38 protein-coding genes and 3 pseudogenes (2 of these 41 cut by a window edge) are annotated in these 57671 nt (G+C 46.5%); 19 read left to right on the top strand and 22 right to left on the bottom strand.

Annotated features, from left to right (window positions below; genetic code table 11):
• From secDF to GGR07_RS03860, 5 genes are all read right to left on the bottom strand, one after another.
• Positions 1 to 993, bottom strand: the 5' portion of a protein-coding gene (gene secDF, locus GGR07_RS03880) for a protein translocase subunit SecDF (protein ID WP_034542746.1). 1995 nt of this gene lie to the left of the window's left edge; only the first 993 of its 2988 coding nucleotides appear in the window; the start codon lies at positions 991 to 993; its stop codon lies off the left edge, out of view.
• A gap of 654 nt (positions 994 to 1647) precedes the next feature.
• Positions 1648 to 3732 carry a M3 family metallopeptidase gene (locus tag GGR07_RS03875; RefSeq protein ID WP_034542745.1) on the bottom strand — a complete coding sequence of 695 codons (2085 nt, stop codon included), beginning with the start codon at positions 3730 to 3732 and terminating at the stop codon, positions 1648 to 1650.
• Between the two features lie 86 nt (positions 3733 to 3818).
• Positions 3819 to 4925 (bottom strand): endonuclease/exonuclease/phosphatase family protein, encoded by a 1107-nt coding sequence (locus GGR07_RS03870; RefSeq protein ID WP_034542743.1) that lies wholly within the window; start codon positions 4923 to 4925, stop codon positions 3819 to 3821.
• 3 nt (positions 4926 to 4928) lie between these two features.
• Positions 4929 to 5831: a rhomboid family protein gene (locus GGR07_RS03865; RefSeq protein WP_122056466.1), complete on the bottom strand. Its 903-nt coding sequence runs from the start codon at positions 5829 to 5831 to the stop codon at positions 4929 to 4931.
• A complete protein-coding gene (locus GGR07_RS03860; protein ID WP_034542741.1) occupies positions 5812 to 6486 on the bottom strand; it encodes a rhomboid family intramembrane serine protease in 675 nt (224 codons plus the stop codon). Before GGR07_RS03860 ends, GGR07_RS03865 begins: the two co-directional genes overlap by 20 nt.
• Before the next feature lie 218 nt (positions 6487 to 6704).
• Here GGR07_RS03860 and GGR07_RS03855 point away from each other — a divergent pair, with 218 nt between their 5' ends.
• On the top strand, positions 6705 to 6977 hold the full coding sequence (locus GGR07_RS03855) for an HU family DNA-binding protein (RefSeq protein ID WP_021646355.1): 273 nt from the start codon (positions 6705 to 6707) through the stop codon (positions 6975 to 6977).
• Positions 6978 to 7063: 86 nt separating this feature from the next.
• Positions 7064 to 8857, top strand: a complete 1794-nt coding sequence (gene argS, locus GGR07_RS03850; RefSeq protein WP_034542791.1) for an arginine--tRNA ligase — start codon at positions 7064 to 7066, stop codon at positions 8855 to 8857.
• A gap of 452 nt (positions 8858 to 9309) precedes the next feature.
• Here argS and GGR07_RS03845 read toward each other — a convergent pair whose 3' ends face one another.
• Complete coding sequence (locus GGR07_RS03845) at positions 9310 to 11109, bottom strand: DUF4091 domain-containing protein (protein WP_034542738.1); 1800 nt, start codon at positions 11107 to 11109, stop codon at positions 9310 to 9312.
• Positions 11110 to 11988: 879 nt separating this feature from the next.
• On the opposite strand from GGR07_RS03845, the gene GGR07_RS03840 reads away from it, so the two are divergent.
• From GGR07_RS03840 to GGR07_RS03820, 5 genes are all read left to right on the top strand, one after another.
• On the top strand, positions 11989 to 13515 hold the full coding sequence (locus GGR07_RS03840) for a sulfatase (RefSeq protein WP_034542732.1): 1527 nt from the start codon (positions 11989 to 11991) through the stop codon (positions 13513 to 13515).
• Positions 13516 to 13683: 168 nt separating this feature from the next.
• Positions 13684 to 14334: a hypothetical protein gene (locus GGR07_RS03835; protein WP_051990560.1), complete on the top strand. Its 651-nt coding sequence runs from the start codon at positions 13684 to 13686 to the stop codon at positions 14332 to 14334.
• A 22-nt stretch (positions 14335 to 14356) separates the two neighbouring features.
• Positions 14357 to 14932, top strand: coding sequence for a hypothetical protein (locus tag GGR07_RS03830; protein ID WP_249173686.1), 576 nt, complete (start codon positions 14357 to 14359; stop codon positions 14930 to 14932).
• 89 nt (positions 14933 to 15021) lie between these two features.
• On the top strand, positions 15022 to 15813 hold the full coding sequence (locus tag GGR07_RS03825) for a M15 family metallopeptidase (protein ID WP_081724011.1): 792 nt from the start codon (positions 15022 to 15024) through the stop codon (positions 15811 to 15813).
• Between the two features lie 49 nt (positions 15814 to 15862).
• Positions 15863 to 17041, top strand: coding sequence for a class I SAM-dependent methyltransferase (locus GGR07_RS03820; protein WP_034542730.1), 1179 nt, complete (start codon positions 15863 to 15865; stop codon positions 17039 to 17041).
• Positions 17042 to 17470: 429 nt separating this feature from the next.
• Here the strand turns inward: GGR07_RS03820 and GGR07_RS03815 are convergent, their stop codons facing one another.
• Positions 17471 to 19285, bottom strand: a complete 1815-nt coding sequence (locus tag GGR07_RS03815; RefSeq protein ID WP_021646369.1) for a mechanosensitive ion channel family protein — start codon at positions 19283 to 19285, stop codon at positions 17471 to 17473.
• 324 nt (positions 19286 to 19609) lie between these two features.
• On the opposite strand from GGR07_RS03815, the gene GGR07_RS03810 reads away from it, so the two are divergent.
• From GGR07_RS03810 to GGR07_RS03770, 9 genes are all read left to right on the top strand, one after another.
• Positions 19610 to 20590 carry a calcium/sodium antiporter gene (locus GGR07_RS03810; RefSeq protein WP_034542783.1) on the top strand — a complete coding sequence of 327 codons (981 nt, stop codon included), beginning with the start codon at positions 19610 to 19612 and terminating at the stop codon, positions 20588 to 20590.
• A gap of 87 nt (positions 20591 to 20677) precedes the next feature.
• Positions 20678 to 21814 carry a hypothetical protein gene (locus GGR07_RS03805; RefSeq protein WP_021646372.1) on the top strand — a complete coding sequence of 379 codons (1137 nt, stop codon included), beginning with the start codon at positions 20678 to 20680 and terminating at the stop codon, positions 21812 to 21814.
• Positions 21815 to 21843: 29 nt separating this feature from the next.
• Positions 21844 to 23718 (top strand): DNA topoisomerase IV subunit B, encoded by a 1875-nt coding sequence (locus GGR07_RS03800; protein ID WP_027325701.1) that lies wholly within the window; start codon positions 21844 to 21846, stop codon positions 23716 to 23718.
• A complete protein-coding gene (coaD, locus tag GGR07_RS03795) occupies positions 23715 to 24173 on the top strand; it encodes a pantetheine-phosphate adenylyltransferase (protein ID WP_021646375.1) in 459 nt (152 codons plus the stop codon). Before GGR07_RS03800 ends, coaD begins: the two co-directional genes overlap by 4 nt.
• A gap of 178 nt (positions 24174 to 24351) precedes the next feature.
• Positions 24352 to 25977, top strand: coding sequence for a S41 family peptidase (locus tag GGR07_RS03790; RefSeq protein WP_021646376.1), 1626 nt, complete (start codon positions 24352 to 24354; stop codon positions 25975 to 25977).
• Positions 25978 to 26137: 160 nt separating this feature from the next.
• The gene (locus GGR07_RS03785) at positions 26138 to 27010 is read left to right on the top strand and encodes a helix-turn-helix domain-containing protein (protein WP_021646377.1); all 873 of its coding nucleotides are present in this window, start codon (positions 26138 to 26140) and stop codon (positions 27008 to 27010) included.
• A 438-nt stretch (positions 27011 to 27448) separates the two neighbouring features.
• Positions 27449 to 28153 (top strand): succinate dehydrogenase cytochrome B subunit, b558 family, encoded by a 705-nt coding sequence (locus tag GGR07_RS03780; RefSeq protein ID WP_021646379.1) that lies wholly within the window; start codon positions 27449 to 27451, stop codon positions 28151 to 28153.
• An 88-nt stretch (positions 28154 to 28241) separates the two neighbouring features.
• Positions 28242 to 30221, top strand: coding sequence for a fumarate reductase/succinate dehydrogenase flavoprotein subunit (locus GGR07_RS03775; protein WP_021646380.1), 1980 nt, complete (start codon positions 28242 to 28244; stop codon positions 30219 to 30221).
• 36 nt (positions 30222 to 30257) lie between these two features.
• Complete coding sequence (locus GGR07_RS03770) at positions 30258 to 31013, top strand: succinate dehydrogenase/fumarate reductase iron-sulfur subunit (RefSeq protein ID WP_021646381.1); 756 nt, start codon at positions 30258 to 30260, stop codon at positions 31011 to 31013.
• Between the two features lie 141 nt (positions 31014 to 31154).
• Here the strand turns inward: GGR07_RS03770 and GGR07_RS03765 are convergent, their stop codons facing one another.
• From GGR07_RS03765 to pckA, 15 genes and pseudogenes are all read right to left on the bottom strand, one after another.
• On the bottom strand, positions 31155 to 32945 hold the full coding sequence (locus GGR07_RS03765; RefSeq protein ID WP_034542781.1) for a right-handed parallel beta-helix repeat-containing protein: 1791 nt from the start codon (positions 32943 to 32945) through the stop codon (positions 31155 to 31157).
• Positions 32946 to 33198: 253 nt separating this feature from the next.
• The gene (locus tag GGR07_RS03760; protein WP_122056465.1) at positions 33199 to 34812 is read right to left on the bottom strand and encodes a beta-N-acetylhexosaminidase; all 1614 of its coding nucleotides are present in this window, start codon (positions 34810 to 34812) and stop codon (positions 33199 to 33201) included.
• Positions 34813 to 34833: 21 nt separating this feature from the next.
• The gene (locus GGR07_RS03755; RefSeq protein ID WP_122056685.1) at positions 34834 to 37326 is read right to left on the bottom strand and encodes a glycosyl hydrolase family 95 catalytic domain-containing protein; all 2493 of its coding nucleotides are present in this window, start codon (positions 37324 to 37326) and stop codon (positions 34834 to 34836) included.
• A gap of 202 nt (positions 37327 to 37528) precedes the next feature.
• Positions 37529 to 37657: pseudogene (locus GGR07_RS03750) on the bottom strand (acyltransferase family protein); the annotation flags it as partial.
• A gap of 273 nt (positions 37658 to 37930) precedes the next feature.
• Positions 37931 to 39196: a type II toxin-antitoxin system HipA family toxin gene (locus GGR07_RS03745; RefSeq protein WP_034542726.1), complete on the bottom strand. Its 1266-nt coding sequence runs from the start codon at positions 39194 to 39196 to the stop codon at positions 37931 to 37933.
• 3 nt (positions 39197 to 39199) lie between these two features.
• Entirely contained in the window at positions 39200 to 39520 is a 321-nt protein-coding gene (locus GGR07_RS03740; protein WP_021646388.1) for a helix-turn-helix domain-containing protein, read from the bottom strand.
• 194 nt (positions 39521 to 39714) lie between these two features.
• A pseudogene (locus GGR07_RS14050) lies at positions 39715 to 40508 on the bottom strand (IS256 family transposase, variant Zn-binding type).
• Positions 40509 to 40562: pseudogene (locus GGR07_RS14210) on the bottom strand (hypothetical protein); the annotation flags it as partial.
• A gap of 177 nt (positions 40563 to 40739) precedes the next feature.
• Positions 40740 to 42611: a RagB/SusD family nutrient uptake outer membrane protein gene (locus tag GGR07_RS03730; protein ID WP_034542724.1), complete on the bottom strand. Its 1872-nt coding sequence runs from the start codon at positions 42609 to 42611 to the stop codon at positions 40740 to 40742.
• A 13-nt stretch (positions 42612 to 42624) separates the two neighbouring features.
• Complete coding sequence (locus GGR07_RS03725) at positions 42625 to 45888, bottom strand: TonB-dependent receptor (protein ID WP_081724010.1); 3264 nt, start codon at positions 45886 to 45888, stop codon at positions 42625 to 42627.
• Positions 45889 to 46534: 646 nt separating this feature from the next.
• Positions 46535 to 48277, bottom strand: a complete 1743-nt coding sequence (locus GGR07_RS03720; protein ID WP_021646556.1) for a RagB/SusD family nutrient uptake outer membrane protein — start codon at positions 48275 to 48277, stop codon at positions 46535 to 46537.
• A gap of 19 nt (positions 48278 to 48296) precedes the next feature.
• A complete protein-coding gene (locus tag GGR07_RS03715; RefSeq protein WP_081724009.1) occupies positions 48297 to 51797 on the bottom strand; it encodes a TonB-dependent receptor in 3501 nt (1166 codons plus the stop codon).
• Positions 51798 to 52020: 223 nt separating this feature from the next.
• Positions 52021 to 52974 (bottom strand): FecR family protein, encoded by a 954-nt coding sequence (locus GGR07_RS03710; RefSeq protein WP_260168081.1) that lies wholly within the window; start codon positions 52972 to 52974, stop codon positions 52021 to 52023.
• Positions 52975 to 53204: 230 nt separating this feature from the next.
• Positions 53205 to 53783 (bottom strand): RNA polymerase sigma-70 factor, encoded by a 579-nt coding sequence (locus GGR07_RS03705; protein ID WP_122056464.1) that lies wholly within the window; start codon positions 53781 to 53783, stop codon positions 53205 to 53207.
• Between the two features lie 168 nt (positions 53784 to 53951).
• Positions 53952 to 55559, bottom strand: coding sequence for a phosphoenolpyruvate carboxykinase (ATP) (gene pckA, locus GGR07_RS03700; RefSeq protein ID WP_034542773.1), 1608 nt, complete (start codon positions 55557 to 55559; stop codon positions 53952 to 53954).
• Positions 55560 to 55818: 259 nt separating this feature from the next.
• On the opposite strand from pckA, the gene upp reads away from it, so the two are divergent.
• The 3 genes from upp to GGR07_RS03685 form a co-directional block, all read left to right on the top strand.
• Entirely contained in the window at positions 55819 to 56472 is a 654-nt protein-coding gene (upp, locus tag GGR07_RS03695; RefSeq protein WP_021645964.1) for a uracil phosphoribosyltransferase, read from the top strand.
• Between the two features lie 317 nt (positions 56473 to 56789).
• Entirely contained in the window at positions 56790 to 57401 is a 612-nt protein-coding gene (locus tag GGR07_RS03690) for an RNA polymerase sigma factor (RefSeq protein WP_034542720.1), read from the top strand.
• 79 nt (positions 57402 to 57480) lie between these two features.
• A protein-coding gene (locus tag GGR07_RS03685; RefSeq protein WP_256680547.1) for a FecR family protein crosses the window boundary here: on the top strand, positions 57481 to 57671 show its 5' end (the start). Its footprint extends 1009 nt past the window's final position; only the first 191 of its 1200 coding nucleotides appear in the window; it begins with the start codon at positions 57481 to 57483; its stop codon lies beyond the right edge, outside the window.

The raw sequence follows: 57671 nt of genomic DNA, 5'->3' as shown, positions 1-57671 counted from the left end.
GTAGCTGGCATAACCGATCACCGGACCCTGCCCGCTGGAGTTGAGTTGCAAAATTGCCAATAGCGGATATTGTTTCTTGAATTCTTTCAGGTCGGTTTCTTTATCTTCTTTCGCATCACCTTTCAATGCAGCGGCAAGGCTGTCTACAGTGCTGACGGCTTTCTTCACATCTTCAGGTTGCTCTGCCTCGACTGTGTCGACAACGGGTTCTTCCGTATCTCGAGCAAGCAAAGAGCGCAGTTTGCTGTCGGCCGACTGCATGTAAGAGAGAAGCTCTCTGGCTGTATAAGTTTCCCAAAACTCCAGATTGGCAGAACCTTGAAGGAGCTTTCTCACACGTTCGGGTTCCTTGATACCGGGAAGTTCCACCATGATACGTCCCATTTTGTCTTCCAAGCTTTGGATATTTGGTTGAACTACGCCAAAACGGTCGATACGGGTACGAAGCACATTGTATGAATTCTCAACAGCGGCTTTCACTTCCTCTCGCAGTACCTTTTCAACTTCTGCGTCTGTCGATTTCTGATTGACTTTATCTTTCAACTGCTGCGTAGCGAAAATTTCGGATAACTTTGCACCCGGAGCAGTTTTGTGGTACTCCTTAACAAAAAGAGTGATGACGTCTTCCTGACTGTTGACTGCTTGTTTGGCAGCTTCAGACAATGCTTTATTGAAAGCTTCGTCCGGCTTGTTATCCGCCAGTGCTTTAATAACATCAGGCACGGAAACTTCAAGGATCACGTTCATACCCCCCTTCAGGTCCAAACCTAAACTAATTTCCATTTCACGGCAATCTTTCAGCGTCCAGTTGCCCAACCATACTCTCTCATTCGAAAGAGAGTCAAGGTAATCTTGCTCTACTTTCGCATCGCCTTTCGCAATCTCTTTCGCCTTTTTAGTGTAATGGCGAGTTACGAAGGAAAAGGAGAGATAGAACGCGCATACGAGCGTGAGTGCTACCGCAAAAACCTTTACAAGTCCTTTGTTTTGCATTTTACTTTAAAATTTTTATGATGATTACTTTTTAATTTAAATTTCGGTTCCCATCGGTTGTATATAGTTTTGTCTTCTACATACAAGGCTGCAAATATAGTTTTTTTTTCACATTCAGGTATAATAAGCCCTCAAATATTTGATGATTAAGGCCTTTTTTGCGTTTCGAATCACAGTTCGGACAACATTATTTAACAAGAAAGATACAATTAGATAGTCCCGATGCTTTGCATATATTTCGGCACTGCGGTAGACATATATAGACAGCACGGTGAATATATATGTACAGCATGGTAGGTATATATGTACAGCATGGTAGGCATATATGTACAGCATGGTAGGCATATATGTACAGCATGGTAGGCATATATGTACAGCATGGTAGGCATATATGTACAGCATGGTAAGCATATATGTACAGCATGGTAGGCATATATGTACAGCATGGTAGGCATATATACCCAGCATGGGATATATATATATATGAATTTGTTTTCTTAAACAAACAAAAAACGGGAAGTACCATTTAGCCCAAAGAAAGTAAGGCTTAGATGACGCTTCCCCGATTTTCTGTCAAAAGCAATATAGTAAGCATCTGAAAGCAGCACCGACGAACATACTGTCGTCATACATCCGTGCCGCCGTTCATTATGACTATTTCATTCCCCTATTTTTCAGCAAAGGTTCCAGACTCGGCTCTGCCCCGCGGAAATTCTTGTAGAGCACCATCGGGTCGTCACTGTCTCCTTTTGCCAGTACATTGTTGCGGAACAGGTCGGCAGTGGTCTTATCGAAGATGCCGCGTTCTTTGAACGCCTCGAACGCGTCGTTGTCCAATACATTCGCCCAAAGATAGCTGTAGTATCCTGCCGCATACCCGCCGATGATGTGGTTGAAGTAGGTAGCTCGATAACGGGGAGCGATTTCCGGAATCAAGCCCAGCTTATCCATCGCTTGCTTTTCGAACTCGAGGATATCCAAATTGCTTACATCTTTCAGCATATGGAGATCCATATCGAGCATGGCAGCCGCAAGCAGTTCGGTAGTAATGAATCCCTGATTGAAAGTCTGCTGTTTCAATATTTTTTCGATAAGTTCATCGGGAATCGTCTCTCCGGTAGCATAATGCTTGGCATACATTTTCAGTACCTCCGGTTCGGTGGCCCAATGCTCGTTGATCTGCGAAGGAAGCTCTACGAAATCGCGCACCACATTGGTTCCCGAAGTACCTTTATATTGGCATTTGGTCAACAGGCCGTGCAATCCGTGACCGAATTCGTGGAAAAGAGTTTCCACTTCGTCGAGCGTAAGCAGCGAAGGCGTGTCGCCCACAGGTTTGGTAAAGCTGCATACGTTGCATACCAACGGACGTACATCCCCGTATTGCTCGCGATAGTTGCTCATCCATGCGCCGCCACGCTTCCCGGGACGGGGGAAATAGTCCACATAGAAGATACCGAGCTGAGAACCGTCGGCGTCTTTCACTTCGAATACTTCTACATCGGGATGATAGGTAGGAACACCTTCCAAGTTGGATAGAGTAATTCCATACAGTTTGTTGGCAACCATGAACGCTCCGTCTCGTACATTCTCGAGCTTGAAGTAAGGCTTCGTCTCCTCTTCAGACAGGTCGTACTTCTCTTTCCGCAACTTTTCGGTGTAATACCACCAATCCCATGCAGCCAGTTTTTCTCCCTTGCCTTCCTTATCCATCAGCTTCTGCAACTCCACAGCTTCCGCTTTGGCTTTGGGCAAAGCATAGCTCCACAATTTATTGAGAAGTTGCATCACATTGGCGTCGTTCTTGGCCATGGTCTCATCCAGCACGAAGTTGGCATAACTGTCGAAACCGAGCATCCGGGCTTTCTCAAGGCGCAGCGAAATAATCTTCCGAATATTCTCCTTATTGTCGTTCTTATCGTCATTGTTTCCACGGCAGATGTAAGCCGTATACAGCTGCTCGCGCAAGGGGCGGTTTTCGGAATATTGCAAGAAGGGCAAACGGCTTGCATTGTGCAGGGTAAACAGCCACTTGCCCGCCTCTCCGGCCGCTTCGGCTTCTGCCGCAGCGCTTTGTCGGAACCATTCGGGAAGCCCGGCAAGGTCTTCCTCTTTATCGACAAACAGTTTGAAAGTGTTGTTCTCGTTCAGAATATTATTGCTGAACGCAAGCCCGAGCGTAGAAAGCTCTTTGTTTATTTCGCGCAGGCGGTCTTGCTGTTCCGCACTCAGATTTGCACCCGAACGTACAAACCTCTTATAAGTCTTATCAAGCAAGCGTTGCTGCTCTGCGGTCAGTTGCTCCGGATTCCGGTTGTCGTACACCTCCTTCACACGTTCGAAAAGCTTCTTGTTCAACAGAATGTTATCTTCGTGCTCCGAGAGTACCGGCGCCATCTTCATGGAGAGATCAGTAAGAGCTTCGGTGGTTTCCGCACTCGTCATGTTGAAGAAAACGGCGCCTACACGGTCTAATATCGGGGAACTCTGGTCTAAAGCGACAATTGTATTCTCGAAAGTGGGTGTTTCCGAATTGGAAACAATGTCCCCGATAAGCCGGTTCTGTTCCTCAATGCCTTTAAGAAAAGCCGGTTCGTAGTGTTCGATCTTGATTTTATCGAAAGGAGGAACACCATACTCTGTTTGAAAATCCGTAAAGAAAGGATTAGTCTCTGTTTTTGTTGCGCATGAACACATCATACAACTCGCCGCTAAAATAATTACTGTTTTCTTTATCATAATAAGGGATTTATGGGTTATGTTCTACATTCGTTTTTCTTGCCTGATTATAACATCCACTCTATATTACTATAGGAATTTCAATTCTATACATCGGGCTTCCTTACACTCTTTTTGTTTATATAACACCAGATGGGATAATGATCGGAATCGCTGATAGAACGGTCTACCGTACAATTATAAGCTTTCAAGTCGGGACTAATCAGGATATTGTCTATGCGGAAATAAAACTTGTTCCTGTTGTAGGAAATACCTAATCCCCTACCCGATTTTGTGAAAGCGTCATCGAGCTTACGGGTAAGAACCCGGTGAGTATAAGATATGGGAGCATCGTTGAAGTCTCCGCAGACAATCATCGTAGAGTATCGGCTCCGCTCTATGACGTTGGCTACCGAATCGGCCTGATAAGAGCGGATAGCCGAAGCCTCCGCCAACTTATTAAGCAGCAAGCGGGCACCCCACTTCACTTTCTTCGCATCGGGGGCGTCGATCATATCCTCATACATCCCCCTGTCTTGCATGGTAAGCTTATTGGATTCCAAATGGTTGTTTATCAACAAAAGGGTATCGTTGTTCACCTTAAGAACATATTGCATAGAGCCATTGTAGTTGCTCTCATAGTCGACAGCCTTAGCCGATAATATGGGAAATTTGGAGAAACAAGCAAGTTCCGCATCTCCTTTGCCATGCTTTCCGATAAAATGGAACGGATACTCTTTCAGTGCTTTGAATATATCTTGCTTGGTGAGATACCTTTCATTTCCCGAGTATGCATACTCTTGCAGGCAAATAATATCCGCTCCGCTGTTCGCCACATAAGACAAGATCGGGTTTTTCCCTTCTTTTTTCGTCAGCCCGTTGAAGCCCATCACATTATAAGAAAGAAGTTTGATGCTTCCTTCCGGCATTTCTTCCGTACGGGAATTGATGGGAAAATAGGTCAGTATCTGCGAAAAGCAAATCAACAAGCCAAGCAAAGAAAACAAGGCATACCTGAAATTAAAAACAATCCAAAAAACAAGGAAACACAGGTTGATCGCCAAAAACACAGGAAAGACCAACCCTAAGCAAGAGGCGAACGAGAACCTTTGTGGATGCAGGTAGGGACTATATGCCGAAAGCACCAACATTATGACAAAGAAAACATTGATGCCCAGAATAATATATGATACGAATCTACCTATACCTTTCATACGTTATCTTTTACTTGCGTCGAACAAGCTCTTTTTTTCTTCCGTTGTCAGACTTTCATAGCCTGATCGTTTGAGTTTCTCCAAGATACGGTCTACTTCGTCAGACTGCGCTTTTTTACGGGCATTGTAATCGTAGTCTCTCGCACGGTCGGCATTAGGTCTGTAATGCACTTTCATTTTCGGTTTGCGTCTCCAAGTATCTTTGCGAAACAATGCCGCCACACCGTCGATCAACTTGTTGATCCATCCTGTGAGATCGACACCTTTATTCAGAAAAGCGGCGAAACATAAACCGGACAGTGCACCTCCAAGGTGAGCAATATGACCTCCCGCATTACCCGAAGTAATAAGAAGCAAATCTGCACCGACAGCCACCAAAGCCAGATATTTCAGCCGGACAGCTCTGAAGAAAAGCAAATATACCCGATAATCGGGCTCCCTGTAAGCAATAGCAGCCACAATGGCCAGTGTGGAAGCAGAAGCGCCTATCAGGACACTATAAATTACGGAATCGCTGAAAAACGGGAAAACATTGTAAGCAATCATGTAAAGCAAACCTCCGCATATTCCTCCCAACACATACACCCCCAACAAATGCCGGGCAGTAAAAGAGCGAAGGAACAAAATACCGAACCAGTAAAGCCACAGCATATTGAACAAGATGTGCAGAAAGTCGGCATGTATGAACATATAAGTCAGTATCGACCACGGTTGAAGGGCTAAACGGGGGAAAGAGGCGGGTAGCGCAAACCATTCTAAAAAGCCTGCGGGACTTTGGTTGAAAAGTTTCAAAAAGACATTTACCAACGCGCCGATGATAAAGACACCCGCATTGATGTATATAAGCCGGACAAGAAGATCTCCCTTCTTGAACTTCTCCTTTAAATCAGTTATAATACGTGCCATTGCTTCTGTCTTTTTTCCTCCAATACATAATCAAGATAAAACCGAACACCATTCCCCCCAAGTGGGCGAAGTGAGCTATATTATCTCCTACATGGTTGGCAACCCCCGCATACAGTTCGATCAAAGCATAGCCGACAACAAAGTACTTGGCTTTGATGGGAAACGGTATCGGGAAAACGAACAAGCGGTTATTGGGAAACAGCATTCCGAACGCCAACAAGATGGCAAATACTGCTCCAGAGGCACCGATAGTGGTCATCAGGTTCAGATAATCTCCCATCGGAATGATTCTCGTACCGATATTCACTTGCGAATACTGACTCAGCTCCGTTGCGTATTGTATATACTGAACACCTTCCTGTATCAGCCCCGCGCCTATGCCGCATACCATATAATAAAAAAGAAAACGTTTAGGTCCCCAGGTTTGTTCGAGAACAGGACCAAACATAAAAACAGCGAACATATTAAAGAAGAGGTGGGCAAACCCTCCGTGCATAAACATGTAAGTGACAAGCTGCGCAGGATTAAAATCGCCGGCTAAGAAAAAGTGCAACCCCAAATAATTCACGAGGTCTATGTTGTAACGCTGAGCTACAAAAGTTCCGAAAAAAAATAATATATTGATAATTATCAAGTTCTTAGTGATAGCAGGCATACGTTTTTCTTCTTATATATTTTATTAATTTCCGGCAAAAGTAAGAATATTTTCTGTTTTAAAGCATAAAAAAGCACTCTATTAGCTCTTTTTCAATAATTTGCTGTGTTTTTTTGCTGTTTTTGTTTGATATATTATTTTGTTCATCTATATTTGTGAGGTTCTTATGAATGATCTTTTAATGTAATATATTTAATTAATCTATTTTATTTAGTATTATGAATAAATCTGAACTTGTTAGCGCAATGGCTACAGAAGCTCAAATGAGCAAAGCTGATGCGAAAAAAGCACTCGATGCTTTCATCTCTTCCGTTACCAAAGCTATGAAAGCTGGTGACAAGGTTTCTTTAGTTGGTTTTGGCACTTTTTCTGTAAGCGAAAGATCTGCAAGAACGGGTATCAACCCCTCTACAAAAGCAACTATTACTATTCCTGCAAAGAAGGTGGCTAAATTTAAAGCCGGTGCCGACTTATCTGCAGCAGTAGAATAAAATAGAGATCGTTGAAAGAATTTGGGAAGGGAGGCGCGGAGCGTCTCCCTTTTTTTGTATCTTTGCGCGCAAGAAAAAACTTGATTATGAAGATAGAAGATAAACTTGTTGCATCCATTGTCAACGGACTGAGAACACTCTACGGACAGGACGTGGCTCCGGAGTCGGTGCAACTGCAAAAAACAAAGAGAGAATTTGAAGGGCATTTAACCTTGGTGGTTTTTCCTTTCCTCAAAATTTCGAGAAAGGGAGCGGAACAGACAGCGCAGGAAATCGGAGAGTTTCTGAAAGCGAATGAACCTGCGGTAGCTGCCTTCAATGTGATAAAAGGATTTTTGAATCTGACCGTCGCATCGGACGCATGGATCGAACTGCTGAATGAAATTCAGGCCGATGAGCACTACGGCTTGACAGAAGCCGGCGAGAAAGCTCCGTTAGTAATGATCGAATATTCTTCGCCGAACACAAACAAACCTCTCCACCTAGGACATGTACGCAACAATCTGCTGGGAAACGCTCTGGCAAACATTGTATCGGCAAACGGCAATCGAGTGGTGAAAACCAATATAGTAAACGACCGGGGGATACACATCTGCAAATCGATGCTGGCATGGAAAAAATACGGCAACGGAGAAACTCCGGAAAGTTCCGGAAAGAAAGGCGACCATTTGGTAGGCGATTATTATGTATCTTTCGACAAACATTACAAAGAGGAAGTAGCGAGACTCATGGGAAAAGGCATGACAAAAGAAGAAGCCGAAGCAGCCTCTCCCCTGATGCAGGAAACCCGCGAAATGCTTGTGAAGTGGGAAGCTGGAGACTCAGAAGTACGTGCTTTGTGGGACATGATGAACAACTGGGTATATGCAGGGTTCGATGAAACGTACCGGAAAATGGGGGTCGGGTTCGACAAGATATACTACGAATCGGAAACCTATCTCGAAGGGAAAAAGAAAGTAATGGAGGGATTGGAAAAAGGACTTTTCTTCAAGAAGGAAGACGGCTCCATTTGGGCAGACTTGACAGCCGAGGGTTTAGACCACAAACTGCTGCTTCGTGCCGACGGCACTTCTGTATATATGACTCAGGACATCGGGACGGCCAAACTTCGCTTTGCCGACTATCCTATCGACAAGATGATTTATGTGGTAGGAAATGAACAGAACTACCACTTTCAGGTACTTTCCATCCTACTCGATAAGCTGGGCTTCGAATGGGGAAAGAGCCTCGTGCATTTCTCTTACGGCATGGTGGAGCTTCCGGAGGGGAAAATGAAATCGCGTGAAGGAACCGTGGTCGATGCCGACGACCTGATGGAAGAAATGATAGAAACCGCGAAAGAAACGTCGCAAGAGCTGGGCAAACTGGACGGGCTGACTCAGGAAGAAGCCGACAACATTGCGCGCATCGTAGGTTTGGGCGCGTTGAAATACTTCATCCTGAAGGTAGACGCCCGCAAGAACATGACTTTCAATCCGAAAGAATCCATCGACTTCAACGGCAATACCGGACCTTTCATCCAATATACCTACGCCCGCATACAGTCCGTCCTGCGCAAAGCGGCCGAGATGGGAATAACCATCACCGGAACGATTCCCGTCGGTATTGAGCTGACGGAAAAAGAAAAAGGGCTTATCCAAATGGTAGCGGACTTTGCCGCAGTGGTGAAGCAAGCGGGCGAAGATTACAGCCCGTCTGTCATTGCCAACTATACATACGACTTGGTAAAGGAATACAACCAGTTCTACCACGATTTCAGCATTCTGCGCGAAGAAAACGAAGCGGTGAAGGTGTTTCGCATCGCCTTGTCTGCCAATGTAGCCAAAGTGGTTCGCCTCGGGATGGGTTTGCTAGGTATCGAAGTTCCTTCCAGAATGTAGGCCGGTAAAGACATTTATTTAGAAAGGATGATTGAACAGCAATCTTAGACCGGGATTACTATTTTGTTGTTCAGAGATATACACATTGGGACGATGGGGAGGGGGATAAAAGATAAACCTGAAAAACAGAATTTTAGAGCATACATCAAAGGGTTCCGCATCGTTCCTGAACTAAAGAAGCAGCATTTCAAATGCTCATACATCTCGGCATTTTCGGACAACGATAAAAGATCCCAACCTAAAGAAGTAGCATTTCAAACCCATTAAAAGCAGGTTTTAAAATGTTACTTCCTTATGATTGTTCCGCTTCTCTGTTGCAATACAAGCGTCAAAACACCTATCGGCAAAGAAAAATCGCAAAAAAGTTATGGTTTTGTTGTACAAAAGTTCCGCTTCCGTTGCAATCGCCCGGAAAGCGAGCAACGGAAGCTATCCCCATAGAGCAGAAGCTCTTACAATGCGTTCAGCTGTTGATTCGCCTTTCTGACGGTAACGGCTGCGGGAACTTGCGGAAAGTCTTCTAACCGGAAAGCCGAAAGGATGCGCTCCAACCGCTTCATGCCCGCTTTATTATTCTTTTCGGCAAACTCTTTGCGCAAAAGCGTTATCTTTTCGTGTGCCTGGATGCCTTCGATCAACCGCTCGAAACGAATGGACGAACGGGAACCGGGATAAACCAGATAAGTGTCTCCGGCGGCCCACGTCCTGAAACGTGAGTCGAGCAAAGGCTCTTTCACCCAACTGTTGTAAGCCCAGCGCAGGTAACCGTCCAGATGGAATTTGGCGGAATAGTAACTAACCCATACAGCCTCGGCAGGATCGGAGAATGTGAAAGTGTTCGGAAAAGCTTCCGTACAACAAGTGTAGTACGTGGTAGGCCATTTCTTTTCGGATCGGCGCTTCAACACAGCTTCCGGATAAGCGGCACCCACCGGAATGCAATAGTCATAGATATCCGCTTCCAGCTCATTGTGGAAGTTGCCCGCCAGAGAGACCTTGAAACCGGGATCGGCCTTGCGGATTACTTCAAGCGTCTTGAGCATCACGTCCATCGGCCGCTCGTCCATCGCAATGGTGCAGATGTCAAACCATCCTTTTTCACGCAAATGTTTGGAGAAAGCCTGAAGCATAGCCAGCCACATCTCTTCATAATCCGGTTTGCCGGGAGCCGTGTTCACCACCTGCAAACGGTTGGTGGCCTGATCGAAGTATTGGAATGAAAGCTTCCACGGAACCATCGAATAACAATTGATCTGTTTATCTATCCCCACGCTCATCATCATCTCCACCCAAAAGTCGAACACGGCGAAATCGAACGCCCAAGTCCCGTCTACCTTCTTTGTCCACGTTACCATCGACTCGAAAGCGTCTTCCGTTTGTGCGTTCCAGGGGTGGTGCATGATGGAAGCCGTAATCACTTTCTGCCCGGCATCTGCCAGCATCTTCATCAACGGGCGCATGGCTTCCATATGCTCGCGGCTCCATAGCGGGAGCTGATGGTAGCGGGCCACCGCGAACGGATTCTGCCACAAGTCGAGATGATATCTCCATGCCGACGGTTCGGGAAGCGTGCGTGAAGACACTTTGACATGCAGGGTGAGACTCCCTAATAAGCAACCTCCGTCTTTCACTTCCACCGTTCCTTTGTAGGTTCCCGGTGAGAGCGAGGCGGGGATACGGCAACTGATCCACACGGGCTGCACGCTTTTCGCCTTCACGGGCATCGAAGCTGCGAGATGGTCGATGGCATCCGCCACCAAAAGCGAGTCGTACAACGTATGGTCGGGACGCTCGCCGCAGGCCCCACGCCCGTCTTTATTCAGTTCGTCGGTCATCACGTAGCGGACGAAACCTCCGCTGAACGCCGAAGCCGGAAGCACTTCGCCCGAAGAGGATTTGAAGTCAGAGAAAGCATACGTCAGCTCATTCAAATCAGTCGGCGTACACACTACCGCCTGCGCGTTCAGCTTCTCGCCCCGCCATCCTTCCAGCGTGATGCTTTGTTGCAACGGCAATACGGGAAGCGCATGCTTGGCATAGCGCACATCCGTACTTCCCCATCGTACTTGGGGCGATTTCACTGCCGCCCACTCCTGCACGGAAGCCGGCTTGGGGTCGGGCAATTCATGATAAGACTGAAGCGGAAAAGGCGGTTGCCCGGTCGGTGTGCCACATTGCGTCACTCCTTCCTGAGCCATCAGGGGAGCGGAAGCAAACATACAAGAGAAAAAGAATGCTGTAATTTTGTTCATATCATTATAATTTTAGGTTTCGATGTCAAAAAGCTCTTAGCAACGGGTACATGCTGAAGAACCGAATCCCGGCAGTGGCGTTCTCGCTTGTCCGTATTCACAAACATCCATTGCGAAAAATCCGGTTATCCGTCATTCCGGTATCACTCGACGGGTAGCGTTCTGCGGACTGTATCCGGGCAACCCGCCCGGCCCACATTCTGTTTTTAATGTTCCCGCTTGTTAGAATTCCCAAAGATAACTCTTTCGCCTCATAAAACATCAGAAGCACACCTCATTTCCGGAAGAAATACCGAATTTACCTCGACAGCAAACCGTAATTGCTGACAACACCATCGAACATGCGACAGAAGAGTTATCGAAATTACGTTGACAGCAAAGTGGCATGCAATACACAGAAAACTGTGCAGTAATGGACACTTTAACTGTAAAAAACGAAAGCGATTGATGTGAACAACGCATAAGCAAATCTGCAATAGTATGGAAAAACTTTCAGAATCATCTTGATCTGAAGTGCTTCGATAATAAAAAATCCGGAAAATACGGCAATAGACAAATCTGTAAAATATAGCCAATTGCCCTGACAGCCTGTTTCTACAAGCATTTCGCGGTAATAGACAAATCTGTAGAACATAACAAATCCGTTGCGAAATCCTTGAATGTGGGCGAAATGAAAACTTTACCGGAGCAGCAGGAAAGCAAAAAACCCGTTCGGAAACATTGACGAAGCGATATTATTCAATACCTTTGCCATTAAAAGCCTGCTTAGAACTTACGTACTGTTTTTATCCGTCACCGGTTACTATGCGGTGCATGATATATACGCGCAGGCCGGATATTTAAACGGTCTTTACATAGAAATTAATCCGCTAAAACAAGATGAAGAAATCGAACCCGTTACTGATCGGTACCTTGTTGCTGACACCCGCATGCTCTGTATGGGCACAAGAGAAACCCAATATCATTGTATTTCTGGTAGACGACATGGGGCTGATGGATACGTCCGTCCCTTTCATTATAGACGGACAGGGAAATCCGGTGCGTCAGCCGCTTAACGACTGGTACCGCACTCCGAATATGGAACGGTTGGCAGAGACGGGAATCCGTTTCTCCACGTTTTATGCACAAAGTGTAAGTTCACCTTCACGGGCTTCGCTGATGACCGGGCAGAATGCCACAAGGCATCGTACTACCAACTGGATAAAACCGACATCGAACAACCGCGACCAGTTCGGTCCCCATGCGTGGAACTGGAAAGGATTGACGAAAGATGAGCAGACTTTACCCCGATTGCTCCGATCGCAGGGCTATAAAACCATCCACGTCGGCAAAGCCCACTTCGGCTGCACCGGAAGCGAAGGAGAGAATCCTGAGAATCTGGGGTTCGACGTCAATGTGGCAGGCTCATCCATCGGACATCCGGGAAGCTACTACGGTGAGTACGGATACGGGCACATCAAAGGAGGACGTGCCAATGCGGTTCCCGGTCTGGAGAAATATCACCGTACCGACACCTTCCTGACCGAAGCGCTGACCATAGAAGCCAAAGCGGAGATGGACAAAGCGCTGGCTGAGAAGAGACCTTTCTTCCTGAATCTGGCTCATTATGCCGTACATACTCCTTTTGAAACCGACAAGCGTTTCATCGGACACTATACCGACCCTGAGAAAAGCGATGCTGCCAAAGCCTTTGCCACACTGATAGAGGGAATGGATTACTCTTTGGGAGAGATTCTGGATTATCTGGAACAGAAAGGGATTGCAGAAAACACGTTGGTAGTATTTTTGGGCGATAACGGCGGAGACGCTCCTTTAGGACCTGCCAGAGGCTACTCTTCCTCTGCTCCGTTGCGCGGCAAAAAAGGAGCGGAGTTTGAAGGCGGGATGCGAGTACCTTTCATCATCAGCTGGGCGAAAGCGAATGGCAAAAACAAATACCAGAAACAAGTGCCCATCGCTCAAGGGAAAATACAGAAACAAATGGGAACCATCATGGATATATTTCCCACACTTGCCTCTGTGGCGGGAGCGGCTATTCCTCAATCCCATATCGTGGACGGAAAAGATCTGCGGCCTCTGCTGACAGGAAAACAAGACGCTGCACGGGAAAATGTCTTCCTGATGCACTTCCCTCACAGCCACCGCGGAAGTTATTTCACCGTATACCGTGAAGGCGACTGGAAGTTGATTTATTATTACAATCCGGAACATCCCGAACGTCCGGACTGTGTGCTTTACAATCTGGCGGACGACCCCGAAGAACGGCATGAATTATCCGCCTCTCACAAAGAGAGAACCCTGCAAATGCTTGCTCGCATGATAGCGCGTCTGGACAAGGAAGGGGCTTTGTATCCGGTGGACATCGACGGGAAAGAGATCAGACCGGTTGTGAAACAACATCCATAAAGGCATAAACAAATATCCGATCAGAATCAATAGTATATATATTATGGTATGGGCAAAGGCGTGATAAAGCCGGCTTTTATAAGCAGCCGCGATAGAAAAGCGAATGATAAACTCTGTTTAAACAGCCAAACAATGAATAATAACTTTTTTAATATTATGTTATAACCTATGAACCGCACATTAGCAAAAGCAATCTCATTATTGCTGTTGGCAACAATTAACCTCTCTCCGCTTTTTGCGCAAAAGAAAGAGCTCCGACATGAGCTTTCCGTAAACGGCGGATACGGCTTTACGTTGGGAAAGATGAATTGCCTGACGCAAAACGTGCACAGCTACGAGAATCGTTTAACGAAAGCTCCCAACTGGGGAGCGCAATACCACTACCGCTGCATTAAAGAGCTTTCCGTAGGTGCCGTTTACTCCGCATACGCCAAGCAAGACAGCCATCCGGAAGGAAGCGACAAGCTTTCGCAACATTATGCGGCTATCCAAGTCAGCGGATATATTCCTTGTTCCGACAGGCTGGACATCCGTATCGGACTGGGAGGTGGAGAGGTATTCTTCAGAAACAACAGCGCCGTGTTCGGAAAGCCGCGCACCGTAACGGGAAGAGCCGTTGCTGTGCATGGCTGTTTAGGAGGGCTTTTCACGCTGGGCCATCAATGGAAAATAGTTACGGAGCTGCAATACATTGCGGGCGGACTTCCCTCATACCGCGTGCGCTACCACAACCAATCGATCAAGGTAAGTACAGGCGGAGACAGGAAAGTCAGCGTTTCGCGTTTAAACTTATCGGCAGGAATCGCCTATTGTTTTTAATCATGAACAAAACCCGGATTATATGAAAAAGTACATCACACTCATCTTTACGACATTATGCGCATGTATCTTCTTCGCCGGCTGCGACGGAGAAGACAGCAGGGTAGATCCGACCGTCATGCCTCCCGCTACCAACACCGGAGCCAATACTTTCGGATGCCTTATAGACGGATGGATCTATTCCGGAGGAAGATATTCCACAGATTGGTTCTTCCCTGTCAAAGAGCCCGAACGCTCCATTAAATTCATTTATAAAGAAAAGAAAGAGGAGATGGAGGCGTCTGTTTATATAGATGAAGATGGAAACACCATCGACTTTAAGATTCTTTCGCCCGAAGAAGGGAAAGAGTGTCCTCTTACCGACTTTATGTTTATCAAAGAGGCATTGAAAGACGGAACGGCGCATATTACCCGCTTCGATCTGAAGAAGAAAATAGTCAGCGGAACTTTTGGAAACAACGACCGGCTTACCAAGGGGCGTTTCGACACGTATTTCGAAATCGACTCGTACGACTATCCGGAACATGAAGGTAAACAACACGTTATCCAAACGAACCGGATTAAACCTGCGTTGCTCGAATCTGCAAGCAACCAATGAAAGGAGTATACACCGTATTTGAACGGGCATCATTCAATGCAGACTTTTGCCGGATCGACTCTTATTAATATAAGAACATTATCATTTGAATGAACATCATAAAAAGCAAACCGACCGCCGCTTTGTTTTTATCCGTACTTTTATCTGCCTGCACGCTGCATGGCAATAAAGAACGGGGGCAGGAAGAGGAAGAGCGCATAGCGAAAGAAATCCGGTCCGAAACAGCGATTGAAGCAGAGGAAGAGAACGAAAACGGTCGAGCCGCACATCCGAAAAGCAGGATGGCGCTGTACATGGTTTCTCTGGGGTTGAAGAACATAGCCGAAGCCGACACCTCCATCGTAGTGCGGCTGATGTATGCCACTCCGGATAATTTCACCGGAAAAACACTGTATGAAGATCTGAAAGAAGCCTACCTGCACCCGGAAGCTCTCGAAGCTCTGCTACGGGCACACCAGGCGCTGAAGCAAAGGCATCCGTCATACCGGTTCATCGTCTACGATGCCGCTCGCCCTCTGTCCGTGCAGCAGCAGATGTGGGATGCCGTGAAAGGAACCTCCCGATACCGCTACGTATCCAATCCTGCGCATGGAGGAGGACTGCATAATTACGGACTGGCGGTGGACATCGGTATTCTCGACTCGCTGGGGAATCCGCTGCCGATGGGTACGAAGGTAGACCATCTGGGCATGGAGTCGCACATTATGCAGGAAGACGTACTGGTTCGCCGGGGAAAGATAAGCGAGGAAGAACGGCAAAACCGTTTGCTGTTGCGCCAAGCCATGAAAGCCGGCGGTTTCCGACCGCTACCGAGCGAATGGTGGCACTTCAACTTTCGCAGCCGTGACGAAGCTCGCCGGAACTATCCGGTGATTCCTTGAGAGAATCGGGTGCATTCCTGCTTATTACTTTACATCACAATCAAGGCTTATGAAAGAATTATCGCCGGAAACCCGACTTTTCATCCGCGAACATCAGAACGACGATGTTCGCTCCCTCGCTTTGCAGGCAGGCAAATATCCCGAAGTAGACATGCCCGCAGCCATCACGCAGATAGCGGGAATACGTATCGCAAAAGAGAAAGTTCCCTCGTGGAGCAACGTCGAAGGCATACGCTATCCGCACCACCTCTCGATGGAGCAATGTTCGTCGGAACTCACCGCGCGGTATAAGTCGGAACTGGCAAAGGGAGAAAGCTTTGTCGATCTGACGGGAGGTTTCGGTATCGACTGTGCTTTCCTTTCGAGAAACTTCCGGCAGGCGACTTATGTAGAGCGGCAGGAAGAGCTCTGCGAAATAGCCGCGCATAATTTCCCGCTTCTCGGACTGCCGCACATAAGCGTGAAGAACGATGACGGTACGGAGTTTCTGAAGCGGATGGCGCGCGCGGACTGTATCTTTATCGACCCCGCCCGGCGCAACGAGCATGGCGGCAAAATAGTCGCCATCAAAGATTGCGAGCCCGATGTGGAGGAGCTGGAAGATTTATTGCTCGAAAAGGCCGGATGCGTCATGATCAAACTCTCGCCGATGCTCGACTTGTCTCAAGCGCTGAAAGAGTTGAGGCATACGCACGAAGTCCACATACTCGCCGTAAACAACGAATGCAAAGAGCTGTTGGTAATACTGAGACGCGACGCTTCTCCTGAAGTGTCCATCCACTGCGTGAATCTGACACCGAACGGCGAACAGCGGTTTTCGTTCACACGCGAGCAGGAACAACAATGCAGCATCTCTTATGCCGGGCAGACAGGCAGCTATCTTTTCGAGCCCAATGCCTCGATACTCAAGGCAGGCGCTTTCCGCCTGCTTACTTCGGCATTTCCGGTGAAAAAGCTCCACCCCAACAGCCACCTCTATACATCGGACAGTGCAGTGAGCGGTTTCCCCGGAAGATCGTTCCGCATCACAGGGCAATGCAGCCTGAACAAAAAGGAGATTAAGAGCTGCTTGGGAGACTTGCGGAAAGCGAACATCACCGTACGCAACTTTCCGGCGTCGGTGGCCGAACTGCGCAAACGGCTCAAGCTGTCCGAAGGAGGTGAAGATTATCTGTTTGCCACCACGCTCGGCAACGAGCAAAAGGTATTGATACGATGCCGCAAATAAGGGAAACCGAGTCTCTGCCACCCCATCATCTTCGGGAGTCAATTACCCCTCTTTCCTGCATTGTCGGCCGGGCTCACAGCAGTCCGATGGTCATATATATTTTCCTCCTCCGGTGAACATATATAGTCATAGGTGGTGGGTATATATAGTCAGCGCGGTGAGTATATATAGTCATCCCCCATGAGTATATATGGTCACCACCCATGAGTATATATAGTCACCACCCATGACTATATATGAATAACGCGGGAGGCAAATATGCACTTCCGGAGACAGATGGAGAGGGACCAAACCGGCAAAGCTTTCATCAAGGGATATACCTCTGCCTATGGAAGCGGCGGAATCCAACGGCCACACCGCCGAAGCTTCCATCAAGGGCGCACGCCTTTCATAAGCGGGAAAAGAGAACGATTTCCGGAGAATGAAAGACTAAATACGTTTCGACAAGTCGTCTTTCGGAACGGTCGACTCATTACCGTCGCGCATCGCCATGTAATGAGGAGACATGATTTCCACACCCTCCCGGTTGAACCGGTCTTGAATGTTCTGGTGCAAGTCCGAATAAATCTGTCCCATCTTCTCCGCCTCGCGGATGTAAGCATTCAGTTGATAGACCGGATACCAGTCGCTCAGCGAAGTTTCGAGCACGAACGGGCGCGGATCGTCCACCACTCCGGGCGTATCGAGAGCCGCCTCGATGAGCATCTGATGCACCTGACGCCACGGAACGTCGTACCCTATCGTCACTTCCGTATGGATAATCAAGCCGTATTCGCGCGCCGAAGAACTGTAATTCACCGTATGCGAAGACATCACAAACGAGTTAGGTACTGTCACCACTTCATTCTTCGGTGTGCGGATGCGGGTCACCAGCGGAGTTTTTTCTATGATATCGCCGGTAGTATCGTTCAACTTGATGCGGTCGCCCAGCTTGAACGGGCGCATGTAAGTAATCACCAGTCCGGCGATGATATTGCCTATCACCGTACTCGAACCGAGCGATACGATCAATCCGACGAATACCGAAATACCCTGAAAGACTCCGGAGTTGGAACCCGGCAGGTAGGGATAGATCATGGCAATCATGAACGCGTAGAGCAGGAAGCGGATGATATGGAAAGTGGGCATTGCCCAATCGGGGTAGAATCCGTTTATCTTAAGGCGCCCCACTTCTACCTCACGAGCCAGATAAAGAATCAGCCGCACCAGATATTTCACGGCATACCAGATAACGATGATGGTAAACAGCTTGGGAATGTATTCCACAACGCTCACCAATATCGTCCGGATAGGGTTCCAGATATAGCCGAGCAACTGATAAGCCAGGCCTTCCGTCTGCGGGAAGATGATGAATATCAGAGGAACGGTGATGAGCAACTGCAAGCCCATCACGATGTAACGCCCTATGCCCGCCAGAAAAATCAGCAGATTGACTTGCCGCTGTGTGTTCAGCAGCTCATACCCCTGAATGGAAAAAGGTTTGAGGGCAGTGTCTCTCAGGCGTAAGATACGGATTTTCAGTTTGTGGAACAACCAGTTTGTGAGGCGGAACAGGAAAAACTGTCCGACAATAACGAGAAGGAAGTAAAGAATCCGTTTCGCCATCCGCCAGATACTGTGTTCGGCTTTCATCTGCGTCAGCTTGTCCACAACCAGTTTTTTTCTCTCTTTTATCAGCGAATCGCGCGGTATACCCGCCCACAACGCATCCTGGTCGGTGAGCGAAAGCAATACTTCGTTTCCGTACATCAAGTCGGAAACGGCATCCGAATATTCAATAGAAACCGAGTCGGGACGCAGGTTGAACCGTTTCCCCACTTTCTCAATAACAGCGGCAGTCTCCTTCGCACGCTTCTGAGGCGTATATCCCCCACGGTTGGCATAAAGAAAAAACAGCGTATCTCCCTCTACCACCACAGGAACTCCCTTGGTAAACTGCCGGAGCGAATCGATGCGCTGCCTCTGTTGCGCCAACTTCACGGAATCGGAAGAGAGCACTTGAAGCCTCATCTCCTCCATTTCCATGCGCATATTGGCTTCGTTCAGGCGGGCTTCTTCCAGCTCCTTCTGCAAATTGCTTAAACGGACTGAGTCCGAATCACGGTTTGATGCGGATACCTCTTTGCCAATGGTATCTCCCGACAGGATTTTCTTCACCGCCTTGTCCAATTGTGCGTATACATGTACATTCAGCAGCAACACGACGAATAGCATGGCTGCACGCTTCATAGTGGCAATTCTCATAATCGTATCTGTATTATCCGTCCCCGCAAATGCTTGGCAACGCCGAAGAATCTTTTTTCATTAAACATCATCCGCGCTTCAAACCGGAACGGAGAAGCTTTGCGAGGATTTATTTTCCATTTTTCCGTACCAATTGTACTAAACGGAGCAAACATACAGAATGTTTTTGATATACACTACCAAAACAACCGTGTTTTTTACCGCAACGCTTTCGTAGATAAACGAATCAAACACTCGACCGTCAATTCTACTTAAAAACCAGGCTATGCGTTTGTCGGATAAACCTTTATGCTTATCTTTGCAGGCAAAAAGAAAAAGAATCGTATGAACATATTGCTTCTTATCGGAGGACTGCTCCTGATACTTGTGGGGGCCAACGGCCTCACAGACGGCGCCGCTTCCATCGCCAAACGTTTTCATATTCCGTCCATTGTCATCGGGCTGACCATTGTCGCATTCGGCACTTCGGCTCCGGAATTGGCGGTCAGTGTAACCTCGGCTCTTAAAGGAAGCGCGGACCTCTCTATCGGAAACGTGGTGGGAAGCAACCTGTTCAATACGCTCATGATAGTGGGATGCACTGCATTGGTAGCTCCCATCGCTATTACACGCAACACGCTGCGCAAAGAAATTCCGCTCTGCATCCTTTCTTCCATTGTCTTGCTGATTTGCGCCAATGACATCTTGCTGAACCAAAGCGCCAAGAATCAGCTCGATAGGGGCGACGGACTGCTGCTGCTATGTTTCTTCGCCATCTTCATGGGATACACATTTGCCATCGCGTTCTCCAAACCGGCGGAAGAAGACAAGCTGAAAGGACACCCGACAGAAGACGAAGAAGAGATACGGGCTTTTCCTTGGTGGAAATCGGTGCTTTACACCGTCGGAGGACTGGCGGCGCTTATTTACGGAGGTCAAATCTTCGTAAACGGAGCCATAGGCATCGCTCGCGGACTGGGAGTAAGCGAATCGGTCATCGGACTCACCCTCGTAGCCGGAGGTACTTCGCTTCCGGAGTTAGCCACCTCCATCGTGGCCGCATTGAAGAAGAATCCCGAAATAGCCATAGGCAATGTAATCGGAAGCAATCTGTTCAATATTTTTTTAGTATTGGGTTGCAGTGCCACCATCACGCCTTTACATCTCAACGGAATTTCCAATCTCGATTTGTTCGTTCTCATAGGCTCGTGCGTCTTACTCTGGTTCTTCGGACTTTTTTTTGCCAAGCGAACCATAACACGGATAGAAGGCAGCATCATGGCTTTATGTTACGTGGGCTACACCCTGTTCCTCATTCTGAGATAAGGCATATTTGTTTTGTTTTTCGGCATCCCGGTATGGCAGTTTAAAGATTATCGACTATCTTTGTCTATTCAATCATAAATACAAAATATGGCTATTACAATCCAGAAAGTCTCCACGAAAAGGGAACTTAAAAAATTTATCCGCTTCAATTACTTCTTATACAAGGATAATCCTTACTCTGTGCCCGACCTTTACGACGACATGCTGAATACCTTCAATAAAAAGAAAAATGCGGCGTTCGAGTTTTGTGAGGCCGATTACTTTCTCGCATACAGAGACGGAGAGATAGTGGGACGCGTAGCCGCTATCATCAATCGCCATGCCAATGAAAAATGGGGATGCAAGAACGTCCGCTTCGGATGGATCGATTTCCTCGACGACCTCGAAATATCTTCCGCACTCATCAAGACGGTAGAGGAGTGGGGAAAAGAACGGGGCATGACACACATTGTCGGTCCGCTCGGATTCACCGATTTCGATGCCGAAGGGATGCTCATCGAAGGATTCGACCAGCTCAGCACCATGGCCACCATCTACAACCATCCGTATTACCCCGAACACATGGAAAAGCTGGGATTCGGCAAAGACGCCGACTGGGTGGAGTTCAAGATATTCATTCCGGAATCGATTCCCGAAAAACACCAACGCATCTCCGAACTCATTCAGAAGAAGTACAACCTGAAGGTAAAAAAATATACTTCATCCCGAAAGATAGCCAAAGATTACGGTCAAGCCATCTTCGAGCTGATGAACGAAGCGTACAGCCCTCTCTACGGGTATTCGCCTCTCACGCAAAGACAGATCAAACAATACGTGCGGATGTATCTTCCCATCGTCGACCTGCGGATGGTGACACTTATCACCGATGTCAACGACAAATTGATTGGCGTAGGCATATCCATGCCTTCCCTGTCCGAAGCGCTTCAAAAGTCGCGAGGACGGTTGTTGCCCCTCGGATGGTTCTATCTGCTGAAAGCTTTGTTTATGAAACGCCGCGCCAAAATGCTCGATCTGCTACTCGTGGCAGTGAAGCCGGAGTATCAGAACAAAGGTGTTAACGCGCTGTTATTTTCCGATTTAATTCCGGTTTATAAGAAATTAGGCTTTATCTTTGCGGAAAGCAACCCCGAACTGGAACAGAACGGGAAGGTACAGGCGCAATGGGATTACTTCGAAACCCAACAACATAAACGCCGCCGGGCTTTTGTCAAAGAAATAGGTTAACAGGAAACTTAAAAAACAAGAAAAAGACTATGGAAGAGAACGAATTGATGCTTACAAACAACAACACAGTAGATTATACCGACGAAAACATCCGCCATCTGAGCGATATGGAACACGTGCGCACACGTCCCGGCATGTATATCGGCCGTTTGGGCGATGGAGCGCATGCCGAGGACGGAATCTACGTGCTCTTGAAAGAGGTTGTTGACAACAGCATCGATGAGTTCAAGATGCAGTCGGGCAAAAGAATCGAAATATCCGTCGAAGAGAATCTCCGTGTAAGCGTACGCGACTACGGACGGGGAATCCCGCAAGGAAAGTTGATTGAAGCGGTCAGCGTTTTGAATACGGGAGGAAAGTACGACAGCAAAGCCTTCAAGAAAAGCGTCGGACTGAACGGAGTGGGCGTGAAAGCAGTCAACGCGTTGAGTTCCCGCTTCGAAGTCCGCAGTTTCCGCGACGGGAAAGTGCGTATCGCCACCTTCTCAAAAGGCGAGCTGCAAAACGACAAGATGCAGGATACGGAAGAAGAAAACGGAACATACATCTTTTTCGAACCGGATCCTACCTTGTTCGTCAACTATTGTTTCAAGCCCGAATATATTGAAACGATGTTACGCAATTACACGTATCTCAACACGGGACTCTCTATCTTATACAACGGACACCGCATCCTGTCGCGCAACGGGCTGGAAGATCTGCTGAACGACAACATGACGGCTACGGGGCTCTACCCTATCGTCCACCTGAAAGGCGAGGACATCGAAATAGCTTTCACCCATACGGGACAATACGGCGAAGAGTATTACTCGTTTGTCAACGGACAGCATACTACGCAGGGAGGTACTCATCAAAGCGCTTTCAAAGAGCATATCGCACGCACCATCAAGGAGTTCTTCAACAAAAACATGGACTACACCGATATCCGCAACGGATTGGTTGCCGCCATAGCCATCAATGTGGAAGAACCGATATTCGAAAGCCAGACAAAAACCAAGCTGGGATCTACAAACATGACTCCCGGAGGTGTAACGGTCAACAAATACGTAGGCGACTTTATCAAGCAGGAGGTAGACAACTTCTTACATAAGAATACCGACATAGCCGAAATCATACAGCAAAAGATACAGGAATCGGAGAAAGAGCGCAAAGCCATTGCGGGAGTCACCAAACTCGCCCGCGAACGTGCCAAGAAAGCCAATCTGCACAACCGCAAACTGCGCGATTGCCGCATTCACCTGAACGACCCGAAAGCGAAAGGACTGGAGGAGGAGTCATGCATCTTCATCACCGAGGGAGACTCGGCAAGCGGCTCCATCACCAAAAGCCGCGATGTGAACACGCAGGCTGTATTCAGCCTCCGCGGCAAGCCGCTAAACTCTTTCGGACTGACGAAAAAGATTGTATATGAGAACGAAGAGTTCAACCTCCTTCAGGCTGCCCTCAACATTGAAGACGGGCTCGACGGGCTGCGCTACAACAAGGTGATCGTAGCCACCGATGCCGATGTGGACGGCATGCACATCCGCTTATTGTTGATCACGTTCTTTCTGCAATTCTTCCCCGAACTGATAAAAAAGGGACATGTGTATATCCTGCAAACGCCCTTGTTCCGTGTGCGCAATAAGAAAAAAACAATCTATTGTTATAGTGAAGAAGAGCGGATCAACGCCATCGAAGAACTTAGCCCTAACCCCGAGATTACCCGATTCAAAGGATTGGGAGAGATTTCACCGGACGAGTTTAAGAACTTCATAGGCAAAGACATGCGGTTGGAACAAGTGACCTTGAGAAAGACCGATGCCGTGAAAGAGTTGCTCGAATTCTACATGGGCAAGAATACAATGGAAAGGCAAAACTTTATTATAGACAATCTGGTAATAGAAGAAGATCTGGCATCATGAAAAAAGCAATATTTCCGGGTACTTTCGATCCTTTCACCATCGGACACTTTTCGGTAGTGGAACGCGCGCTCACCTTTATGGACGAGATTGTGATCGGAATCGGTATCAATGAAAACAAAGACACTTATTTCCCGATCGAAAAAAGAGAAAAGATGATCCGGGAACTCTATAAAGATAATCCGCGTGTACAAGTCATGTCATACGACTGCCTGACCATTGATTTCGCGCAGCAGGTGAACGCTCAGTTCATCGTAAGGGGAATACGGACTGTAAAAGACTTTGAGTATGAGGAAACCATAGCCGACATCAATCGCAAACTGGCGGGAATAGAAACCATTCTGCTCTTTACCGAACCGGAGCTGACTTGCATCAGCTCTACTACCGTAAGGGAGCTGCTGGGCTACAACAAAGACATCGGCCAGTTCATTCCCAAAGGAATGAAGATCGACGATTAGCAAACAGCACCGAATGAGCACCCCGAGTTCTGAACAAGCAGACAGACGCCAGCAGATAATTGTCACCGCAGCAACAAACCATATCGGACGTTTATTAGCAATTGGCTACTACTGCCGACGGCTTCACGCAAAAGCATAGACGGCTGCTCATCCTGTCTGCAAATTATAACGACAGAATATGAAAAAAACAATATATATATTATTTATTTGCTTATATGCGATAAGCATTCAGGCACAGAATCAAAAAGCATCCGCCATGCGCAAACTGCAAATGGCGGAATTCGCCATTGCCAATTTCTACGTCGACAAAGTAGATGAAAACAAATTGGTCGAAGCCGCCATCATCAAAATGCTGGAGCAGCTCGACCCGCATTCCACTTATTCCGACGCAGCGGAAGTAAAGAAGATGAACGAACCGCTGAAAGGCAATTTTGAAGGCATCGGCATACAATTCCAAATGATCGAAGACACTTTGTTCGTTGTACAGCCTGTCAGCAACGGACCTTCCGAGAAAGTCGGCATTCTTGCCGGAGACCGTATCATTGCTGTAAACGATTCGGCCATAGCCGGAGTGAAGATGAGCACGGAAAACATCATGAGAAGGCTTCGCGGACCCAAAGGATCCAAAGTCGATCTCACCGTCGTCCGCCGGGAAGTGGCAGAACCTCTTGCTTTCACCGTGAAAAGAGACAAAATACCCATTCTCAGTCTCGACGCCGCCTACATGATTCAACCCGGCACGGGCTACATCCGCATCAATCGCTTCGGAGCAACTACCGTAAACGAGTTCAAAGAAGCGATGAAGAGCCTTCAGAAGAAGGGAATGAAAGACATGATTCTTGATTTTCAGGGCAACGGAGGCGGATATCTGGATGCAGCCATCAACCTTGCCAACGAGTTTTTGCAACAGAAAGAGCTCATCGTATATACGGAAGGAAGAAGAGACAAGCGGAATGAATTCTTTGCCAAAGGAAACGGCGGGTTCCGCAACGGAAGGCTTGTGATACTGGTAGACGAGTATACGGCTTCCGCCAGCGAAATAGTGAGCGGAGCCATCCAAGACTGGGACAGAGGAATTATCGTAGGTCGCCGTACCTTCGGAAAAGGTTTGGTGCAACGCCCTATCGACTTGCCCGACGGTTCGATGATCCGCCTCACCGTGGCACGTTACTATACGCCTGCCGGGCGCTGTATTCAAAAGCCTTACGAAAACGCTACGAACTCCAAACAAGACAGAAGTTCCGCCAATATCGAAGAAAACATCAGGAAATACAATCGGGATTTGATCGAGAGATTCAACCGGGGCGAGTTAACCCATGCGGACAGTATCCATTTCCCCGACTCGCTCAAAGTGCAAACGAAAAGGCTGAAACGCACGGTATATGGCGGAGGAGGCATTATGCCCGATCACTTCATCCCCATCGACACGACCCTTTACACCGATTACCACCGGAACCTGATAGCCAAAGGCGTAATGATCAAATACACGATGAAGTTTGTAGAAGAGCATCGGAAGACTTTGGCAAGCAAATATAAGAAATTTAAAACCTTCGACGAGCAGTTTACGGTAGACATACCTATGCTGAGCAGTTTACAACAGATGGGAGAAAAAGAAGGTGTTAAATTTGATGAAAAACAATACGAGACCTCTTTACCGCTTATCAGAACACAAGTTAAGGCGTTGATAGCCCGCGACCTATGGGATATGAACGAGTATTTCCGGATAATGAACACCGCAAATCGAAGTGTGCGAAAAGCCATAGACATATTGAATTCCGGAGAGTATGATAACATATTGAAATAAAAGAATTTTCAGAAGCCTACCATCCCTGTCTACCCCACGCTGCAAGCCAATATACCGGCCTTGCAGCGAGACCGGATGTACACCCGGAGAATTCTTGAAGATAGTTTTTTTCGAAAAAAAGTCTATCTTTGCTCCTTGAAATTACTCAGAAATAAAATCCATGACGGGAGACCAGTTTTGCAAGCCATATATAGATTGCTCACAATGCCCCAAAGCCGATGAAGGTACTTTTACATACAGCAATCTGTCAAAAGGGAAGCATTATCCGAAAGATAAATGCGCCCAAAACTGCATGCTTTTCATCATAAAAGGAGAACTGCTCATCAACAGCGAAGAATATCCCGGAACCATCCTGCATAAAGACCAATTCATTCTTCAGGCGCTCGGCTCCAAGATAGAGTTACTGGCTCTCACGGACGTAGAGTACATCACTTTCCGGTTTAACGAACTGCCTTGTGTCTGCCAAGAACGGTATCACGAGATTATGAATCAGGCAGAAGCTCCGTTAACCTATACTCCGATGACGATGAATGCCCGGATTCAGTATCTGATCAAAGATCTGGCCATGTTTCTTGAAGAACAACGTCCCTGCGGCAAATACGTACAGATCAAAGCGCAGGAACTGACTTTCCTGATTGTCAACTATTACCCCCTTTATGAATTAAGCGCTTTCTTCTATCCGATCAGTAATTATACGGAGAGTTTTCACTATTTCGTCATGCAGAATTACAATAAGGTGAAGAATGTGGAAGAGTTCGCACATTTAGGCGGTTACAACACCACTACCTTCCGGCGTATGTTTAAAAATCTATACGGAATCCCCGTGTACGAATGGATACTTGAAAAGAAACGGGAGGGAATCCTCGAAGACCTTCAGCATACCAAAATGAGGATTACCGAAATCAGCAACCGGTACGGATTCGATTCTCTGTCGCACTTTGCCCATTTCTGCAAAGATTCGTTCGGCGATACCCCCAGAGCTCTTCGAAAGAAAGTAACCGGTGGAGGCAAAATACCGAAAAAAGAAAAATAACCTCACTCTCCCCTTGTTTCTCCCTCCCGGTTCACCCCGAATCTTAAAAAACAGCCCCCACAACCGTACTCGACAGGCATCACGATGAACATTCATGACCGCTGCGGTGAACATATATAGTCACCCCTGCTGACCATATATAGTCACCGTGCTGGCCATATATGGCTACCATGGTGGATATATATGGCTACCACGGTGGCTATATATGGTTACCGGAGCAGGCACATATGACCCGCTCCGCGTGCATTATCAAAGCCCTGTCTTACCATACGGAAACAGTAAATTTTCTCATGCGGCGGCGGATTGTACATTTATTACGGAATAATTTCTTTAATTCTTTGGACAATCAATCTATTTCTCCTATTTTTGCAGGATATAAGAGATGTAAAATAATGAAACATTTGTTCTAACAATTAAATAATCTAAATTCAATCATTTATGTGGTTAAGTAATTCATCTGTAGGAAGGAAAGTGGTGATGAGCGTTACCGGTATCGCCCTTGTCCTATTTCTGACGTTTCACATGGCGATGAACCTTGTTGCCATCATCTCGGCCGAGGGGTACAACATGGTTTGTGAGTTTCTGGGAGCAAACTGGTACGCATTGGCAGCTACGGTAGGTTTGGCTGCTCTCTTCGTGATTCACATCATCTACGCATTCTGGCTGACGATGCAGAACCGCAAGGCGCGCGGCAACGAACGCTATGCGGTAGTGAGCAAGCCCAAGAATGTGGAATGGGCCTCTCAAAACATGTTGGTGCTGGGTATTATCGTGATCCTGGGGCTGGTTCTTCACCTGATTAACTTCTGGTCGAAAATGCAGCTGCCGGAGTTGATGCACAACATGGGCATGCATGTCGATGAGGCTGCTCTGGTTTATGCGGCCGACGGAGTTCATCACATCCGTCAGACGTTCTCCAACCCTGTCTTCGTGGTGCTTTACATCATTTGGCTGGTTGCATTGTGGTTCCACCTCACGCACGGATTCTGGAGCTCCATGCAGTCATTGGGCTGGAACAACAAAGTGTGGATCGATCGTTGGAAATGTATCTCCAACATATATTCTACAATCGTTGTACTCGGCTTTGCGCTGGTAGTGGCGGTATTTTTCCTCAAGTCGCTTTGTTGTGGCGCCGCATGCTGATTTTAACTAAAAGAAACAAGGAGGAGCAGGCTTTTTCATCAACGCTTGCCGACCTCGAAAACCTTGTCAACTAAAAAACAATAACATTATGATTAAGATAGATTCAAAGATTCCGGAAGGCCCCGTGGCTGAAAAATGGACTAACTATAAAGCTCACCAGAAATTGGTGAATCCCGCTAATAAACGCCGTTTGGACATCATCGTAGTGGGTACGGGTCTGGCAGGCGCTTCTGCCGCCGCTTCACTCGGTGAAATGGGTTTCAGAGTGTTCAACTTCTGCATTCAGGATTCACCCCGCCGCGCACACTCTATTGCCGCTCAGGGCGGTATCAACGCGGCAAAGAACTACCAGAACGACGGCGACTCTATTTACCGTCTCTTCTACGATACCGTAAAAGGTGGCGACTACCGCGCCCGTGAAGCCAACGTATACCGCCTGGCAGAAGTATCCAACGCCATCATCGACCAATGTGTGGCTCAAGGAGTTCCCTTCGCGCGCGAATACGGCGGTACGCTCGACAACCGCTCGTTCGGAGGCGCTCAGGTTTCGCGTACATTCTATGCCAAAGGACAAACCGGACAGCAGTTGCTGCTGGGCGCTTACTCGGCCCTGAGCCGTCAGGTAAACGCGGGTACGGTGAAACTGTACACCCGCTACGAAATGCAGGACGTGGTAATCGTAGACGGTCGCGCACGCGGTATCATCGCCAAAAACTTAATCACCGGTAAACTGGAACGTTTCGCCGCCCATGCCGTGGTAATCGCTACCGGCGGATACGGAAACGCTTATTTCCTTTCTACCAACGCCATAAGCTGCAACTGTACGGCCGCCATCTCTTGCTACCGCAAAGGCGCTCTGTTTGCCAACCCGGCGTACGTTCAGATTCACCCGACTTGCATCCCGGTACACGGCGACAAGCAATCGAAACTGACACTGATGTCGGAATCCTTGCGTAACGACGGACGCATTTGGGTTCCGAAAAAGAAAGAAGACGCCGTGAAACTTCAGAAAGGCGAACTCAAGGGAAGCGACATCCCCGAAGAAGACCGCGATTATTACTTGGAGCGCCGCTATCCGGCATTCGGTAACCTCGTTCCGCGCGACGTGGCCAGCCGTGCCGCCAAAGAGCGTTGCGACAAAGGATTCGGCGTGAACAACACCGGCCTGGCTGTGTTCCTCGACTTCTCGGAAGCTATTAACCGATTGGGTATCGATATCGTGCTTCAACGCTACGGCAACCTCTTCGATATGTACGAAGAGATCACCGATGTAAATCCGGGTGAACTTGCCAAAGAAGTCAACGGAATGAAATATTACAACCCGATGATGATCTATCCGGCTATCCACTACACCATGGGCGGTATCTGGGTAGACTACGAATTGCAGACTACCGTCAAAGGTCTGTTTGCCATCGGCGAATGCAACTTCTCCGATCACGGAGCCAACCGCCTCGGCGCTTCCGCATTGATGCAAGGTCTGGCAGACGGTTATTTCGTATTGCCTTATACCATCCAGAACTATCTGGCAGACCAGATTACCGTTCCGCGCTTCTCTACCGACTTGCCCGAATTTGCTGAAGCCGAAAAAGCCATTCAGGACAAGATAGACCGCTTCATGAGCATTCAGGGAAAAGAATCGGTAGACACGATCCACAAGAAAGTGGGACATATCATGTGGGAATACATGGGTATGGGACGTACTGCGGAAGGTCTGAAAGAAGGCTTGGCCAAACTGAAAGAAGCCCGCAAAGAGTTTGAAAAGAACCTGTTCATCCCCGGTTCGAAAGAAGGTATGAACGTTGAGCTCGACAAAGCCATCCGTCTGTACGACTTTATCATAATGGGTGAGCTTGTGGCTTACGATGCGCTGAACCGTAACGAAAGTTGCGGCGGTCACTTCCGCGAAGAATACCAAACAGAAGAAGGTGAAGCAAAACGTGACGATGAAAACTTCTTCTACGTAGCATGCTGGGAATACCAAGGCGACGACGAGAAAGAACCGGTGCTGCACAAAGAGCCGCTCGTTTACGAAGCCATCAAGGTTCAAACTCGTAACTACAAGAGCTAATCGGTGAAGTTAAACATTAAAAAGAATTAGAAGAAAATGGATAAAAATATATCATTTACACTGAAGGTGTGGCGCCAAGCAGGGCCGAAAGCCAAGGGCGCTTTTGAGACCTACCAAATGAAAGATATTCCCGGCGATACTTCATTCCTCGAAATGCTGGATATTCTCAACGAACAGTTGATCAGCGAAGGGAAAGAGCCGATTGTATTCGACCACGACTGCCGCGAAGGAATCTGCGGAATGTGCTCGCTTTATATCAACGGACATCCTCACGGTCCGGCAACAGGAGCTACTACCTGCCAGATCTACATGCGCCGTTTCAATGATGGCGATACCATTACGGTAGAACCTTGGCGTTCGGCCGGTTTCCCGGTCATCAAAGACTTGATGGTAGACCGCACCGCATTCGACAAAATCATGCAGGCAGGAGGCTATGTAAGCGTACGTACCGGTTCTCCGCAGGACGCAAACGCTATCCTGATACCCAAACCGATAGCAGACGAAGCGATGGACGCTGCTTCATGCATCGGTTGCGGAGCTTGCGTGGCTGCTTGTAAGAACGGTTCGGCCATGTTGTTCGTTTCGGCAAAGGTAAGCCAGTTGAACTTGCTTCCGCAAGGCAAGCCCGAAGCGTTGCGCCGTGCGAAAGCCATGCTTTCGAAGATGGACGAGCTCGGATTCGGTAACTGTACCAACACCCGCGCTTGCGAAGCCGAATGTCCGAAGAACGTATCTATCAGCAACATCGCCCGCCTGAACCGCGACTTTATCATTGCGAAGCTGAAAGACTAAGCGAAAGCTTGATTTGATTAATAAGCAGAATCCCCCGTCGGCGTATTGCTGGCGGGGGATTCTTTTTTCGTTTCCTTATTCTTCCGATACATGTACCCGGTTCACGAAGATCTCGGAGATCCTGCAAGATGTGTCCGCACGTTATTCTTCCGATATCTGCACTCGGTTCACCCGTTCGAGGAGGAAACGGCTACGGTTCCAATGAAATGGCTTGTAGTCGGCATTGGCGCGAACCGTATTGCGGCGGAACACCAGCCCGTCTACCGATTTGGCGTAGAGGATGGGAGCATCAAATGTCTCGAACTCGTTGTCTTCGATGATGATACCCGCATCCTTTCCCCCGTGGAAAAAGCCTTGTTGACCTTCCAAGTTCGGAATCTCCGGATAAATGGAGATAACGGCATTGGTAAACTGAAACATGTTGGTCAGCGCATTGACGAAACGATTCTTTCGTATCAGCACATTCCGGCAGGCTCCCGTTTCGTACCAGCCGTTGCAGTCGCCACAAAGCAGGATGGCCGTCCCCGAAGTGTGGTCGAACAGGTTGTTCTCCACAACCACTGGCTGCGGAGTACTGAACAGGGTTCCTCTCGCCCGGTTGTTGCGAACGATATTGCCCGCGAACACCACTTCGGGCGTCCAGGTAAGATTTTCTATGCCGAAACCTTCGCGTTCGCTGATGCGCTCATCCACCGGCTGCTTGAAGCGAATAAGGAATTCACGCGCGCCTTCCGTTTGGTCCGCTCCGTGCGGTTCGATGGCAGCCACCTCGTTCTCTCCGCCCGCCAGGTCCATCGTTGCCGAACGTACGAACTGTATCCGGTCTTCCACTCGCCCCCATTCAAAGCCCCACGACTGTCCGTGCATATAACGTCCGACGAGCGTATGGTCGTCTATTCTCTTCACCACCTTCAAGTACGTGCCGTGCACATTGATGGCATCGTCCATCATTCCCTCGTACAAGCCGTTCACGGAGATAATCCGGCCTTTGCAGGCGGAGAAGTGCGTGGCATCCGCCTGCGTGGTAAAGTAGCGCGAATCTTCTTCACCCCGCAGGCACACCCCGAAGCCGTCTAATGAAATGTTCTCGCACAGCTGCGCCAGCAACCCCATGCCTTCGGCATAATGCACCTTGACACGCTGAATGGAAGTGTTTTTATTGTGCGACAAAAAGATACCCGGCGCAGGACGGAAATAGGTACGCATGGCCACCACAGTGCCCGGCACGAGACGTCCGTCTTTCCATTTCGGCGCATAGACCATTCCGGCAGAAAGCTCTTCGGCTTCGCGCGTATCGATAGAGAGGTCGCTGGTACGGTACACCAGCCGCCTGGTCTGCTCTTCGAAAGCAATACCCGTTTGCGGACGCCCCGTCCATCCCTCTCCATAACTTTCAAACCCTTTCTCTTTCGATATGCGGTATTTCACCCAGGGAGCCGCTTCGAAGGTAATCCCCTTCTCTCCTTCGTTCTTCACGATTTTCACCTGGCTGATATGCGGATTGGCGAAGTCGATGCTGAAATCCCGAAGCGTACAGTTTTCGGAGTGAAGCAACGAAAGCGGCAGCATCCGCCCGTGGAAAACGAACTCCGCCCCTTGTCCGTCGAGCGTGAAGTGCTGTAAGCCTTCAAGCGCCAGACCGACTTTCTTCGGATTCGTCTGGTCGTGGTTGGAGATGTAATATTCACGCACCGTCGCCCCCTCTTCATGGAAATGATAGCGGCCGGGAGAAAAACGCAGCACCACACTGTCGCCCGGCTGATACTCCGCCTTTATCTTGTCCAACAGCTTGCGGACCATAGGAGCGGCATTTCGCTTGCTGTCGGCTTTCAGCCCGTAACGGGCGGCTTCATACACACGTTCTTTGGCTTCCATGCCACAGCAGAAAACCATGCCAAGAAGAAAAAAGAGAATTGAATAGAAAGTTTTCATCATACAATCAATCGTTTTACAGATATTTCATAAATATATGCCAATTCATAACCTTCGCGCCGATACCCAAGCCTCAACCTGTCGATGCCGAACACCTATCCCGTCAATACATATATCTCCTTGGAAAAGATGCCCAGCTTCCGTGCAAAAGGCTCTGAACACCTTCATATCAAGCTATGAGCGTATCCACGTCAACCTCCCGGCAGTGTGGAAGCCGGCACGCAATAAAACACTTGTCTGCCGAGCCGGCCTTTCAGCGTCTTTCGCCCTCAATCTCGAAAGGAACCCGAAACGACACTCCCCGCTTCATCAGTTCCAACAGATTCGGATAGAGCCTTTTCCTGAACGAATCCCAACTGCGGAGAGACATCTGCGTCCAACCCGCTTCGGACAATGCCAGCCCGCGCGGATAAGTCATATAGTTGGCACGGTTTATGTCTTTGATGGCCTCTCCCCAAAGTGTTCCCATCACACCCGCTATATGCTTTCGCTGTCCCGGCTCAAGCTTATAAGTAGGGTCGAACTCATACGTCTTCCGAAGCGTGGTGAGCGGCATTCCCCAGTTGTTGAACTCGGGCAGGTCGTTCGCATACTGCGGATAATCGAAGTATGTGTACTCGCCCGGCGCCAGAATCAGCGTATTGCCCGATTCGCGTGTCAGCTCGATACATTTGGGTGTAAGTCCGTAGCGCCACGTAACGAGCGTCACATCTTGCGGATAGTCGAAAAGGTACTTATCGGCAGGCAGGCGTATATTGTCCAGCTCGCACCACAGAATGGCGTGGAGCCCGTATTTCTTGGCAGAAGCCAGCACCTTGCCGAAAAAGACATTCATCAATTGGTCGGGGGATGTGTAGCCATGACTGCGCATCAGTTCCAGATTCTCCGGACTCTTCGCCCAGTTTCGCTCTATAGCCGACTCATCTCCCCCCAGATGGATCTTCTTCGACGAAAAGACATCGCCCACTTCACGGATAATATCGTCGAGCACCTCGTACACCCTCGGATTGGCAGCCGAAAGCATCACATTATCCGTTTTCCCAAAAACGAAAGCAGAATCTTTCAGAAAATCACAACGCAAGTCGGGATACGCCGTAAGAATAGCTGCCGTATGTCCCGGCACATCTATTTCGGGAATAATCTCTACGTTGCGCAGGGCTGCATACTCCACCAGTTCCCTGAGTTGATCCTGCGTGTAGTAACCATTGTCGGGACTGATTGCCGACGCTTTCGGGTTGCGGAACGCACCGACCTCCGTCAGTTTCGGATGGCTCTTGATTTCGATGCGCCAACCCTGATCATCGGAAAGATGCAGCTGCAACGTATTGAATTTGTAACGCGTCATGCAGTCGATATACCCCTTCACTGCCTCCACAGGCAAGAAATGGCGTGCCGGATCGAGCATTAACGCCCGAAACGGATAAGCCGGCGCATCGTCTATACGCACTGCTCGTATCCGCCCTTGCTTCGTATTCGCCACATCGCCCAACAAGAGCTGATCGAGCGTTATCACTCCGTAATACACTCCCGCAGCCGTTCTACCTTCAATGCTTATTCCTTTGACATCGACTGTCAAGCGATACTGTTCCTCTCCCTCCATCCGGGGATTGAGCATCAGGCGGATTCTTCCGTTATCCGACACAGCAGGCGCAAAGCCGAACCGCTGTTTAAAGACCTGTTGCAACTCTGCGGCGGCAAATTGCAAATCGCCGGAACCGACACCAATTGTTTCCTTATCCGACAAGCGGAACACCCCTTGCCGTTGTTCCACATGATTGGGGAAAGGGAGTAAAGCGGACAAATGCTCTTGCGCCGCAACCCCAAGCGCAAAAAGCAGCATCACGAAAAGAACGGTTGGTCTATTCATAGACAAAAGCTTCTTAATACATTAATTTATCAATTCCTTGGCCAACTTTCCGGAATCATCGTACAGAATCCGATAGCTCGCCCCCTTCACCGTTTTGAAAGAAAGTGTCTGCCCGGCATACTTCAGTGTACATTGCTCTCCGGCATTGGAACGAACGGCAGCCTCCGTCAACTTCCCGTTTTTCCACTTCATAGACACTTCAAAGTTTCCTTTCGCACGAATACCGTTCACCGAGCCTTCCTTCCACGCATCGGGCAAAGCCGGAAGCAACTGAGTGAATCCCATGTGGCTTTGCAACAACATCTCGGTGATGCCCGCCGTTCCTCCGAAGTTCCCGTCGACCTGGAAAGGAGGGTGTGTGTCCCAAAGATTATCCAGCGTACCGTTTTTCAGCAGGTTGCCAAAGAGTGTGTAGGCATGATTGCCGTCATGCAGGCGTGCCCATTGGTTCAGCTTCCATCCCATGCTCCACCCGGTAGCTCCGTCGCCCCGATGTCTCAGCACCACCTGAGAAGCTTTCGCCCATTCGGGGGTGGTGACGGGAGAGATGGTACGCCCCGGATGTAGGCCGAACAGATGATTCACATGCCGGTGATGGTTGTTCGGATCGTCGATGTCTGTCGACCACTCCATCAATTGCCCGTAGCGCCCTATCCGATAGGGAGCCAGTCGGGCAAGCACATGCTCCCACTCCTTCCGCTCTTTGCGGTCTACATTCAGCACCTTACCGGCTTCGATGGCATCCAGCAAAATCTCACGAATTACGGCATGCACGAATGTAGCTCCCTGATCCACCGGGCCATGCTCCGGCGATGTGGAAGGAGCCGCAGTATATGTGCCGTCGGGCTTATGCCACAAGTAGTCGACCGCAAAACGGGCACTGCTTTTAATCAGTTCGTAACCAATTTCCTTCAGGAACTTCTTGTCGCGCGTATAGTCGTAATACTCCCAGACATGCGTTGCGAGCCACGGACCCGCCATCGGATTGAAGTTCCACGACATATCCTGACTCTCCAGCGGAGCGGTAAACCCGAAAATATTGGCGGAAATAGACGCCGTCCACCCCCTCGCCCCGAAGTAAGCGCGGGCCGTTTTCTCTCCCGGCTTCACCAGCGTACGGATAAAGTCGATGAGCGGAAGCATGCACTCGTCCAAGTTTGCTGAGCAGGCAGGCCAATAGTTCATCTGCACGTTGATATTATTATGGTAATCCACACGCCAGGGACCGTCCACATTGTTATGCCATATCCCTTGCAGATTGGCAGGCATATTGCCCGGCCGCGAACTTGCAATGAGCAGATAGCGTCCGAACTGATAATAAAGCTCTTCCAGATAATAGTCCGGCTGCCCTTTGCGATAATTCCGCAAACGCTCGTCGGTAGGCACATCGGCAACCTGCATACCGGGATTCAGGTTCAACTTCACCCGCCGGAACAAGGATGAATAATCCGCGTAATGCTCGGCAAGCAAGGCCTCATATCCTTTCGCTTCCGCATCATCCGCCCACTGATGGGTGGTTTCAGCAGGATTCACGCCTACATACGTCTTCGGGTCATTGAAGTCAGGATCGAAATTCATCTTGTAGTCCGTATCCGCCGTGATATAAAACACGGCTTCATCGGCTCCCTCCACCCTTATCTTTCCGCCGGCATTGCTCAACGTTCCGCCTTTCGCCACCGCACGGATGCGCACCACATACTTCATCCCGTTATTATCCAACGCGGCGGAATATACCAGTCCGTTGTTGCCGTCGGGTTTCATCTCCCCCTCCGATACCGGATTGGGCGCATAGCTGAACGTAAGGTTCTGTTTACCCGGACGGTCGGCGGCAAAACGCACCGCCATCACATTGGCGGGATAAGAGATGAAAAAGTCGCGCTTGTATGCCACATCGTCTTTCTTAAACTGCACCACAGCCACCGCCGAATCCAGCGAAAGGCTGCGCCGATAGCCACTCATCCCCACAGCGCTCAGTCCCGTTTCGATGTAGAACTCCCCCATCGTAGTGAAATTACCGAACCGGAAAGGATTCTCGCGCGACGCCTCGTACGGAACCTCGCTATTGAAGTTCTCCCGTGTCAGCCGCGCCGCCTTCTCCCCGTCTCCGTCAACAAACGCCCGGCGGATTTCATCCAGAATATGAGCCGACTGCTTATTCACATTCCAGTAATAAGCCGCTCCTTTAGACGTGTTAGGTCCCCCTCGCCACAGAGTTTTCTCATTGAAAGTAATTCGTTCGGCCTCCACCGAACCCAAAACGTTTGCTCCCAAGCTGCCGTTACCGATTGGCAGCGACCTCGATTCCCAAGCCGCATCAGGATTCCGCGCAGTGTCTCCGGCGGACTCAGGTTTATTTTCTCCCTTCCACATGTCGGGACGCCCGCCGTACCAGACGGATCGTCCTTCCAAAGTATTCGGTTTGTCGAACCAAATGGAATAATTTCTCGTATGCTCACCGGCCCGAAGAGGGCATAGCATAATAAGTGCAGGTAGTAGCGAAAAGATTTTTTTCATCATTTCATTGTCGTTTTTCTAAAGTATAAAAATATGTTTGCGGACTCTCCCTTCAAGCTATCGCTCTATGTACATGAAGGTTGTGCGTACAAAGATGCATTATAAATGCCACATCACATAAATATTTATCAAGTTTTTACGCAATTTTCAAACTTCCGGAGTTCAATAGCAAAAAGTTAATGAGATAACTGGCAAAGCATTCTCCCGCCTCATCCCAATACACTTCATCACGAAAGCGGCCAAGTATCAGCCTATCCACTTTTTCGGCAAAGTTCCCTTCAGGAGTAAAATCTCCCAAAAACGTCATAGATATCCAATATGCAGTCAATAACTATTGAGCCATGGCAGATCCAGCTTGTATCCTAAAGCCACAAACACGGGTTGAAAAAACACTAAAAACGCGAGTTCGGGATAAGCAAATCTGCTATATAGGGTGAAAACGTCTCCAATTGGGAATTACATGGTTTAGTAATTTCTTTACCATGCTCATGAGTAGTAATTTCATCCGTTATAAATATGAAATTAGAAACATTAATGAACTCTTTTTCGAGACTCAAAAAAGCATGGACAGCAATAATTTACCAACAATATTCTATTTTGTAAATCAAACGCAATCTTTCCACCTTGCATCCAACACTCCAACAAACATTTCCATCTCTCTCTTGGAAATACTCAATCGTGTTGCCATTTCTCGCCATCCTTTTACAACTTCAATCACCTCAGAAATAATCTTTTCCGCTACTTTGCGATTAAGCATATAATCTTCGCAAGTATCAAGCAAAATACTCAGTTCTGCCTTATTGGAGGTTGATGAGACAAGCAGACTCTGATACTCATTCAGAGTAGGATTCATATCGTATGCAGGAGAAAGCGTCCAGCCTTTTGCGGTCAAAAGAAAACCATGATTGCGGAAATGGTCATCGCTATTGCCAATGCAAATGTTAAAAGCCACACGACGATAGAGTTCCTGCAGATTCCTTTCTACATTCGTACAGTTCTGGATTATAAAATCAACTATATCCAGATAACCATGCCCTGTTGTTGCGTTGTCTCCGTCATTGAGTCCCAATAAGGTCATGGCAGAAGCAAAGTGAATCCGTTTCCCCTCTTGGGTTCTGTCGAAGCGTTGAGAAAGCAAAGTATGATATTTCTCGCCAGTAGCCAGCACTTTGGTTTTCGCAGCATTTATACCGGTTTTCACAGCAAGGAGGTGGCTAAAGTGTTCCCAAAGTCCTGCATCGTAATCATCTTTGCGAGAAGGGAACTTGGCTATATAAAGCGTTTTGTCCGTATCTATCACACTGGCTTTAGGCCTTGCACCCCCCAATGAAGAACCCGGTTGTACGAGTTGGGCGACCCATTTCCTATCAGGAAGAACATTCCCCTCTTCGCTTTTCTCAATTTCCGCACTGGCAGCAATCAGCTCCCTTATATCCGTCAGAGGCGGGATTTTCAACGACTCACTTACATTTATAAATCCTCCGTCTTTTGACTCCTTGAAACGGAAAGCACCCATTCGGGAAAAGTCATCGATACCGGTCAAAAAGTCAAAGGAAGACAGTCTTCGTACCGATCGTTTCTCTTCCATCGCAGCAATCTGCTCACGTCGCAACAACAGCGTTCGCCCCCAACGATCCGGCAACGCATCCGAGAAACATCCGAATATATCTTTCTCCGGTTGCGTGTATTGCTGTCCCGGATAATTATTGAGGTCATCACTCAGGAACAAATTTCCGTGTTTCTTCAGCCATTCATCGCTGAAAGTAAAACAATAGCTGTCCGAGCCACGAAGAGATTCATAGCCTAACTCGCCAACGAGTTCTGTTTTCTTGAGCCAATCAAAATCGGCATAGACATATAACGTTTTCATAGTTTACTCCTTTTTTGAGGCACGTTCCCTAGTCTTCAGACTCAAATCCTGCAAGGCTTTTCCCAATTTATCTTCTTTGGCCAGCCACAGAATATCATCATCAAGCTGTAAAGCATACAGCACACGCAAATAGATTCCGATTGCTACTGTCGGTGCGCCTTTTTCTATTCGGGACACAGTCAACGGAGAACAGGTGGCACGTTCAGCCACCTGAGCCACACTCAGATTCCTGCGCAAGCGAGCCAATTTAATCTGCTCTCCCACAACAGACATCTTCTGCTCCAACTTTCGGGGCAACTTAGTCCCCATTGTATTCTTTGCCATATTAACTCATTATATAATATGCAAAGATACTATTTTTTATATATTTAATGATGTATTATAGGTAAAAAGCAAGATTAGAAGATATGGTATTTAAGCGGTTCTACACTTTTTCAAGCGAATCACTGAAAGCAACTTTACTTTATCTCCGTATTCATACGGACGTAATGGACATTTGGTAGGCTGGTACTCCCAGCCTACTTTTTTATATTTAGGAACCCATCTATGAACTTCTTTTTATTAGCCTTATTCATTCCATTATGATTACGCAGTGCTCTTTTAAGTTGTGAGTTGAATCCTTCCAAAAGATTTGTCGTATTGGGTATCTCTAATTCAGGATATTCTTCATACGTATAGAGCCATTTAAGGTGTGTCTTTACAGAACGCCTTGCAGTTCTCAGCCTTCTATGTGTATAGGTTGTCTTTCCGGAGATTAGGAGAGTTCGTTCATCCAGGAACTCTTTCCATTCATCACACCATTTATCAAAGCCTGATACAAATTCTTCTTTCCCCATAGAGAACATACTCCTCATTAATGCCAGCAGTTCGATACCTGCGGGCAAATGCGGATTGTTGGTAAGAATCCTTCTAACTATCTGCAACTGATGGAATTGACACATCTGCACAGGACAGGAAGTTACAGCTTGTAAAAGCCCGATATGTCCATCACACACCATGGACTTTATCCGAGTTCCACTCTCTTCAATGCATCTGGAATCCTGCCTGATGCAGCATCTTGAAACAGCATCAGACCAAACGTCTTGGAAAAGTAGGTTGTATCCAGTATTATTGTTGCAGATTCAGGATAGATAGGAGTGAAGCTGTCTGTCACTGAACTTAACCTACGGCGTATGGTTCTTTCTGAACATTTGTGAAGAATGGATAGTTCAGAAATGGTTCGCTTCTCGGTCAGATAGTCATTCCATAAAGAGACATTCTCTATACGATGACCACTTTGGAATTGCCTGCCGCAATCCTTGCAAAAGTACATCTGGATGTTACGCCGATGACCATTCTTTTTAACATTTGAGCTGTTATAGAATATACATTTTTTTATTCATAAGCTTTCAAATGCTGCAAAGGTAATAAATAAAGGACATTCGAGAGGTTTTCAGCCTACCAAATGTCCATTACGCCTTTTTCAAAGAAAAAGAACCATGACAATATTCAGAAAGAGTTTTGTCATGGCTCTATTAAATTTTAAAATCTATAAGAGGTTAGTTTAGTGCAAAATTACCTTGCTATTGTCCGTAGGATTCTGAGTCAGCGTGCCCGGATAAGAATTGATGGCATCCTGTGGTATATAATACACCACACGAAAATCCGTAGCCGGCACATCTTCAAACTGTTTTTGAGGTCCCGGATAACGACGCTGCAAAGCTTTTCCATTACGGAAGACGTCATAGCTGCGCTCTGCCTGAAACGCCAATTCCAACTGGCGCTCCTTATCAATCAACTCGCCGGCTTTATCAGCAGAAAGATCCGGATATTCTCCTCCTTCGATAGAACGTCCCCGAATTGTATTCAAATCAATCAACGCCTTTCCATATTCACCCATTTTGGCATACGCCTCGGCCCTGTTCAAAAATATTTCCCCCAATCGGCTGATGACCGGTGAATGTAAATGAGAATCTTCCCCTTCACGAGAACATTTGGTAATATAAAACTGAGGATATGCACGATTCAAAGTTATAAAATAATCTTGCGTTCCTACCAGATCGATAAACACAGGGGTGACATTGTTGCCTGCATTGTATTTTTTCACCTTGAAATAACCATCTTCTTCGGATACTAAATCAAGTTCATACTTCACATCTTTCACTTCCGTCTTGCCGTCAGCTCCTTTTTTAGCTACCAGTTTATCAGGGTCATCCTTACTTCTTTCATATTGAGTTACCGCTTTTTCTGTGGCATAGAACTTTCCGCCTTCTTCACTGAAATCAGCTTGTACATAGTTATATCCGATATTGTCGTTCAACGTAATGTTCACTTTCGCCGGAAGGGTAGGCTTGACAAACCTGAGTACTTTTCTCATCTTCCCATTTTCCGACTTATAATAAGTAGGTTCGATAAATGCAGCCCGCGCATCAACAATTTTATAGCTGTCGGGTCGCCAGTCATTGCGTCCGGTTTCATTAAGCAGGTCTATATATTTCGCACTGGCATACATCTCACCCCATCCCATGCCACCGATATTGGCATACATACCTCCAACGCCATAGTAATGGTCGTAGCCTGAAAATTCGGATGCAACACGTTTCACCACAAAAATAGACTCCTTATTATTCTCCGGCTTCAATTGATTGTATTTCATAAAATCCGTCCGCGACAACAACGTGTATTTATTCGACTTTATCACTTTCGTTGCATAATCTGCAGCCAACGCTGCATACTCCCGATTGGGCGACTCGTAAGTACCGCTCATATAAAGATAAATACGCGACAGCATTGCCCATGCAGCCTCTTTCGACGCATAAGCTACTCCCTTATCAATTGTCATCAGGCTTTCCGCCTTTTTCAAATCCTCGATAGCTTGAGCATAAGTTTTTTCCACTGTGGCTCTATCGGGCAGCAACATATCACCCAATACATTTTCGGGCGTTCCGTTTACAATGGGCACACCCAAGTTTTTATCCGGAGCCTGATAGTAAGGACGACCGTAAGCTCGGGCGAGGTAAAAGTACAGCATACCGCGCACATAGTAACATTCTCCAAGATTGTTGTCTATCTCGGCACCTTGTCCCTCTTTTATCATAGATATGATGTTAGACGCCTGGGCAATTGCCTTGTAGCCGTAGTCCCAGAAGTTCTGCAAACGATAATTCTTAGCCGTACGAGAGAATGAAATAAATTCATAAAACGCATCTGTAGAAGAACCGCGAATCATCATATTGTCACCGGCATATTCACCGCAACGATGCATCGGATCAGACCATGTTTTCAGTTGCGCATACATCCCATTCATCAGTGCGCCCAAAGATGATGAAGGGTCGCCTGTTATTTTACTTGCCGACATACTGTTACTCGGCAAACGCTCAATATCGCAGGCAACCAAAGACATTGCCGCCAATAATATCATTATTATCTTTTTCATATTCTCTTGCCAATTAGAAAGTTAGATTTAATCCAAACATATACTTACGCGTAGAGGGGTAAACAGAAGGAAGTGCAGTACCCATAACGCCCAACCTGCCTTCTGCATCTTTTCCAGCCGCCAATTCCGGATCTACGCCCGAATAGCCTGAAATGGTGAACAAGTTTTCACCTGTAAAGAAGAAACGGAGGTTCCGGATACCGTACTGCGGCAGCTTAAAGTTGTATCCCAACGTAAGAGAGCGCATCTTCAAAAAGTCATTGCTCTCCAAATAGCGTGAAGAAGGAGAGTTCCCTTTATCCTGATTATTATATTTAGCCACCGGATGCGTTGCCACATCACCCTCTTTCTGCCAACGGGTCCATCCTTTTTTCAGTTTCATCTGATTTCGGTCACTATAAGTACCATCCGCATCGTATTCCTGACGCGAATAGTTATATATCTGCCCTCCGAGGGAGTAGCCGAAAACCGCGTTCAGGTCAAAATTCCTCCATGTCAGCGAAGTTGAGAATCCGCCGAACAGATCGGGCGCAGAGGTGCCGCATTTGGTCTGTTTGGCTTCTGCATATTTGGAGGTTTTCTCACCGCTTCCATCGTTCTTATACCACATCGGCGCGCCATTGTCGGGATTGACTCCCGCCCATTCCACCAGATAGTAAGTATCTACCGGTTCTCCAACTTCCAAAACCCTCTGTGCCGTACCGGCAATAGAGGTACCATCATTGATAATAACCGGCTGTACCACATATTCTCCCGCAGTATTCAGCTGCCTGTACAAGTCTTTGAGTTTGTTTTTGTTGTATCCCATATTGATATCCATACTCCACACCCAATCTTTATTGCGGATGATATCTCCTCCGATAGCCAGTTCGATACCTTTATTCTCCATTTTTCCAATATTTCTCCAAATATTGGTAACCCCCGTTAATCCTGTGATAGGAACCTTATAAAGAATATTGTCGGTTTTTTTGATATAAAAATCAAGAGCAAGCCGCAGACGGTCAGCAAAGAAAGAAGCATCCACCCCAACACCGGTAGTAAAAGTTTTCTCCCAAGTAAGTCCGGGATTACCGATCTGCGAGATTAACGCACCCGGAACACCGTTATAGCTTGCTCCCACAGCATATAAATCATATTGAGGATATAAATCATAAGGACGATTCCCCACTGTTCCATATGACAAACGTAATTTCAGATTGTCAACCCAATCGGCTTTAAACCAACGCTCCCGATGGATATTCCAACCGGCACTTATGGAAAAGAAATTTCCATATTTCACATCGTCTCCAAAGTTAGAAGCGCCGTCACGACGGAAAGAGAACTGAGCCAAGTACCTGTTGTCGTAAGCATAATTAGCATTAAACAAATAAGACTGCACAGCCCATTCGGTTGTATATCCTTTGGCACGTTCAGGCTTAGCAGTCACCTGCAGTACCTCAAATCCGGGAACGAAGCCTGTACCATATACATCTACGAAATTTTGGAGATAATCGTTAAACTCATAAGCCAGTAATCCGTTGACAGAATGCTTCTCAAAAACTTTATTGAAACGGAGTATCTGGTTGGTATACCTCCGTGTCCAGTCTTGCCTCCACTCTGTAATACGTCCGCCTACATTTTGAGCGTTGCTCGAACGGGGATCTGAGTAGCCATGAGTCGAAAGATTCGTATATCTGTAATTATTGACCGAAGAAAAAGTAAGCCAATCTGTAATTTTTACATCAAAATCCAAGTTACCGGAAAACTCATATTGCCTAGATTCCGAATGATTCCATTGCAAATCATACAAATAGTTGGTCTGCTGGCTATTTACCCAACCGCTATAACGATGAGGAACAAGGTTCCCTTTTTCATCATAAGGGCTATCCCAAGGCAACATGGAATACATGGCCGTCACCGAATACTGCCGATCATCAATGTCACGGCGGGCACCATTGATTGAAGGCTTAACCGTGATTCGTTCATGAGGTTTATAAGTGGTCTTGAAACGGAAATTGTAACGTGAATAGTTATATCCTTTCACTGCACCATCCTCATCATAATATCCTAACGAAAGATAAGAGCGTAGCTTTTCTCCTCCGCCTTGCATAGAAACATTGTAATCCTGAACATATCCGCTTTGAGTAGCCAAGTTCCACCAATCAAAGTTGCTGTTTCTCAAATCCGGATTCCAGCGGGAAAACGAGATTTCATTTGCATTCTGATAAGAAGCATAATAATCGTATAGCTCTGCTCCATTCATCATCTTCAGGTTTCCATTGTCCAGCCTGCTAAATCCCATCTTTGCCGATGCATTAATTGTCATTTTCTCCGCGCGCGGATTCTTTGTAGTAACAACGATGACTCCGTTAGCTCCTTGCGAACCATATATAGCTGTAGAAGCTGCGTCTTTCAAAATAGTCATGCTCTCGATATCCGCAGGATTCAACTGGCCGGCACTGTTTCCTACAATCACACCATCTATCACCCATAACGGATCGGTAATACCATTCAATGTAGTTTTACCACGAATCACAACGGCTCCGCTGGAACCGGGCTGTCCCGAACCCGGAGCAACATATACACCGGGAGCCTTGCTGTTTAAAAGATTCTCAACCGACGGACTGGTCACATTCTGAAGTTTGTCACTTTTGATGCTTTGCATAGCACCTGTGAGACTCTCCTTGCGTTGCGTTCCATATCCCACAACCACAACTTCGTCAAGCGTTTTGGTATCTTCCTCGAGCGTGATATTCAATTGTCGACCGCTAACAGCAGATACCTCCTGTGTCTTATATCCAATGAAGGAGACGATCAGTACGGAGTTGCGCGGCGCATCCAACGAGAATTTACCATCCAGATCGGTAATGGTTCCCGCTGTACCACCTTTCACTGCCACCGAAGCACCGATGATCGGGTCGCCGTTGCGGTCGAGCACCACGCCTTTCACCGGTTCCGCCTGAGCCGTTTGCTGTATGCTGCGGCTCTCATCGGCTGATTTGCGCTTGGTAAGCACGATGTGCGTACCTTCCAACACATAGTGCACGTCATCTTTCTTAAATATTTCAGAGAGAACGCTCGATACGCTCTTGCGGTCTGCATTGAGGGATACCGGACGTTTCACGTCCACGTCGTTGGAGTAAATAAACAAATAGTTGGTTTGATTTTCAATCTCGTTCAGGACTTCCAGCAAAGTGGCGTTGCTCTTTTTGATGGTGACCTTCGACGACTGCGAATGTGCAGTGCTGGCAAAAGAGCAGAATGTGCAGAAGAATAGCAAGAATGTTGTGATTCTCATAATTCTATAAAATAGGTTAACATGAGGCTTTTTCAACTCGACAGCCTCATTTAATGGGTTATTTTTCATATTTTACGATTAGATTGTAGATAAATATTTTTCATTCAGGAGCGAAAAGCGTTTTCTTCTCAAGATTTGGCAGATATCGGCAGTATCTTCCATTTTTGTTTGGATGGTGTGATTTACATAGGCGCTACTGATTTTTAATGGTTCAACAAATTATTCTATATAGATTATATTCGACTCTTCCGATAGATTTTTCTATCTCAACATACGATACTCCTCCGGCTAATTTGCTCTTACTATAGATAACCGAAGTTAAATTTTAAAGCTTTGTGGACAACATACGCCACAACGCACATCAAATTATACCATCAAGAAAATCTAGTCTTATTAATAATAACACATATAAAAAGGAGAGACCTAGTCAACGAATGTTAAAACAGACAGTGTCCCTTCCGGATATTTCAGATATCTCAAAGAAATTCCAACAAAATAAACAACCGATCAATTATAGCTATCCCCTTATTTAGGCTCTACTTAAAACAAGAAAGCTAAATAAGGGGATAATCTACTAAGAAACTCGTATCTGAAGAATACTTAAATCAGAGGAGTCATTGTTGTAAAAAACACATAAACAAGATTGTTACCAATTAGGATTTTGCTTCAGTACACCTTCGTAAAGCGTGAGCTGATCAGTCGGGATAGGACTTAACCAGCGTTTGTCATTCTCGCTCCACTTTCTACCGGCATCATTTAACTCTTTGCCGGTGTATTGATGTAAATATGTTTTTCCTTCATATTCTACCAATGGGCGTCCTGTCTCTCCACCAAAAGTTACATTACTCCCATATTGAGCTTTCACTTTATCAGTTACTCGTATACCCAACATCGTTTTGGGATTCTCAAGTAACTTCATCGCATTCCAGCGACGCAAATCATCCCAGCGATGTCCTTCAGCTACCAACTCGATACGACGCTCACGACGAATTTCATACAACAAAGGTTCCACTTCATATCCGTAATTCAGCGGCTTTTTATCAGCCTCTGGGGCGGTTGTGAGATGAGGCATCCCCACACGGTCACGAAGCAAATTGATGGTTTTGTTCAGTACGTCTTGTGTGCATTGCCCCAACTCGTATTTTGCTTCGGCATTTATTAGCAACGTTTCCGCATAACGGTAAACAAACCAGTCATAAGTCGTTTTGTTAGCTTCCCACTGTATTTGCAAAGGAGAGCGGAATTTCACACACGGATAGCCTGTTACAGCATTTGACGGAGCACAATCAGGATATGGATTCGTCTGTTTTTCCCCGTTAATAATTAGGTAAGGTTTGTTTTTATTATCTACAATCTGATACATACGTGGATCACGATTAACAAACTCATCTTCCAGACTTTCATCACCTTTATAAAGAGAAGTATTGGCAATAGGTTTTCCATCTTTACATAAAAAAGATTCTATAAAATCCTTGCTCAGCCCAGTTCCGCTACTACCAGCCCGCCTTCCGGTCTGGTGTGTAAGCAAGTCTTGCACGTAATAGCGTGCAAAAATAGCTTCCTTATTACTACTTAGATCTTCCTGAACAAACTGATTAGAATAGTGAAGCGGATAACCTTCGAATGGCAACTGACCACACCCGGCATCACTTCCTTTCACAATAGCATATCTACCGCTTTTTATCAATTCGTCAGTCTGCAGAATAGCCTCCTTCAGCAATTCCTCAGACGTAGGCTTTCCTGTCTCCTTGTGATATTTCTTATAAGTTCCATAGTAGAGACAAATACGCGCCAATTGAGCACGAGCTGCATCTTTATGCAGCCTCCCTTTTTCTTGCATGCCCGCTTCAGGAAGCCATTGGATGGCGAATCTCATATCATCAATCACTTTCAGCAAAATCTCATCTCTCGGTTCTCTCGGCTTGTAAAGTTCTTCCTTGTCATTATCCGTTAAGTCACTTTCGTACCAAGGCACATCACCGAAACTCTTTATCTTACCATAGTAGTCGAGAGCACGGAAAAAACGTATTTCCGCCACATAAGGATTAATGCTTTCAGGAGTACCTTGCACAGTATGGTAACGTTTCATGAAAAAGTTACAAGCACGAATATTTTCCCAATCCCATCCGCCACCTGATGCAGGTACGGTGCTTTCATTAAAAAGTATGGGGGCATAATTTGTTGTCACACAATTGTCACTCACATCGTCTTTATTTACGCTCGGAGCGTCAAGATTGTTATAAAAACCGTTGGCATAAAGCTTTAGATCATTAACTGTCGTCCAATAACTTTTATCGGTTAAAGTATCAAGTGGTGCGATGTCCAATACATCGCAAGCAGCAACTGCACAAGTTATACTTGCAACAGCTAATATGTATTTCACTTTCATAGGCGTATAATATTTAAAGTTATAAAGTTAAATTCAACCCAACCGAGACTTTCTTTTGAATGGGATAAGTCAAATTATTAATTTCTTCGGGATCAAAAGCTTTTATCATAGGAGTGAAAGTAAGAAGATTCTCTCCCTGCAAGTAGATTCTCAACCGTCCGATTCCTGCTTTCTGTGTGAATATTTTAGGTAAAGTATAACCTAATGTAATATTCTTCAAACGCACATAAGAAGCGTTTTGCAAATAACGGTCGGATGTTTTGCGATTACCACTTTGAACCCAGCTGGGGCGAGGGAAATAAGCTCCCTTATTATCGGGTGTCCAATAGTCAAGCGCTGTTTTCAACGGAGTATCCCATTGCGAACTAAATCCCCAGAAAGCGCCTCCACCCGGCATATAATCGCGTTTACCGACACCTTGCCAGAACATTTCAAAATCAATACCCTTCCATTCCATACCGGCAGTAATACCATAACTAAAGCGTGGAGTATCATTTCCTATTATATCCAAATCACCATGATCGTCAAGAGTATTTTTCCCCCAGTCTATTTTATCATCATTATTTAAGTTTTTATACTTCACATCTCCCGAAGCCCATTTTCCACCATAGAGTCTTGACTGGTCAACATGATCTTTCACTTCTTGGTCACTTTGGAATAATCCTTCCACACGATATCCCCATATTTCTCCTATTTTACGTCCTACATAGTAGTTATCAATCAATCCTACTTCATTAGCAAAACGAGTAATTTCACTTTGGTAATCGGAAAGCACACCTTTCACCCAATAAGAAATACCATTGGAAAGGCGGTCTCGCCAATTAAGACTGATTTCCCATCCACAAGTTTTCAAGTCCGCAGCATTTGAAACGGGAACTCTCGTTCCCAAGACAGCAGGCAGTGTTTTACCTGCAGTAAGCATATCTTTCGTATTACGACGATACCAGTCAAATGTAGCATTCAGGCGATTGTCAAACATAGAAAGATCGAAACCAAAATCGAGCTGATTCACAGTTTCCCATGTAAAAGAAGCGCTAACCAGTCCCGAAGGAGTGACAGCTACAGGTTTCTGATTATTAAACAAATAATTGTACGACTGATTTACACCATAAGCAGGAAGATAAGGGAAGTTTCCATATTTGTCTTCAATAGCCTGATTTCCTAATGATCCCCATGATGCACGTAGTTTGAAGTCATCTATCCATTTCTTCGCAGAGGTAAAAAACTTTTCCTCTGATATGCGCCAAGCAGCAGAGAAAGATGGGAAAAACGCATAACGCTCTCCTTTTTTAAAACGAGAAGAACCGTCGTATCGACCATTCATCTCTACAAGATAACGCTGCTTGTAATTATAGTTGATACGAGCAAAAAAGCCATTGATAGCCCAATGGGTTTCACTACCATTAAGGTTCTTATCACCCGAAGCCAAATTCAACGCAGGGTTATTCACATCTATGAGGTTTTGACGTCCGGCCCAAAAATGTTTCTTACGTTTCTTTTCTTGGTTGTATCCGGCCATAATCTTGAAATTATGGGTATCGTTAAACGATTTCGTATATTCGGCAAAAACATTTAATGCTTGATAATAATCTTCATTATTGCCAAGTACAACGCTGCTTGTGGCAGTCCACGGATAGTACTGCTCTGTACCGGCTACAGCCGTGTAATCATAGAAAGGCTGTACATGTTCTTTCGTACCTTTACCATAAAAATTAAAAGTGTAATCGGCATTGATCACTAACCCTTTCAACGGAGTAAGGCGTACAGCTCCTGTCATCCATAAATCGTTTTGCTTATATTCAGCTTTTCCACCTTGCTCTTGTATAGCTACGGGATTGGTATAACTTCCCTGCCCGGCATAGTAATGAATGCCATCGTCCTTATAAACTTTGCCTCCGGAGGTGTGTATGTCGTCTTGATTCATCGCAGGGGCTCCGGCTTCGTTGTACAAGCGGCCTGTATGGCTGTGTTTTACGGGCATGAAAGGACTGAGGTCATTCTTCATCATGCCACTGTATGCCGACAAACCGGACCATGCGGTAGGATTCATCTTACTGTTACCGCCTGAAGGGTGCTTCTCTACCGTATGTGTATGAGAAATTTTACCCGACACATTAAGCCATGGGGTCACGTCGGTAGACAAGTTAAGATTTACATTGTATTTATCGTAATGGTCATCACCAGCTTTCAATACACCATTCACATTATTCATACCTACCGAAGCATAGTAGATGGTCTTATCCGTTCCCCCCGTAAGACTTACATTATACATCTGCGAGAAAGAAGTTCGGTACAGTTCTTTAAACCAATCAGTATTTCCGCAATACTGCCATTTGTTTTTATCGGTTTTCTCATCATAAAATTCCGTATAAGGATATCTTCCTTCGTAGTAATCAGTTACATATTTACGGAAAAGATCAGAGAACATACTTCCGCTTCCACCGCCGTTTTTAAAGGCTATATCTTTCATTGTCATAAACTCTATGGAGTTCACATTAGTCACACGAACAGCAGGTGTTTGCCAATATCCGTTGATGGACAGATTGATTTGTGGCTTAGCATTTTTCTTACCATTCTTCGTGGTTATCAATATAACACCATAAGCGGCACGTGCTCCGTATATAGCTGCCGAAGCTGCATCCTTCAGTACAGATATAGATTCTACGTCATCAGGATTTACCAAGTTGGGATCCATTTGTACATTATTCACCAATACTAAAGGGCTGCCCCCATTTAAAGAAGTGGTTCCGCGTACATTAAACGATGCACCTTTACCCGGAGCGCCACCATTCATTGTCACATTCAAATTGGGGACAACTCCCTGCAAACCTTGACCAATGTTAGTTATCGGACGGTTTTCCAAGACTTTTCCACCAACGGAAGTTACTGCTCCCGTCAAGTTTGCTTTCTTCTGAGTTCCATATCCCACAACCACAACTTCGTCCAGCGTTTTGGTATCTTCCTCGAGCGTGATATTCAATTGTCGACCGCTAACAGCAGATACCTCCTGTGTCTTATATCCAATGAAGGAGACGATCAGTACGGAGTTGCGCGGCGCTTCCAACGAGAATTTACCATCCAAATCGGTAATGGTGCCTCCTGTACCGCCTTTCACTGCCACCGAAGCGCCGATGATCGGGTCGCCGTTGCGGTCGAGCACCACGCCTTCCACCGGTTCCGCCTGAGCCGTTTGCTGTATGCTGCGGCTCTCATCGGCTGATTTGCGCTTGGTAAGCACGATGTGCGTACCTTCCAACACATAGTGCACGTCATCTTTCTTAAAGATTTCAGAGAGAACGCTCGATACGCTCTTTCGGTCTGCATTGAGGGATACCGGACGTTTCACGTCCACGTCGTTGGAGTAAACAAACAAATAGTTGGTTTGATTTTCAATCTCGTTCAGGACTTCCAGCAAAGTGGCGTTGCTCTTTTTGATGGTGACCTTCGACGACTGCGAATGTGCAGTGCCGGCAAAAGAACAGAACGAGCAGAAAAACAGCAAGAATGTTGTGATTCTCATAATTCTATAAAATAGGTTAACATGAGGCTTTTTCAAATCGACAGCCTCATTTAATGGTTTATTTTTCATATTTTTACGATTAGATTGTAGATAAATGCTTTTCATGCAGGAGCGAAAAGCGTTTTCTTCTCAAGATTTGGCAGATATTGGCAGTATCTGCCATTTTGGTTTGTGTAGTGTTTTTTACATAGGCGCTGCGTGTTTTTTTAAAAGGTTCAACAAATTATTCTATATAGATTATATTCGACTCTTCCGACCTCCGGAACGAGAAAGGGATATCGCGCTGCAATACCCTTAATGCGTAATCCACTCCGTCTACCAGCCTGAACTTGCCGCTGATGACCGGGTTGCGCTTCACATGCTTGCTGAAAACAAAACGTACGTCGTAATATACTTCAAACTGCTTCAACACTTCGGAAAAAGGAATATCCTTGAAACAGTAGAGCCCGTCTTTCCAACGGTAAACATCCATGTCCGTTATCTTTTCACGAACCAATCTTCCATCGGCCAGCATGACGGCTTTATGGTTGGGATGTAGCATAAGCTCGGCGGTGGGCGTGGATACTTTGACGCTTCCCTCTACCAGAGACGTTTCAAAACGGTTCGTCCGATTGTAGGCATCGACATAGAATTTGGTGCCCAGCACCTCCACGTTTCCTTTGCCGGTATGTACCACAAAAGGCTTCTTGGCATTACGACTGACTTCGAAATAGGCTTCTCCGTCGATATGCACCATACGCTTGCCGGAGGCTCTGAAGCTTTGCGGGTATTCCATCCGGGTCATGGCGTTGAGCCATACGCGAGTGCCGTCTGCCAGCGTCAGGCTCACCCGCTGCCCTTGCGGAACGGAAACCGTGTTCATCATCTCCTCTTTTTCCATCGACTGTTCCAGAAGGTAATAGGCTGTTGTTACCGCCAGCAGGAAGACAGCCGCAATGCCCGAAGCGGCGACGGCTATTCTGCGCCAAGGGAAATGGCGGCGGACACGGTTTCTTGAAACCGATTCGGCATCTCCCCTGAGAATGAGGGCGTCGAACAGCTTCCGCTCGCGAAAGAGTTCGCGGCGGTGCTCGTCCGACTCTTCCAACCAAAGCCGGATTTTCTTCTCTTCATCCGGCGTCGTGCGCTGGGAGAAGAAGCGATACAACAGTTCTTTATCTAAATGCATTTGTGTCATTAAAATAAAAAAGGAATCTCCTTTTGTATGTAATAACACACAAACAATGGCATCCCCTAGTTAATAAATGCAAAAAGAGGAGAAAAAACAACGGGTATACATCTTCCGGCCGATAGACATATATAGTCAGCCCGGTGTATATATATGCCCACCACGGTAGGCATATATACTCACCACGGTAGGCATATATGCTCAGCAGGGTGGATATATATGGTTAATCCGCAAGCCACCTATGGGTAGATTTTCAGCAGCCAAAGCAGTATGGGCAGGAAGTCTTTCAGGGCATGCTTCAGGGCGGAAGTGGCTTTGGAGATGTGGTATTCCACCCCTTTGACGGACATGTTCATCTCCGCCGCTATCTCCCGGTGGCTCTTTTCTTCGAAACGGCTCATGACAAATATCCGCCGGGTTGTTTCGGAGAGTCTCTCCAACGTTTCATTCACCAATTGTTGTATTTCATCGGAGAACAGTTCTTCCGGATCGCATGCTTCCAGAGTAGCGAGTTGCAGCGAAAGCTTCCATGAGGCATGCTCCATCAGTTGCTCGGAAACCTGCTGGCGGTGTTGTTTATCCCGCAGGTAGTTGAGGCATTTATTCTTTATGGCGGTAAAGATGTAGGCGGAAGAATTGAGTCCGAGCTCCAACCGGAAGCGGTTTTCCCAATAATACATCATCGCCTCCATCACGATATCTTCGGCTGCCATGCGGTCGTCGACATACGTCGAGGCAAAGCGGACAAAGCGCGCATGGTTTTCCGTAAAAAGCCGGTTGAAGGAGATAATATCGGTTGGGTTCTCAGGCGAGTTCATACATCCGTTTCTTTATAAAAAGCAAAGATAGGACTAATTGTTCAGAAATTCAAACGAAAAAACATCTCATTATCTGCGCCGAATCATCTGCCTTGCCTGATTGATAAGAAAAAAAGAAGGCGCCTTTTGCAAGACGCCTTCCGTAGTATACTGTATCCAATATGCAAATTAGAGTTTCGGACCGGCAGCAACCAAAGCCTTACCGGCTTCGTTGCCCGTAAACTTGGCAAAGTTCTTGATGAAACGTCCTGCCAGGTCTTTGGCTTTTTCGTCCCATTGAGCAGCATCCGCATATGTGTCGCGAGGATCGAGGATCTTCGGATCAACACCCGGAAGTTCTGTCGGAACAACGAAGTCGAAGTAAGGCATAACCTTCGTCGGAGCTTTGTCGATAGAACCGTCGAGGATAGCGTCGATGATACCGCGAGTATCTTTAATGGAGATACGTTTGCCCGTACCGTTCCAACCGGTATTCACCAAGTATGCTTTCGCACCGGTCTTCTTCATCTTCTTCACCAATTCCTCACCGTACTTAGTGGGGTGCAATGACAAGAAAGCAGCGCCGAAGCAAGCGGAGAATGTGGGAGTAGGCTCGGTGATACCGCGTTCTGTACCCGCCAGCTTAGCAGTAAATCCTGAAAGGAAGTAATACTGAGTTTGTTCGGGGTTCAGGATAGATACCGGAGGCAATACGCCGAATGCGTCGGCCGACAGGAAGATCACCTGTTTTGCGTGAGGACCTTTAGACACCGGCTTAACGATATTCTCGATATGATAAATAGGATAAGAAACGCGAGTGTTTTCTGTCACCGACTTATCGGCAAAGTTGATTTTGCCTTCAGCATTTACGGTACAGTTCTCCAACAGAGCGTCGCGCTTGATGGCGTTCCAGATATCGGGTTCGCTTTCTTTATCCAGATTGATAACCTTAGCGTAGCAGCCGCCTTCGAAGTTGAAGATACCTTCATCGTCCCATCCATGTTCGTCGTCACCGATCAGCAGACGTTTCGGGTCGGTAGACAAGGTAGTTTTTCCTGTACCTGACAGACCGAAGAAAATGGCAGAGCTTTTACCTTCTTTGTCGGTATTTGCGGAACAGTGCATAGAAGCTATGCCTTCCAAAGGCAACAGGTAGTTCATGTAAGAGAACATTCCTTTCTTCATCTCACCGCCGTACCAAGTATTCAGGATTACCTGAATCTTCTCGGTCAGGTTGAACACAACGGCTGTTTCCGAATTCAAACCCAGTTCTTTGTAGTTCTCAACTTTAGCTTTAGAGGCGTTCATGATCACGAAGTCGGGTTCACCGAAGTTAGCCAGTTCCTCAGCTGTCGGACGGATAAACATATTCGTCACGAAGTGAGCCTGCCAAGCGACTTCCATGATAAAGCGCAGTTTCAAGCGAGTATTTTCGTTAGCTCCACAGAATGCGTCAACCACAAACAGTCTCTTGTTCGAAAGTTCTTTGGTTGCCAATTCTTTTACCGTTTTCCAGCATTTTGCGTCAACCGGCTTATTGTCGTTTTTGTATTCTTCTGAAGTCCACCATACTGTATTTTCGCTGGTTTCGTCTTTTACAAAGAATTTATCTTTAGGAGAGCGTCCGGTATAAACGCCTGTCATAACGTTTACAGCTCCCATGTTGGTTACCTGTCCTTTTTCAAAACCAACCAACCCCGACTTCGTTTCTTCAGCGTACAAAACGTCGTAAGACGGATTGTGCACAATCTCGGTCACACCTGTGATGCCGTACTTGCTTAAATCTAATTTTGCCATTTTCTTTGAATTAATTAAAAATTGGTATTTGTTTTTATTCTTCTTCTTTTTTATTCCGGACACAAAAATAGTACTTTCTTTTCAAAGCGAAAAAGAATTAGAGAAATTTTTCTCTAATTGTAACTCTTTTATCAAATCCTAACAATATATGCAACCTGAATATTGCAAATTAGCGAGATTATCACTTACTTTGCAATCCGGTACGAAGTCACTAAAGGCTGGCAAACGGCCTCTTCGGAAATAAAATACAAGAAAAAATATGAAAGTAATTGATTTTAGCCGGACAAATTCTATTCTAAACCAGTATGTTTCGGAAATCAGAAATGTAGAAGTACAAAACGACCGCCTGCGTTTTCGCCGCAACATCGAACGAATCGGAGAAATAATGGCTTACGAAATGAGTAAAGAATTTCAATACTCGGTAAAAAACATCCAGACTCCATTAGGAGTTGCTTCGGTAAGCACTCCCGACAACCAATTAGTTATCAGCACTATCCTCCGCGCCGGACTCCCTTTTCATCAAGGATTTCTCAGCTATTTCGATTATGCTGAAAACGCATTCGTTTCCGCTTACCGCAAATACAAGGATACGCTGAAGTTCGACATACACATCGAATATATCGCTTCTCCGCGTATCGACGAAAAGACATTGATCATTACAGACCCGATGCTCGCCACCGGCGGAAGCATGGAACTCAGCTATCAGGCCATGCTGACGAAGGGGAAACCCTGTGAAATTCACATTGCTTCCATCATTGCCAGCCAGCAGGCTATCGACCATATTTGCAATGTGTTTCCCGAGGATAAAACAACCATCTGGTGTGCCGCCATCGACCCCGAAATCAACGACCACTCTTACATCGTTCCGGGACTGGGAGACGCGGGCGACCTCGCATACGGGGAGAAGGAGTAAAAATATGTCTATAATAGGGAATGCAAAGAATAACACACGATAGTCAATGCTAATTTATTATTAATGGATCTCTTATAAAAAACGGCAAAAGAAAACAAGGAAACATTTTTAGTGTATATAAAGAGTTTGGGAAAAATAAAAGTAGTATCTTTGTAAAGCCAATATCCCAACTTGCTAAAGTCGCCTCTGCTACAGAGGATTGTATGTAGCAGAGGCGACTTTACGAAAAAATAAGCTACACCCCAAGCAACAAGACTTTTCTGAGAAAGAATAAAATCAATACTGTATTCTATGGTATTAAGGTATTTTATTTAATCATGTATGATAAAGAGTTTACAGAGTATAGCAGACAACAGTGGGAATCGTTCCAAAAGGGAGACGACAGAGCTTTTGCTTGGCTATATTCAAAGTATATACAACATCTTTATCAATATGGACGCCGCTTTACTTCTGATACAGAAATGATAAAAGACTGCCTACAAGATGTCTTTGTAAACGTTTATAAGCAGAGAAAAAAAACAAGACTGACCCCACCTCCGTCTAACATTCGAATCTACTTAATGTCCGCATTGCGAAATTCCATATTCAACAGTTTTAATAAACGAAATTTATACGATACATACATTGCTAATATAAGTTACGAATTCGACTTATCTATCGAAGACAAATTGATTGAAACAGAAAATGAAGTACTACAAAAACACACCATTGCCCATTTATTAAACGCTTTATCGCCAAGACAGCGTGAAATTATTTATTACCGTTTCTTTGAGGGCCTGGAGTACAACGAAATTTGCGAATTGATGAACTTGGAATATCAATCTGCCTACAATCTTCTTCAGCGTGCTTTAGCCAAGCTCCGTGATTTATATGGGAGTACATTTCCTCTTCTCTTTTTATTCCAGTATATTATTTTGGAGAGAAATTAGATCATTCTTTTAATTTTTCTTTTATCACCGAGTAGATTCTTTTCTCTTGCTTGTCTTTAATAATATAAAGAAAGGACGAATGATGGAAAAGAAGTACATACATAGTGTTGCTCACAAACTGTTGAATGATGATTTTTTCTTAGAATCAATAAAGCACCCAACCAAAGAATCTGAACTTTTTTGGGAAAAGCTAAAGAAAAAAGACAAACACTTTTCCCGTGAATTCCAGATAGCCCGCACCTTTATAGAAACCGTAGCAAAAAGTCGCCC

The sequence above is a fragment of the Bacteroides pyogenes genome (genome assembly GCF_014196225.1).
In the GTDB taxonomy this organism is placed as follows: Bacteria; Bacteroidota; Bacteroidia; order Bacteroidales; family Bacteroidaceae; genus Bacteroides; species Bacteroides pyogenes_A.
This window is presented reverse-complemented; position numbering and strand designations above follow the sequence as displayed.

Bases quoted from the DNA above. Each gene is read 5' to 3' on its own strand.
- GGR07_RS03840 (WP_034542732.1), top strand. From the start codon at position 11,989: ATGAAGAAATCGAACCCGTTACTGATCGGTACCTTGTTGCTGACACCC.
- GGR07_RS03715 (WP_081724009.1), bottom strand. From the start codon at position 51,797: ATGAGAATCACAACATTCTTGCTGTTTTTCTGCTCGTTCTGTTCTTTT.
- GGR07_RS03705 (WP_122056464.1), bottom strand. From the start codon at position 53,783: ATGAACTCGCCTGAGAACCCAACCGATATTATCTCCTTCAACCGGCTT.
- coaD (WP_021646375.1), top strand. From the start codon at position 23,715: ATGAAAAAAGCAATATTTCCGGGTACTTTCGATCCTTTCACCATCGGA.
- GGR07_RS03790 (WP_021646376.1), top strand. From the start codon at position 24,352: ATGAAAAAAACAATATATATATTATTTATTTGCTTATATGCGATAAGC.
- GGR07_RS03865 (WP_122056466.1), bottom strand. From the start codon at position 5,831: ATGGCACGTATTATAACTGATTTAAAGGAGAAGTTCAAGAAGGGAGAT.
- GGR07_RS03845 (WP_034542738.1), bottom strand. From the start codon at position 11,109: ATGAACAAAATTACAGCATTCTTTTTCTCTTGTATGTTTGCTTCCGCT.
- GGR07_RS03855 (WP_021646355.1), top strand. From the start codon at position 6,705: ATGAATAAATCTGAACTTGTTAGCGCAATGGCTACAGAAGCTCAAATG.
- GGR07_RS03725 (WP_081724010.1), bottom strand. From the start codon at position 45,888: ATGAGAATCACAACATTCTTGCTATTCTTCTGCACATTCTGCTCTTTT.
- GGR07_RS03740 (WP_021646388.1), bottom strand. From the start codon at position 39,520: ATGGCAAAGAATACAATGGGGACTAAGTTGCCCCGAAAGTTGGAGCAG.
- GGR07_RS03760 (WP_122056465.1), bottom strand. From the start codon at position 34,812: ATGAATAGACCAACCGTTCTTTTCGTGATGCTGCTTTTTGCGCTTGGG.
- GGR07_RS03755 (WP_122056685.1), bottom strand. From the start codon at position 37,326: ATGAAAAAAATCTTTTCGCTACTACCTGCACTTATTATGCTATGCCCT.
- GGR07_RS03810 (WP_034542783.1), top strand. From the start codon at position 19,610: ATGAACATATTGCTTCTTATCGGAGGACTGCTCCTGATACTTGTGGGG.
- GGR07_RS03830 (WP_249173686.1), top strand. From the start codon at position 14,357: ATGAAAAAGTACATCACACTCATCTTTACGACATTATGCGCATGTATC.
- upp (WP_021645964.1), top strand. From the start codon at position 55,819: ATGAAAGTAATTGATTTTAGCCGGACAAATTCTATTCTAAACCAGTAT.
- GGR07_RS03775 (WP_021646380.1), top strand. From the start codon at position 28,242: ATGATTAAGATAGATTCAAAGATTCCGGAAGGCCCCGTGGCTGAAAAA.
- GGR07_RS03780 (WP_021646379.1), top strand. From the start codon at position 27,449: ATGTGGTTAAGTAATTCATCTGTAGGAAGGAAAGTGGTGATGAGCGTT.
- GGR07_RS03815 (WP_021646369.1), bottom strand. From the start codon at position 19,285: ATGAGAATTGCCACTATGAAGCGTGCAGCCATGCTATTCGTCGTGTTG.
- GGR07_RS03805 (WP_021646372.1), top strand. From the start codon at position 20,678: ATGGCTATTACAATCCAGAAAGTCTCCACGAAAAGGGAACTTAAAAAA.
- GGR07_RS03835 (WP_051990560.1), top strand. From the start codon at position 13,684: ATGAACCGCACATTAGCAAAAGCAATCTCATTATTGCTGTTGGCAACA.
- GGR07_RS03800 (WP_027325701.1), top strand. From the start codon at position 21,844: ATGGAAGAGAACGAATTGATGCTTACAAACAACAACACAGTAGATTAT.
- GGR07_RS03690 (WP_034542720.1), top strand. From the start codon at position 56,790: ATGTATGATAAAGAGTTTACAGAGTATAGCAGACAACAGTGGGAATCG.
- pckA (WP_034542773.1), bottom strand. From the start codon at position 55,559: ATGGCAAAATTAGATTTAAGCAAGTACGGCATCACAGGTGTGACCGAG.
- GGR07_RS03785 (WP_021646377.1), top strand. From the start codon at position 26,138: ATGACGGGAGACCAGTTTTGCAAGCCATATATAGATTGCTCACAATGC.
- GGR07_RS03825 (WP_081724011.1), top strand. From the start codon at position 15,022: ATGAACATCATAAAAAGCAAACCGACCGCCGCTTTGTTTTTATCCGTA.
- GGR07_RS03710 (WP_260168081.1), bottom strand. From the start codon at position 52,974: ATGACACAAATGCATTTAGATAAAGAACTGTTGTATCGCTTCTTCTCC.
- GGR07_RS03730 (WP_034542724.1), bottom strand. From the start codon at position 42,611: ATGAAAAAGATAATAATGATATTATTGGCGGCAATGTCTTTGGTTGCC.
- GGR07_RS03875 (WP_034542745.1), bottom strand. From the start codon at position 3,732: ATGATAAAGAAAACAGTAATTATTTTAGCGGCGAGTTGTATGATGTGT.
- GGR07_RS03870 (WP_034542743.1), bottom strand. From the start codon at position 4,925: ATGAAAGGTATAGGTAGATTCGTATCATATATTATTCTGGGCATCAAT.
- GGR07_RS03860 (WP_034542741.1), bottom strand. From the start codon at position 6,486: ATGCCTGCTATCACTAAGAACTTGATAATTATCAATATATTATTTTTT.
- GGR07_RS03765 (WP_034542781.1), bottom strand. From the start codon at position 32,945: ATGAAAACTTTCTATTCAATTCTCTTTTTTCTTCTTGGCATGGTTTTC.
- argS (WP_034542791.1), top strand. From the start codon at position 7,064: ATGAAGATAGAAGATAAACTTGTTGCATCCATTGTCAACGGACTGAGA.
- GGR07_RS03770 (WP_021646381.1), top strand. From the start codon at position 30,258: ATGGATAAAAATATATCATTTACACTGAAGGTGTGGCGCCAAGCAGGG.
- GGR07_RS03720 (WP_021646556.1), bottom strand. From the start codon at position 48,277: ATGAAAGTGAAATACATATTAGCTGTTGCAAGTATAACTTGTGCAGTT.
- GGR07_RS03745 (WP_034542726.1), bottom strand. From the start codon at position 39,196: ATGAAAACGTTATATGTCTATGCCGATTTTGATTGGCTCAAGAAAACA.
- GGR07_RS03820 (WP_034542730.1), top strand. From the start codon at position 15,863: ATGAAAGAATTATCGCCGGAAACCCGACTTTTCATCCGCGAACATCAG.